The following is a 57,671-nucleotide window of genomic DNA, read 5'->3' as shown; positions in this document are numbered from 1 at the left end:
TATAGAGAATCCAGCGAGGATGACGATGTTGATTTGAGAGAATTTAATGACGATATTGAGCAGTGGATTTTGGATGAATTTAAGAAAGTAGGTCTTACTACTGCGAAATCAGTACTGGATAAGGATACCGAAAGTCTTTTAAATATGGTAGATCTTGAAGAAGAAACCATCGAAGATGTAAAACGTATTCTAAGAGAAGAATTTGAAGATTAAGATTTTAATGAATTTTAATAAACAGTAAAAAAGAAATACTTTAATTTTAAGAATTAAAAAAATAGTAAATAATATAGATGCCAAAAATAAGATTAAATAAAGCGGTTAAGGAATTCAATATTTCGATGTCCAGATTAGTAGAGTTTTTACAGTCAAAGGATTTCGAGGTTGAAAACAATCCTAACGCTCAATTAGAAGAAGCGGCATATTCTGCATTGGAGGCTGAGTTTGCCAAAGACGGCGAACAGAGAAAGGCTTCCCATGAGGTGGTGATCACTAAAGTTCCGGAAGAAAAACTGGAAATTGAAGAAAAGAAAACCCCTGAAGTAATAAGAGCTAAAGCAAACAAACCGGAAACTAAAATTTTAGGTAAAATAGATCTGGAATCTAAAGCTCCTGAAGTTGAAGAAGTGCCTGCAGCATCAGCACCTGTAACAACGCCGGTTGAAGAAAAGAAAGAAGAAGTTGTGGCTGAACCGGAAATTAAAGCAGCTCCTGAAAAACAGGAATTCAAAGTTCTGGATAAAATTGATCTGTCCCAAATAGAATCCAGAAATAGACCTGTAAAAAAAGATAAACCCAAAATGGAGGAGAAAAAAGAAGAGGAAAAACCGGCAGAACCTGTGAAAGAAACTCCAAAACAGCCTGAGCCTGTTGCTGAAAAGAAGGCAGAACCTCAAAAACCAGCTGAGCCTGAATCTCAGGAACCTCAGAAAATAGAAACTGTTTATCAGAAACTTGACGGTCCTAAGATTGTTGGTGAAAAGATCGACTTGACGCAGTTTGCACCAAAACCTGGTTCAGGCGCTAAAAAGAAAAGAAAGAGAATTGAAAAGCCCGGAGGACCAAATCAACAGGGACAAGGGAATAACCAAAACTCAGGAAATAATACCAATAACCAAGGTAACCAAGGAGGTCAGGGTAACCGTCCTCAAGGCCAGGGAGGTCCCGGAGGAAACCGCCCACCAGGACAAGGTGGACCAGGAGGTAACCGTCCACCAGGACAAGGAGGTCAGGGAGGAAACCGTTTCGGAAATAACCAAGGAAGCCGCCCACCAGGTCAGGGAGGCGGATTCAAAAAAGGTCCGGGCGGAAACAACAACAGACCGGGGCAGAGAACTATGCCTGTTGAGCTTACCGACGAGCAGGTTAAAAACCAAATCAAGGAAACTCTTGAAAAACTAACCAATAAAGGAGGTAAATCTAAATCTGCTAAACACAGAAAAGATAAAAGAACCTACCGTAGAGAGCAGGATGAACGTCAGCAAGAAATTGATGCTCAAGACAGATCATTAAAAGTTACGGAATTCATCACAGTAGGTGAACTGGCGAGTTTAATGAATGTTTCTCCAACAGAAGTTATTTCTGCTTGTTTCTCTTTAGGTGTAATGGTAACAATGAACCAAAGACTTGAAGCTGACACTTTATTGTTAGTTGCAGATGAATTTGGATATAAAATAGAATTCTCAGATGCTGACCTTGAAGAGATAGAATCTGAAGAGGATATGGATACTGAGGAGGATCTTTCCCCAAGAGCACCAATCGTAACGGTAATGGGGCACGTTGACCACGGTAAAACGTCTTTACTTGACTACATCAGAAAAACCAATGTTATCGCTGGTGAGTCAGGAGGTATTACCCAGCACATTGGAGCATACAACGTAAAATTAGAAAACGGACAAAGAATTACATTCTTAGATACACCGGGTCACGAGGCATTTACCGCGATGAGAGCCAGAGGTGCTCAGATTACCGATATTGCAATTATTGTAATTGCTGCCGATGATGATGTGATGCCTCAAACGAGAGAAGCAATTTCTCACGCACAGGCTGCAGGAGTACCAATGATCATTGCTTTAAACAAAGTGGACAGACCAAATGCTAACCCTGACAATATCCGTCAGCAGCTTTCCGGGATGAATATCCTTGTAGAGGAATGGGGTGGAAATGTTCAGGCGCAGGAGATTTCTGCGAAGTTCGGTAACAATATGGATGTTCTTTTGGAAAAAGTATTGCTTCAGGCAGAAATGCTTGATCTGAAGGCTAATCCTGATAGAGCAGCTCAGGGAGTTGTTATTGAAGCTTCATTAGATAAAGGAAGAGGATATGTTGCTACAATGTTAGTGCAGACCGGAACCTTAAAAGTTGGAGATTATGTAGTGGCAGGTAAAAACCACGGTAAGGTAAAAGCTATGCTTGATGAAAGAGGCAGAAACCTTAAAGAAGCCGGCCCTTCAATCCCTGTTACGATCTTAGGCCTTGATGGGGCACCAACAGCTGGTGATAAGTTTAAGGTATATTCAGATGAAAGCGAAGCTAAAACAATCGCCAATAAGAGAGAGCAGTTGCAAAGAGAACTTTCAATAAGAACTAAGAAGCATACTACACTTGAAGAACTTGGAAGAAGAATTGCATTAGGTGAGTTCAAAGAATTGAATATTATCCTTAAAGGTGACGTTGATGGTTCTGTAGAAGCATTATCTGATCAATTGCAGAGATTATCTACAGCAGAGATCAATGTAAATATTCTTCATAAAGGTGTTGGACAGATTACTGAATCTGATGTTAACTTAGCAACCGCTTCTGACGCAATTATTATCGGATTTAATGTTAGAGCCGGTGCTAATGCTAAAGAATTGGCTGATAAGGAGGAAATAGAGATCAGAACATATTCAGTAATTTATGCTGCCATTGATGAGGTTAAAGAAGCGATGGAAGGTATGCTTTCTCCTGAAATCAAAGAACAGGTAATCGGTAATGTTGAAATCAGAGAAGTATTCAAAATTTCTAAAGTAGGTACCATTGCAGGATGTATGGTTCTTTCAGGTAAAGTAACCAGACAGTCTAAAGTAAGAGTACTTAGAGATGGTATCGTTAAATTTGACGGAGAGCTGGAAAGCTTGAAGCGTTTCAAAGATGATGTAAGAGAAGTAACCAAAGGTTACGAGTGTGGATTGAACCTGAAAGGTTATAACGATATTGAAGTTGGAGATATTCTTGAAGTTTACGAAGAAGTAGCTGTTAAGAAGAAACTGAAATAAATAGTTTTTAAATTATAAATGTAAAACCACTTTGAAAAAAGTGGTTTTTTTTTGTTTTCCCAAATTAAAAATATAGCCTTAAAATATACTCAACTATGACAAATTGGTGCCACAAGCTGTTAATAAAATAGGTATAAGTGGGCTTACTGACAATGAATATGAAGGATCGCCATTTTTAGATAAAGAATTTTCGCCTTGCACTATTAAGGGTGAAAAGGTACATTTCTTTTGAGATACAATATTTATAATGATGAAATTATTCTGAAAAAAGATGAAGAATATTTCAAAGTACCCAAGGAAGGAGTCGAATATTTTAATAGAAATAATATCAATAAGATTAATTAATGATAGTTATTATCTTCAATCTTCCTCAGAAAAATAATTTTACCAATCGTAAGAAAGAAACGGTAAAGTTTTCTAAAGGTAAAATTACAGAAAATACATATTATTAAAGTGTATCAACTAAATTTTCTAATTTAAAACCTGATTATTTTCTATAATTCAGAAATTAAAGTACTGATGCATTTTTAAACTTAAAAGATCTTAAAGAATCATTTCTTGATAAAAATTCTGATCTTGATTTCTTTTTATAAAATAAATAAAGGAAAACAGAAGATTGCAATGCATTGCTTGAAATACTCACAAAGGAAATTGATTCACAAAGACAAAAGTTGATATGCTATTTATCTTTTCTTGCTAACTGCTATATTGCAGTTGGTTAACAGTTAATTTCTTTGTGAAAATGGTTTATTTTTAGGATACTTTTTTAAAAATGTAATTTATATTAATTCTAAATAATATTTTTTATATTGGTAATAATTTGTTAAAAAAAATAACATGAGTAAAAAAAAAATATTTTATATAAATAATGCTGAATATTATTGTTTAATCCATATTATTTCAAAGATTATGAGTAGAACTAATTAACTAACAGTCGTTAATAACACTGTAAGTGTACTTGCGAGTGTTAATATTTATTAACATATTTGCGAATTAAATATATTAAAATTTGTTAATATGAATGTTAAACTACGTGTATTAAGTGCTGGAGCTCTGTTTTTCTTAGGACAGGTGGCTTTTGCACAAACAACGAAAAAGGACACAGCTACTACGCAGATTGACGAAGTAGTAATGGTTGGATTCGGACAGAAGAAAACAATACAAGAAATGACTGGGTCAGTCAGTACTATGACCGCAAAAGCGATTGCAGATGTTCCGGTAGCTTCTGTAGATAAAATGCTACAGGGTAGAGTTGCAGGGGTACAGACGGGAAGTGCTTCTGGTCAGCCTGGAGGTATGACCAATGTTCGTGTTCGTGGTATTTCATCAATTAATGGTGTTTCTTCACCTATTTACATTGTTGATGGTGTTAGAATTTCCTCTGGTGACTTGTCAAGACAAACCACTACAGCAAATGCTTTGGCAGGATTGAATCCAGATGATATCGAAAATGTTACTGTGTTAAAGGATGCTGTTTCTACAGCAGTATATGGTGCTGATGCTGGAGCTGGAGTTATTGTAATTACAACAAAATCGGGTAAAAAAGGAAAGGCTAGATTTAATTTTGGCTTCAATAGTGGTTTTAATGATAGAGCAGTAAAACCTCATGCTTCTTTCTCTACTTCTGACTGGCAAACATATTTGCTTCAGGCGTATTCAAACCGAGATAATGTAAATTATACTGCAGAACAAATTGCAAATGGAGCTGTGGGAGCTAATGCTGCGGATGTTTTTCAATCTACAAATAATACTGATTGGCAGAAAGCAACTCAGAAGTTAGGCTATCAGCAAAATATAGACTTTAATGTTTCTGGAGGAAATGAAAAGTTTACATATTATTCATCAATAAATTATTATAACCAGGAAAGTGTTGTTAAAGGATCTTATTTTGATAGACTAGCATTCACTACTAAAATAGGATATCAGGCTACTGATAAACTGAAAATAAGTACAGATTTCCAATTTTCATATGGGAAGATCAGTACACTCAGTGATGCGGGTGCATTTTCAAACCCTATCCTTACTCAATACTTTAATAGACCAACAGATGCTGTGACAAATCCGGACGGAAGCTGGAATTATGGGAATGGAGGTAGATTAAGTAATAATAATTTCAATTCGGCAGCTCTTCAAGAGATGAACTATGTACGTGGAGGAAACTTCAGAGCTTTTGCGAACTTAAATGCTGAATATAAAATATTAAAAAATCTTACATATAGATTTGTTTTCTCTCCAGAATATATTAACTTAGAAGAGGATACCTATTGGAACCCAATACATGGAGATGGACAAGCTTATGGAGGATACCAACAAACAAGTGTAAATAGATATTTTAACTTTAATATACAAAATATCTTAGATTTTACTTATAGACTTGATCGTCATAATTTTGGAGCATCATTAATTCAGGAAGCATATAAAAGAGATAATAAATATCTGACAGCTACGGGGATTACAGTTGGTACTCCAACTCTTGAAACTCTTACGAATTTTGTTGTGCCATTTGGTTATGCTGGTGACAGAGATGTAACATCTCGTTATGGTTATGCAGCTACTGGTCACTATGATTATGATAAGTTAATTTTATTAGATGCGTCTTACAGACGTGATATTCTTTCCCAGTTTACTCCAGGTAAAAAGGCTGGTAATTTCTGGTCTGTAGGGGTTGGATTAGACTTAGCTCGTTTTGAAACGATTAAAAATATTGATGCTATCTCTATGCTGAAATTTAGAGCATCTTACGGTAAACTAGGGAATCAGGTAACTGCTAATCCATATGCTACTTATTCTTATACAACTAACTATAATGATTTTGCAGCAGCAACTATGAATAGAGTTTTTAACCCTAATTTGTCTTGGGAAACTGTAAACCCTTTCAATGTTGGAATTGATATGGGATTCTTCAAGAATAGATTGACGGTTTCTGCAGAATACTATAATAAGAAGACCAAAGATCTTATATATAATATTCCATTATCTGCAGCACAAGGTGTTAATAATCCTGCTGACCCTAGAAATGCTTATTATGTTGATAATATTGGAACACTAGTAAATAAAGGTTTCGAATTCTCTGTAAATGGAGATATCTTTAAAGGAGATAGAGATCAATTTAACTGGTCAATTGGGGCTAACTTATCTACTCTAGATAATGAAGTTACTGAATTGTATGGTTCGGATGTTAATACATCCACAACAACAGTTAGAGTAGGTGAAGGAGTGAGAACATTCTATTTGAGAAAATGGGCTGGAGTAGATCCTAGCAATGGAGATCCACTTTGGTATATTAATGGTGTAGACGGAGAAACAACTAATAACTATAACTTAGCTAAACAAGCTGTACAAGGATCTTTCCTAAGTAATGTTTTTGGAGGTGCTAATACCAGTCTTTCTTATAAAGGATTTTCACTTGATCTACAATTCACTTATGGATTCGGAGGTAAGATTTATGATAACTGGTCTAATTACTTATATTCAGACGGGCAGTATTCAGTTAACTATCCAGGATATGGTGATGTGATGGGAGATTATTGGACGCCAACTAATACTGGTGCTTCTAATCCAAAACCAATTATTGGAGGGAATAAGTTATCAAATAGTGCTTCAACGAGATTCTTATATGATTCAGATTATATTCGTCTAAGTAATGCTAGATTAGGTTATACATTTAGCAGTGATTTCCTTAATGGATCTGGATTTGGTTCATTGCAAGTATATGTAATGGCTAATAATGCATATACATACAGATTCGATAAGAATCTTAAATTTGATCCTGAAACAAATATATCAGGTTATACAGATCTAAGTTTGCCAGTATTGAAGTCATTCTTATTTGGTGTTAATTTAAGTTTTTAAAAAAAAGAAAAAATGAAAAATAAAATATTAAAAGTAGCATTATTATCTATTGGACTTTTGACTTTAAATGTCTCTTGTAGTGATGATTTTGTTGATAGAGAATTCTATCAGGAAGTAGAGCAGGCTCCTTTAAAATCTGTTCAGGAAGTAGAGTCTTTTGTAAGAGGTGGGTATGCTGCTATGAGAAGCCAGTACTACTATGGATGTGATTTCTTAGCTTATGGTGAAGTGCGATCTGATGAAATGCTTAGTAATGGAGCTAGTGGTTACTATGTAAACGTGATGAACTATACACAGACATCCGCTGATGCTTATGCAAAAGATACTTGGAATCATATTTATAAAACGGTTGGTTTAGCTAATGTTGTAATTAATACAGATTTTAGCTCATTTAACCAAGATGATAAAGATTACGCAGGTTTCTTACAAGGACAGGCTTATGCAATTAGAGCTCTAGGCTTCTTTGATTTACTTCGTCTATATGGGCAGAAATATACTGGATCATCAACGAATTTAGGTATCGTTTTGCCACTTAAATATGATCCTTTAGCTAAACAGCCAAGGAGTACTATTGCAGAAACTGAAGCACAAATTGCTGCTGATTTTGCTAAAGCAGAACAGTTAATGGAGGATCATGCTGGTTGGGATTTAGGATCTTCTAATAGAACTGAGCTATCGCTTTCAGCTGTTAAAGGCTTAATGGCTAGATTCTATCTTTATAAAGGTGATTATGCTAAGGTGAGACAATTGGTAAATGATATTGTTGATTCTAACGAGTATGAAGTAGTTGGCGCTGCCAATCTTCAGTCTTCTTTTACTTTTGCAATGAATGGTTCAGCTTCTAATTCAATATTTGAATTAGCTGTAGGGAACGCATCAGCTCTTGGTACGGCTTCTTATAGACACAAATTAAGCAATGGTGGATATCGTAATCTTGTTGTAAGACCAGCTACTGTAGCATTATACTCTGTTGCAGATGTTAGAAGATCTCTTATTACTACAGGAGCTACAAATTATTTATCTAATTCTAATGGAGTAAAAGGTAAATATTTAAATGCTTCAGGGGCAGACAATATCAAAATGCTTCGTTATGAAGAAGTTTTATTAGATGGTGTTGAAGCTGAGCTTAATGGTGGTAGTGCTACTAAGGCATTGGAGTATTTCAATGAGATACAACTTAGTAGGAATCTACCTGCAGCGGCAAGTGTTGATATGGTAGAACTGAAAAAAGAAAGAACAAGAGAGCTTCTTGGTGAAGGTTTAAGACAATGGGATCTTAGAAGATGGGGTGATGCTGTTCCTAGACCAGCAAACGCTAGTACAAGTCCATTATTGAATGCTTTCCCAATTCCTTTATCAGAAACTAATGTTGGAGCAGTACAATCTAATCCAGGTTATGATAATTAGAATTTATCAATAATTTTATTCTTAACAAAAAAACCGCCATTGGCGGTTTTTTTGTTAAAATACAAAAGAAGAATTTATTATCTTTACATAAATCTTTAAAGTGATATGACAAAGATACTTTTAACTTTAGCTGTGTTTTCTATTTTCTCAACTGCTTTTGCGCAGGCAGGAAATGATAACGTTTTTATGTCTGGTGATAAAATTTTTACTCTTGGTAAAAGGAGCAAAAGTGGTGAATATAAAATAGATGGTGATCCATATACAAATGGTAAGAAATTTGAAAAAGTCTCAATTGAGGGATATTCAAACAATATTCAGGATCTTAGATACAATGCTTATGAGGATGAAATGGAGTTTGCAAAAGATAATGAAAATTACTTTGTGAATAAGGTAGAAGGATTGGTTATTCATTTTCCTACATTAAATAAAACCTACATCGTAAAAGATTACACCTATTTAGGCAATAAAAAATTTGGGTATCTTGTACTATTAAACAAAAAAGATGCTAAATATGGATTGTTTAAGAGAGAGAAGGTTGAGCTTATTGCTGGTGAAAAAAGCCCTAATGCTTATGGCAAGGATGCTAACGACTATTTTGCAAAAGAAAAAGATCTATATTTAATTTCAATTGGAAGCCAATTTTATAAAGCGCCAAAAAGTACTGATGAACTTGCAGAACAGTTATCCCTAGACAAAAAAGAGTTATCTAATTTTGTTAAAACCAATAAAATTAATTTTAATAAGGAAAAAGATCTTGTAAAATTAGTTGACTTTATTAATAAATAATAATTATAAAAAAAACATGTATTTTTGCTGTACAATAGCAGAAAATGAAGTACATCCTCTTTATAATAACCTTCTTCGGTTTTGTAGCCCAAGCCCAGGTAGTCAATAAGACAGATATCAAAAGGCCGCAAAAAGAAGAAGATACCCTTGTCATAGATACCGGGAAAAAAGATTCCCTGAAAATTTTTAAACCTACTATTAATGATTATCTGTATCAGACCCAGTTTTCTGAAAAGAAGATTTTTGATACTGTGCTGACTTTTGACAAGACCCATATTTTTTCGCAGTACAATAATACGGACAACTTTGGGAGGGCTCAGGTTGCTAATATAGGCGCAGGATTCAATCCTTTGATTTATGAAGTGAATCCGGAGCAGAACCTGTCTTTACTTCCTTCCAACAAAGCATACATGATCATCGGTGCTGATGATGTAAAATATTACGATGTAAAAACACCTACGGCCGCCTTCATCTATCATACTGCAATGAAGAATGGAGCTGCATTAAAATCTACTTATACCCAGAATATTGGGAAGAGATTTAATTTTGCCCTTGAATATATGGGGCTTCGCTCCCAGGGATTTTATAGAAATTCATTAGCTTCCAATAACAATACTTTATTTTCGGGACATTACGTTTCCAAGAGTGGGAATTATGAATTGTTTGCCCATTATCTTCACCAGAATGTAAACAACCAGGAAAGCGGTGGAATTACAGAAGATGATCTTTTTCAGAGTGGTGACAGCAACTATAAAAACAGACAGAATGCCCAGGTTAATCTGGCTTCGTCAAGTTCTCAGTATTCATACAGAAGATATTTTCTGAGCCATCAGTTTACACCTTTCAATTCAGAAAAAATTCCATTCAGCATAAGACATACTTTGTCTCATCAGGGTAATAAATATTTTTACAATCAGGGAGCAGTGGAACCCTACTGGTATGATAACGTTTCAGAATTGACTAATGGTTTTCCACTTACTACAAAAAAATATTCGGATAACTTCAGCAATACTGTGAGTCTTGTTTTTGATAATGAAAAATTTAAGCTTGATGGTGGAGTACGGTATCAGATGCTGAAATTTGGAGTGAGAGATATTGCTACAGTAAATGGTATAGCTCTTCCCGGTGAATTTAAAGAAAATAGAATTGGAGCGGTTGGAAATCTTCAGGTAAAACTTTGGGATAAGTTCCAACTGAAATCTTTTTTAGAATTTTCCAACGGAAGCCAATTTGGGAGCTATCTTAGAACAGCCAATAACATAAAATTTGAGCCTGTAAAAGATTATTTTGTGAATGCAAAAGTAAACTTCCAGAGCGCTTACCCATCATTTAACTACCTTTTAAATACTTCCGTTTACAACAAATACAATTATTATCTTGCAGACGCCAAAAACCAGACGGTAACAGAGATAGGAGGAAGTGTTAATCTAAAATGGTTCAAAACAGAAATTTTCGCCAACTATTTCAGAATAGATAATTACACTTATTTCAATGCTGATGGAGCACCGGCGCAGAGCAGCAATTCATTGAACATTTCCCAGATCGGGGGAGATGCCACATTCAGTTATGGAAAATTCCATCTTAATACAAGACTGCATTTCCAGAATGCACTGACGAATAAAGAGCTGCTTCCGATGCCAAGCTTTATAGGAAGAGCCAACTTCTTTTTCCAAAGTCAGGCATTTAAAAAAGCAGCAGAAATTCAGGCAGGTTTGAAAGTGTATTATTTCTCAAAATTTGCCTCAAGAGATTACTTCCCGATTTTAAACGAATATATTTTGCCTAATGCAGATTCGTTCTCTATTGGAGGACAGCCAATGGTAGACCTTTATATTAATATGAAGGTTAAAAAAATGTTCTTTTACGTAGAAGGCCAGCAGATAGGAACCGTAATTTCCAACAATAAAGCATACGCATTTCCACACTATCCGGTTTATGATTTCAGATTAAACATTGGTATTGTGTGGTATTTGTTCAACTAAAAACAAAACAGCGTTGAAAACAATAAATAAGATATCATTTAATGATATAGAAAGCATACCTCAGTTGATAAAAGATTTCCTGAATCAGAAAATTGAAGGTTTTGAAAAAAATACCTTTTCTTTAGATCACTTTAAAGATCAGCTTCATCTCAAACAGAATTCTTTTACACAGGACCAAAGGCAAATCTTAACCCATGTATTAGAAAAACAACTTTCAGAGCTTACCCTTTCATCGAAACAGAAAGAAAATCTGGAAAACCTGAAGACACCCAATACATTTACTGTAACTACCGGGCATCAGCTAAATCTGTTTTCCGGACCTGTTTTCTTCGTCTATAAAATTTTACAGACTATTAAAACATGTGCCTATCTGAAAGAAAAATTTCCGGATTTTAATTTTGTTCCCATATACTGGATGGCATCGGAAGATCATGATTTTGCAGAGATCAACCATTTCAAAACAGAAAACAATTATTATGAAATCAACGAGAAATCTGGCGGACCGGTAGGCAGGATTACGATCAGCGATACATTCTTTATTTCTGAGTTTGAAAAAGAATTTAAAGATTCCGTATTCGGAACAGAGCTGATTTTGATGATGAAAGAAGCGTATAAACCCGGAAATACATTGACGGAAGCCATTAAAATTTTAGTAAACAGGCTTTTTTCTGAATTTGGCCTGCTGATTATTGATGGTGATTCCAGAGAACTCAAAAACCAGATCAAAGATATTTTTAAAGATGAGCTTCTGAATTTCAGTTTACAGAAAAACTCAAAAGAAAAAGTGGATTTTCTGACAGGAAAATATGGAAAAGTACAGGTCAATCCGCGTGATATCAATCTTTTTTATCTTTCTGAAACAAGAGACAGGATCGATTTTGACGGTGAAAAATATATTGCAGTAGATACAGATAAAACATTTACCCAGGAAGAAATACTTCAGGAGCTTGAAAACCATCCCGAAAAATTCAGCCCGAATGCATTAATGCGTCCCGTTTATCAGGAGAAAGTGCTTCCCAACTTGGCATACATCGGAGGGAATGCGGAGATTATGTATTGGCTGGAGTTAAAAGATTATTTTAAATCTGTCAATATTCCTTTTCCTGTTTTGATTCCAAGGAACTCAATGCTTTTCATTAAAGAAAAAACGGTTGGCAAAATTGAGAAGCTGGGTCTTAATATTCAAGATTTCTTTGGAAGCTTCACAGCAGTTACCAATCAGAAAATTCTAAAAGATAGCCGTGTATTATCGTTGCTTGAAGAAAAAGAAATACTTCTAAAGAAAAGCTTCTCCGAACTGAAATCTGCAGCAGAAACTACAGAGCGCTCTTTCGGAAATATGGTGAAAGCAGAAGAAGTGAGACAGCTGAAATCATTCCTAAGAATGAAAAAACGCCTGTTGCATGCAGAAAAAATAAAACAGAGCGAATTACTCGAGAGACTGGAGAATTTGTTTTTAGATGTACATCCTTCAAAAACCTGGCAGGAAAGAGTCTATAACTTTAGCGTATTCTTTTCAGATTATGGTTATACATGGCTTGAAAATTGTTGGGAAGAAATGGTGGTTCAAGAATCCAAATTAATAATTGTTGCCATTTAATTTTAAAGAAGTATTTTTGTAAATTATAATTATCGAGTATGATAAAGAGGTTTTTTATTTTGTCCAGTTTATGTATGGTTTTGGGAGCATCTGCCCAAAACTCGCACACCGTTGTAAAAGGAGATAATCCTTATAATATTGCAAAAAAATACGGGATTACTGTAGATGAACTGTTAAAGCTGAACCCAAAATTCAAAAACGGTAAGCTAGCAATAGGAGATGTGGTTACGGTGAAAGCCGAAAAACATACTGTTGCGGCTTCCAAGCCTGTAGTCGCAGAAAAGGCAAAACCTAGCCATTTAAATACGCAGGTTGGAAAAATTATTCTTCAGCCTAAACAGACCATTTACGGAATTACAAAGCAGTATCGTATCTCTGAAACAGACCTGAGAAAACTGAACCCTGAACTCGATACCCATATGAAAATAGGGGATGAGATCATTTTACCTCTCGAAAGCATCAAAAAATATGGCGGAGAACAGCAGGCAGTTCCGGCATCTATAGTTGCCAAATCTACAGAAACTCATACAGAGGCATCTGCAGCAGTGGTAACACCTGCAGAAGGAGAAGCGTATGTAATCCAGTCAAAAGATAATTATTACAGAATTACAAAACAATTTGGAATCAGCCAGCAGGAGCTTTTTGCTTTAAATCCAGGATTAGAAGAAAAAGGCCTTAAGCCGGGTGAAACCATCAACGTAAAAAAATCAAATACGGATGTAGCTGTGGTTTCCGAACCCGTAAATCCAAAGACAAAAATAGATTCAGGAAATGAAAAATCTCCGGCAGGAACTATAACTGCAGGAGCTGATGATTACGTTACCTATACCGTTCAGCAGGGAGATACAGTATTCTCTATTATTAATAAATTCGGGGTTTCAATCGATGAGCTGATCGCGTTAAATCCAGATCTTTCAAAAGGATTGAAAGCAGGAATGGTCTTAAAGATTAAGAAACAGGATCCTGCTTATGTAAAGAAAAGTGGAGATGCATTGAGCGTTGTTTTAATGCTTCCTTTCGGATACAGTACCAACGAAACCCAATACAGATCAATGGCGCTGGATTTCCTTACCGGGGCTAAACTGGCAATTGAAAGAAATGCAAGAGGCGGGCAGAAGCTTGATGTCAAAATTGTGGATTCAGGAAACGAAGCCTCATTTAAAAATTCAATGGCCCAGATCAATCCGGATAATACAGACCTTATTATCGGCCCATTCTTTAAATCTAACGTAATTGATGTTCTCGATTTTACTAAAAACCAGAAAATTCCGGTTGTAGCACCTTTTGCCAACTCTCCGGAACTATATAATTATAATAACCTGATCATCGTTGAGACCAATGACCAGACTTATGCTGACAAGATCGTTGAAGAGGTAAAAGCTGTATATTCAGATCAGAAAATATATGTAGTGGCTGACAGTAAAAAAGAAATTGCAAACTACATTAAAGGAGGTCTTGAAAAAGCGGTTAAAAATCCAAATATCATTGTAGTGAACTCTCCTGCAGAAATTCAGCTGGATCAGAATATGATGACAGGGCAATCTGCTCCGGTTATTGCAATTCTTGCCAGTGATAATGATGCTGCCGGAGAAGCTTTTGCCAATAAAACAATTGCTCTTTCCAAAGAAGTGCAGGGAGTGAAAGCATTCAGTATGTACTATTCGCCGGTTTTTGAGAAAAAAGTTGATGAGCTAAGCCAGGCAAACCTTGTGTATCTGATGGACAGGAAGATCAATGCAGAAGGCAATTTTGAGAAAGAAATCTTAGCTGCTTATAAAAGCAAATACTGTAAAACACCTCCTAAATATGCAATCGTAGGTTTTGATGTCGTGAATGACATGCTGACGAGAGAAAATAAAAAAGGAGAGATCTTTAAACAGATGAATAAAGTTCAGACTCAGCTTGCTACCAAGTTTGAGTTTGTAAAATCTAAAGCAAATGGGGCTTATGTAAACACCGGATACCGAGTGATTAGATTAGTTCCTTAACTGATTTATGCCTTTTTAAAGGAATATTTTTAACATTATCTTTATATTTGCATAATATTTAAATCAATACATGAAAGCACTTGTATTTCCTGGGCAGGGTTCTCAGTTCGTAGGAATGGGAAAAGAATTGTACGATTCTAGAAAAGACATAAAGGACTTAATGGAATCTGCCAATGAAATTTTAGGTTTCGATATTCTTACCTTGATGTTCAATGGTACGGATGAAGATCTTAAGAAAACAGAGGTTACCCAACCTTCTATCTTTATACATTCAGTAGCTGCTTTAAAAGCAGTGAACGGTCTTGGAGCCGAAATGGTTGCAGGGCATTCTTTAGGAGAATTTTCAGCCTTAGTCGCCAATGGAGTTTTGTCCTTTGATGACGGCCTGAAATTAGTATTTGAAAGAGCAAAGGCAATGCAGGAAGCCTGTGATGCCAATCCAAGCTCAATGGCTGCAATTTTAGGTCTTGAAGATGCTAAAGTTGAAGAGATTTGTGCGCAGATCAGCGGTATTGTAGTACCTGCCAATTACAACTGTCCCGGACAATTGGTAATTTCAGGAGAAACGTCTGCTGTAGAAGAAGCCTGTGTAAAGCTTAAAGAAGCAGGAGCAAAAAGAGCATTGTTGCTTCCTGTAAACGGAGCATTCCACTCTCCATTGATGAAGCCTGCACAGGAAAGACTGGCAGACGCGATTGAAAAAACAAAATTCAGAAAAGCAACTATTCCGGTATACCAGAATATCACAACTACAGCAGTGACCAATCCTGAGGAAATCAAACAAAACCTGATCGCTCAGCTTACAGGCCCTGTAAAATGGACACAGTCTGTTCAGAATATGATCAAAGACGGTGCCTCGAATTTTGTAGAAGTTGGTCCTGGAAAAACTCTTCAGGGATTGATCAAGAAAATTGATGGCTCTGTAGATGTTGCTTCTGCAATCTAATTAAAAAAATATGGGCGGAATATTTTCACCGGGAAAGCTTATGCTTACTTCAGAATATTTCGCAATAGACGGAGCTCTTGTCCTGGCAGTACCTACCAAGCTTGGACAAGAGTTTTTTTTTGATGAAAAAGACGATGAAAAATCCCTGATCTTTTGGGAAGCCCATCATCAGAACAAGTTATGGCTGAAAGCTGTCATTGATTATAAGAACTGGCAGATCCTCGAAACCAATATTCCTTCAAGTGCTGAATTTATTCTGAAAACCCTTAAAAATGTTCAGCAGCTTTCTAAAACCAAATTAAAAACCAATTTTACTTACCATCTTAGGACGAATCTTCAGTTTCCTGCAGATTACGGTCTGGGCAGCAGTTCTACTTTGATGAACAACCTTGCGGAGTGGGCGGATATTGACCCTTTTCATCTCAACAGCATCAGTCTGGGAGGAAGTGGCTATGATATTGCGGTTGCAAAAGAAAAATCTGCTATTCTTTTCAGAAACAAACCTCAAATCAGTTATGAGAAAGTAGATTTCAATCCACTGTTTAAAAATGAACTGATTTTTATCCATCTGAATCAGAAACAGGATAGCCGGGAAGGTATCAGTTTTTACAAGTCGAAACAAAAGTCACAAATCCTCATTGATGAATTTTCGGATATCACAAAGAAAGTTTTGTTATGCAGCGAATTGGAAAATTTTTCCCAATTGATGATGATTCATGAACAAAAAATTTCAAAATTCCTTGAAATTCCCACAGTTAAAGGGAAATTTTTTGCAGACTGTCCTGTTTTTGTTAAAAGTTTGGGAGCGTGGGGCGGAGATTTTGTGATGAGTGCCAAATTTCACGGCTATGAGGACTATTTTTGGGGAAAAGGTTTTAATACTGTTTTTGAATGGTCTGATATAATTAATTTATAATCAGCAATTTACAATCCCGTTTTTTTATTTGTCATTCTGACTTATATCATTATATTTAAACCACCTTTAACAAATAATTAATATTAATTTTGTTGAGCCCAATAAAGAAATAGAAAATATAAGTAAAATGAAACACGCTAAAATCATCCAGGATTTAGAAAAATTAGGGATTAAAGGGAATTATGAAGTCGTCTATAACCCGTCTTACGAAGAGTTATATCAGGCTGAGATAGCTCCTGAAAATCAAGGCTTTGAGAAAGCTGAGCTTACGGAATCTGGTGCAGTATCAGTAAAAACCGGAATTTTCACAGGTCGTTCACCTAAAGACAGATATATAGTTCAGGATGATGTTACGAGAGACACAATTTTCTGGGATGGGAAAGTAAACCTTCCTACTACAGCGGAAAATTTTGATTCTTGTAAAGGATTAGTGCTGAACCAGCTTTCTGAAGCTAAAAAAATCTATGTTGTTGATGCTTTTTGTGGTACCAATACAGATACCAGATTAAAAGTAAGGTTTATCGTTGAAGTAGCGTGGCAGGCGCATTTCGTTACTAATATGTTTATCCGTCCGTCTCACTATGAGCTTGAAAACTTCGGAGAGCCGGATTTCACAGTGATCAACGGTTCTAAAACAACCAATCCGAACTGGGAAGCTCAGGGACTGAATTCTGAGAACTTCATCATGTTCAATCTTACTGAAAAACTACAGATCATCGGAGGTACCTGGTATGGAGGTGAAATGAAGAAAGGGATGTTTGCTATGATGAACTATTACCTTCCATTGAAAGGAATGGCTTCTATGCACTGTTCTGCCAACGTAGGCGAGGATGGTGATGTAGCTCTTTTCTTTGGTCTTTCCGGAACTGGAAAAACAACTTTATCTGCAGATCCTAAAAGATTCCTGATCGGTGACGATGAGCACGGTTGGGATAATAATGGTGTATTCAACTATGAAGGAGGATGTTATGCCAAAGTAATTGACCTTTCAGCAGAAAAAGAACCGGATATTTTCAGAGCGATCAAAAGAGATGCGCTTCTTGAAAATGTAGTGGTAAATAACGGAATTGCTGATTATACAGACGGATCTATCACTGAAAATACAAGAGTATCTTACCCAATTTACCATATCAACAAGATTGTTCTTCCTTCTAAAGCAGGGCATGCTAAGAAGATTGTTTACCTTTCTGCTGATGCATTCGGAGTATTGCCTCCGGTTTCTATCTTAGATGAAAACCAGGCACAATACCACTTCCTTTGCGGATATACATCCAAACTGGCTGGTACAGAAAGAGGAATCACTGAACCTGAACCATCTTTCTCTCCTGCATTTGGAGAGGCATTCCTTACCCTTCATCCGACGATGTATTCTAAAACACTGATCGGAAAAATGAAAGAGCACGGTGCTAAAGCCTATTTAGTAAATACCGGCTGGAACGGAACAGGAAAGAGAATTTCTTTGAAAGATACAAGAGCGATCATCGATGCAATCATTGACGGTTCTATCGAAAATGCTCCTAAAAATCGGGTCCCGATCATGAACCTTGAAATTCCTACAGAGCTTCCGAATGTTTCCGAAGGAATTTTAGATCCAAGAGAAACATACAGTAATGCTTCAGAATGGGAAGAAAAAGCAAGAGACCTTGCTGCAAGGTATATTAAAAACTTTGAGCAGTATTGCAATACTGAAGAAGGGAAGAAATTAGTTTCTTCAGGACCTCAGCTTCAGCAGCAGACTATCTAATATAAGAAATAAAAGCCTCATCATCGATGAGGCTTTATTATATATTTCAAATGTTTCAGCTTATCATTTCAAGCTTAAAACCGCCAACCTGTACCCATCCATTCCAAAACCTGATAATACCGCGTCCGTATTGGCTGCTGTTACAGATTTCTGCCGGAATTCTTCTCTTTTATAGATGTTACTGATATGAACTTCTATCTTCGGTTTTCGTATGTTTTTTAAACAGTCTGCAATAGCATAAGAATAGTGGGTATACGCACCGGGATTGATCACCAAGGCATCAAAATCATCTTCCTGTAGTCTGTTGATGATCTCCCCTTCAATATTGGACTGGTAATAGTCCAGTTCATAAGATGTAAATTCAGATCTCAGTTTTTCCAGGCAGGATTCCATGGAAGTGCTGCCGTAGATCTCAGGTTCTCTTGTGCCCAAAAGATTCAGATTGGGGCCATTTACAATTAAAACTTTCATTCTATAAATTTAAATAGTTTAGTTCTATTTTCGAACTTTTTTTTACAGTTTTCGAAAATTACATTATGTTTAATGATATTTGTCATGTTTGATTATTCCGTAATTGTATAACTGTTTGCTATCGCGGGTTTTGATTAATTTTTAAGTTAATTTTTGAAAATATTTCATAATAAATTTTAAAGTCTACTTGTTTTGTAGACTAATTGTTTTTAGATTTGCACTCATATTTCGATCGGCTTATAAAGAAAGATGGAGGGAACTGACCCTATGAAATCTTAACAACCTGCCTCTGTGCAAGGTGTTACATTCAGCCTTTAAAGGAAAAATAAGCGTTTGGTTAATCGTATTTATCGATGCCCTTTGCTGACTTTTCTGCAAAGGGTTAATTTTTAATATGTGATAAATAAAATTGATTATGATTAGTAAAAATTTAATTAACTCTAAAATTTTGGTTCCCACTGTTGCTGTATTTTTTTTAGGAATTATCAGTGTCAATGCACAGGAAGCAAAACCGAAAAAAGATACAATTAATGAAAAGGAAATCGATGAAGTGGTCGTAATTGCTTATGGTAAAGCAAAAAGGACAAGTTATACCGGTTCAGTAGCCACGATCTCCAGCGATAAGATCAATAACAGGCCGGTTACCAATATTACAAAAGCACTGGAAGGTCAGGTTCCTGGTGTTCAGGCGGTAAGTGCTTCCGGGCAGCCGGGCTCAACGGCTTCTGTAAGAATCAGGGGAGTAGGTTCTATTAGTGCCTCCAGTGACCCTCTTTATGTAGTGGATGGAATTCCTTTTGACGGGAATATCAATTCCATCAGCCCGAATGATATAGAATCCATCAGTGTTCTGAAAGATGCTACAGCCAGTTCATTATACGGTTCAAGAGGAGCTAACGGGATCATCATCATTACAACGAAATCCGGTAAAAAAGGAGAATCGAGAGTAAATTTTAATATCAGCCAGGGGTTTTCCAGCAGAGCTGTAAAAGATTATAAGCAGGTAAGCACCGATGAATATTTCCAGTTGTATTGGGAAGCGTTGAGAAACGGATACAAATCCGGGCAGATATCTTCTGAACAGGCCGGACAAATGGCAAGCAACAATCTTGTGAATGCTCTGGGAATAAATCCTTATGGAACCGGATTTCCAAATCCTGTAGGAGCAGACGGAAAGCTTCTCCCGGGAGCAAAAGCTTTATGGAATGATGACTGGAGAGACATCCTTCAGAGAACAGCTTCCAGAAGCCAGGTAGATTTTGATATCAGCGGAGGCAGCGAAAAAAGCAATTATTTCTTTTCATTAGGGTATCTTGATGATAAAGGAATTGCCATAGAGTCCGGATTTCAGAAATTTGCGACCAGATTGAAGATCAATTCCGAAGTTAAAAAATGGCTGAATGCAGGTGTGAATTTAAGTTATACCAACAGTATCCAGAATGCGCCGCCATCTTCAGATTCGAGAGCCGACAATATCATCAATGCAGCAAGGGTAATTCCATCTTTTTATCCATATTACGAAAGAAATGCCGACGGAAGCTATGTGCTGGATGCTGGAGGAAACAGAATTTATGATTTTGGAAAATACAGGCCTACAAGCGCATTGCAGAATCAAAATGCTGCGGCAACACTTCCCCTGGATAAGAACGAGAATAAAGAAGACAACTTCTCAGGAAAAGGATTTTTAGATTTTACTTTCCTTCCGGAACTGAAGTTTAAAACCAGCTTTTCAGTTGATCTTGTGAATTATAACGGTCATTACTATTCTAATCCTCTTATCGGAGAAGGAAGTGAGATCGGTGGTTCTGTAACGAGGTCAAACAGCAGGACACTTTCGTATACCACAAGTAATATTCTGACTTTTGACAAAAAATTCGGGAAGCATCATCTGAATGTTTTGGGAGGACAGGAATTTTATAAATATGATTACCAAACGATATCCGGTTCCAGAAGCCAGTTTTCTCTTCCTTACTATTATGAGCCTGATGCAGCTGCTTTATTGGGAAGCTTCAGTGGAAACAGTGACAAATTTTCATTGTTGAGTTTCCTGGGTAGAGCGGAATATGATTTTAACAATACTTACTTTTTATCAGTATCGGGAAGGGCGGACGGATCTTCAAGGTTCTTTGCAGATAACCGATGGGGAAAATTCTGGTCAGTAGGAGGTTCATGGAAAGTTTCAAATGAAGATTTCATTAAAGATTTAAATGTCTTTAATCAGCTTACATTCCGTGCAAGTTATGGTGGTCAGGGCAATGATAAATTAAGGAGACCTAACGGATCTTCACTTTATTATGCGTACCAGGAATTATATAAATTCTATAATAATCTTGGCGAGCCGGGAACTGTTCTTGAAAAAGTACAGACCAATGATGTGAAATGGGAAACCAATCTTAATTTAAATGTAGGTCTTGAGTTTGCCATTCTTAATAACAGGGTGAAAGGTAACGTAGAATATTTTAAACGAAAAAGCCAGGATCTTCTGTTTAATATGCCGGTTGCCCCATCCCTTGGAATCAGTGATTTTCCGTTCAATGTCGGGACGATACAGAATACAGGTTTTGAGTTCTCATTGTTTACAACTCCCATCAAAAATGATAATTTCCAATGGAATGTGGATGTCAACCTGAGTACTTTAAGCAATAAGATCACAAAGCTTCCTAAAGGATCTGTAATAACAGGAACAAAACGTCTGGAAGTAGGCGGTTCAATCTATGATTTCTTTATTCCTGAATGGATAGGTGTTGATCCTTCCAATGGAAAACCTTTGTGGAGATATATTTATCAGGATGCGAATGGAAATACAGTGGACGGAACGACTTCAGAGTATGCAAAAGCTACCAAAACAGTACAGGGATCTGCACTGCCTAAGGTAACGGGAGGAGTTACCACAAGTGTTGCCTATAAAAACTTTGATTTCTCGGGATTGTTGACATTCAGCATCGGAGGAAAGATCCTTGATACGGATTATACCTCATTGATGTCTAACGGAAGCTCCGGCGGACGTGCCTGGAGTGCAGAAATGCTGAACAGATGGACACCGGAAAACCCGAACACGGATGTTCCGGCTTTAAGCACTACAACGAATAACTGGAACTCAACTTCTTCAAGGTTTTTATATTCCGGAACGTATGCAAGGCTCAAAAATGTAAGCCTCGGTTATACACTTCCTTCGGATTATTTTGAAAAGCTGGGTCTGAAAAAGTTTAGAATTTATGTTCAGGCAGAAAACCTTCTGACTTTCTACAAACATAAAGGAATGGATCCGGAACAGGCATTAGACGGGACCACTTATTACAGATACCCTGCCATGAGAACAATAACTTTCGGTCTTCAGGCAACTCTTTAACTCTTTAAAATTGAAACAATGAAAAAATTAAAATATATATCTTTTGCCCTGATCGCAGTATGGTCGCTGACAAGCTGTGAGAATGAACTGGAAACAGCTCCTACGGATCAGGCTAACGGTGCAGAGGTTTTCAAAACAGCAGAAAGTGCAGAAACTGTGATCAATGGAGCCTGGGCGAAATTTAATGATGACGGACCAACCTATGCCAATATCGGGTATTCAACCGTTTTGAGAACGAGTGATGCTATGGGAAGTGATGCGGCAATTCTTACCAATAAATATGGTTTTCCATCTGCATATGCCTTTACGGAAATGGTCAACAATACGATTTCAAGGCCTCAGTTTATATGGTCTACATTATATTCAACCATAAATAATATGAATAATGTGATCACCCGTATTGACCAGACAGAAGGAAGCCAGGCGAAAAAAGACCAGGTAAAAGGGCAGGCTAAAGCATTGCGTGCTTTCTGTTATCTGAATCTGGCCAGCTTTTACCAGTTCAGCTATCTTAAAGATAAAACAGCTCTTACAGCCCCGATTTATACGGAGCCATCCACAATCAGTTCTGTTCCAAAGAAAAAAGCAAGCCTGGAAGAAATTTATACTTTGATTAAAAGCGACCTTACGGAAGCAGATAATTTGCTGGCTAATTATACCAGAAATAATAAAGATAAGATCAACAAAGCTGTGGTGAACGGACTTTTAGCAAGAACCTACCTGAATACCGGAGAATGGAGTAAGGCAGCAGCAGCAGCAAAAATAGCCAGAGCAGGTTATCCGTTGATGACTCCGGAAAAATACAAGGAAGGTTTCAATGACATCAGCAACGGAGAATGGATATGGGGACATGGGCAAACTCAGGAGCAATCAGGAGCGAGCTATGCTTTCCATTATCTTGATGTTTCTTCTTCAGGAAGTTATTACTATAGTTTTATGGCAGATCCATTTTTCAAAGATTTATTTGATACCAATGATATCAGATCCCAGCTGTTTCAGTGGGATGGTCTCCCGGGCAGGGAAGGTCTGTTGAGATATTCCAAGTTTAAATTTAAAACTGGTCTTATTGCAGATATTGTATTGATGAGAGCGGCAGAAATGTGCCTGATCGAAGCCGAGGCAGAAGCCAGGAATGGAAATATTACCAATGCAGTTACTGTTTTAAACGAATTAAAAACAGCGAGAAATGCCAATCCTTACAGTGGATCTCTTGCCCAGAATGATGTAGTAAAAGAAATACTGATCGAAAGAAGAAAAGAACTTTTCGGGGAGGGATTCTCTCTTTCAGATATCATCAGAACACAGGGAACTGTAGTTAGAAAGCCTTATGTAGATGCCAACGGCCAGCCGATAAAAATACAGATTACCACTCCGGACGGAACGGTAAAAACGGTGAATGGAAGAGGACACTCTGTCTTTAATTTCCCTGATCAGACTGCTTTTGCCCCGAACAGTAAGTATTATCTGTTCAGTATTCCGCAGAAGGAGATTGAGAATAATCCGAATTTGTAGTTTATTTAGCTTTGACCTCGAAATACAATAAAAATTCCTGCAACACATGTTGCAGGAATTGAGAAATATTAAAAATTAATGTTTAAGCTTTTTGTTTTAAAAAAGAGAATAGTTCCAATAAAAAAAATTCTAAGACTATCGGAAGTATTAATTGTCAGAATAGCCTAGTTCTTTTAAAACTACTATACAATTTATGTTTTTTAATTTAGCTCCTTTTTTCAGATAAAATAAGACATACTTCTTTTCTCCCTCATTTAATTTATTAAAAATGGAGATATCATATTGTTGAGATTTTGGTGCCTGCTTTAAACCGATTAATTGTACAAATATATCATGACAGGCATCTCCGTGATTATATTTATCTGCCATCAGAATTGAGTAAGGTAAAAGTTCATTATGAAATGTTGATTTCAGATAATATATACTTAATTTGTTATATGCATTAACATTGCCATTCATTAGAATTTCTTTTTTGAATTTTTCTATTGTAACATTTTCAGATTTTTTTTGCTGTTTTTCTTTTGAACAGCAGATTAGCAGTGAAAATAAAAATGGTATTATAATTTTCTTAAAAGATATCGTTTTCATAATTTTAATTTTTAAGGTATAGGATGATTACTGTATTTACCTCTAACTAATTTTCCATTCAATATGATATTATATTGCCCACCTCGATTTATCCATGATTTAATTCCATCTGACATATAGTAATCACTAGGTGCAATTATAACAACATTTTTAAAAATAGGGCTACTTGATATACGTGTAGCGAATCCTTTGTTGTCATGACCAGCATTACAAGCTTTAATATCTAATATTAATTTTCCTCCATTTTTTTTAAAATTTTCCCAAGCTCTACTGCGACCAGTTAAAACCTGATCGAGTTGTTCAGCAGTATAGATATGTTCACCATTTGGTCCGACTATGAAGCTACCACTTGAATGAGCATAAACCCTGACTGTATTATCTGGTAGATAATTATCATTTACAGCTTGTTTTAACAAGTTTGGATTTTCATCACCAAACCAAATATTTTTATCTCCCTCAATCTTTTTTGAAGAAGATCCTTTTTTTATTTTACCATTACCAGGCCCTCCATCCATTGTATGGAAAGCATGGTTAAATCCAGCAACAGCCCCTCCAATCAAAGCACCTTGCCAAAAGTTTCCTCCGGTTAGCTCAGAACCTACACCTCCTAAAACAGCTCCTGATAATACTGTTCCTGTAGCACTGCTTGCAAACTTACCTGCTGCTTCAGTGAAAGCTGAAGCACCCATGCTTCCTAAAAATCCTGAGGCAAAAGCACTGCCAAAGCCCTGTCCCTGCACTAAAGATAATACTCCTTGTGCCAAAGCATGTGCAGTTCCCTGTACAATAATAGTTCCGAACTTGCCCAGTTCCTTCGCAATTTCTGTAGCAGTACCGGCAGAGGAGACAAATACGCTTCCAATACCATACGTAACAACGGCTGAAGCAGCAGCAAATAAATTAGCTTTCAAAAACTGTCCTAAATCCCAATTCTGTCCACTAATTGATGTCATAACCGTATAACTGAATCCTGTCACTATAGTAGCAATGATCATTGCCGATATAAGTTCAGGTATCCCTAAAAATTCCCCTGTAGGGTCATTAAACATCAGAGGATTATTCATCACATACCCATATTTATTATAGTTTTGGGTATTGGTAGGATCTTGAATGTTTTCATCAGCATTTAAGAATCTTCTCAACAGCGGATCATATAATCTACCATTCATGTGGATAATTCCTACTTCAGCAAAATGTTCATGGCTGGTATAGCCTCTGTTTACTAATAACGAAGTGTTATCAATAATATTTTTATCCGTAATTATGGCTCCGCTTCCAATCTGTAAATGAGTGAAATTACCCCATGCATCAAAGTGTCTCTGCTCTAATTTGTTTCCTGCTTCATCACTGATAGCTAAGATACTTCCTATATAATCTTTATGCAAGAATTTATAAGAACCAGCTGTTTCATCGTAATTCTTAAGATAAATAATATTACTTTCATAAGGATTTCCTCCAATATAAAGGACGTGCTTTTCCTTTCCCGTTGTGTTATCTTTTACGACTTCAAAGCTTCCATCTTCATTATAAAATTTTGTGAATTTACCATCTCCATCAATACTGAAATTACCTCCATATGTTACCCTTTGCCTCATGCTGGTTAAGCCGTATTGGAAAGCTACATCCCCTTTCATCCCGTCTATGAATACAGGGTCATTGTTTTCGTTATAGACAATACTTTGGATCAGATCATTGTTATAATTCTGAGTTCCTGCAGCATTCAGGGTCATTCCGGTCGGTTGGTAAATCTTCGCAGAGTTCTCATACTTCATGGTTCCCACCTGGTCATTCTCCATGATCCTACCTTTAACGTCATAAGTATTTTGCGAAAGCTGTCCCGTTTTAGGATTTGTCCAGCTAACTAATCTATTATTATCATCATAATTAAATGATTCAATAATATTGAAATCCCCTAATGTTTTTCTAAGATTCAATTCATTTTTTACAGCATTGAAAGTATATTGAATATTTAAAATACTCTGCTGCGAAGGAGACAGATGTTTAATTTCTTTTAGAAAACCTGTAGTATCATCATATAAATTAGTAATATTCGATGCACCAAGCTTTGCTGATAATACCTGACCTTTGACATTGGTTCCTTGCAGCTCCCACAGGCTTTTACCTGTTACTTTGTCTTTTACCTGATAAAGTTCTCCGTTCCACGTACTATATACATTTTCTACCTGAACTTTAGTAAGAACTCCCGAAGAATATAATTCCTTTTCATAAGAAATCACCCTTCCTTTATCATCATAAGTAATACCTTTTTCAATAAAGAATTTTCCGTTGCTGCTTTCTGATGAAGATGTTAATCTTCCTTGTGGGTCATAGGATACATTTGAACTATATATTTTTCCTTTAGAAGTACCACCTTTTGAAACTATCCTTCCTTTATTATCATAAGAGTAAGAAATTGTTTTATTAGTTGCTTGTCCGCCGTCTGCAGTTGAAATTTCATTTTGTGTGATAAGTTGTCCTAAATTATTATAAATATATTCTTTTGTTCCTTTCGGACTGATAATCTTTTTAGGTTGTCCAAAACCATCGTACTCATATTTATAGATTCCATTGGAAGGATCATTGAATTCTGATTTTCTCCCCCAAGAATCATATTTTGTGGTTACAATATTTTCTGCATATTGGGCTTTGATTTGCTCTCCTGCAGCATTGTACGTGAACTGAATTGTTCCTCCTTTATCGGTTGTAGAAATTACATTTCCTAAAGCGTCGGTTGTTTTTGAGGTCGTTCTGCCATAATCTGCAAGGTTTACTTCTTTAATAGTAGTGGTATTTCCTGAAACAGTAGTTTCCATTTTCTTGCCATTAAATGAAGTTGTAGTCATTTTAGCGGGGAAAAAACTATCATCGTATGTAATTGTATTCCATTGATTAGCGCTTTGTCCTTCAAAATAAGGCTCTGATTCTTTCAGTTTTCTTCCCAGAACATCATATTGAATCTCTTTGGATATGTACTGGCCCTGGCCAAATCCTTTGATAGAAGTTTTGTAGTCCTGACCTAATTTGTTGGTGAATTTTTTAGAAACCTTACCATCGGAATCATATTGGGTAACGATGATATTGGATTGACTGTCTTTTTCGTATGTATATGTAGTTGTTCCCGCTAGATTAGTCTTAGAAGTTGACAGCTTACCCCAATTATCATAGGTATTGATTAAAGTATTGCCTAAAGGATCGGTTTGTTTTTTAATCTGCCCCCAATCATTATATTCAATATTCGTTTCTAATCCTAAATTATCAGTTTTCTTTACAACAAATCTTCCTTTTGGATCATATTGTGCTGTTGTTGTTTGTGTCTGAGAATCTATACTGTTACTAATGGTTTTCTGTGTAATATTCCCAAAACCATCATAGTTATAAGTTTCCTGTAAGTAGCCGGTATTATCCCTGTTCCAGGTTTTTAGTGTTTTTAAAAGATTGTTTTCATAAGTATATTCTTCTTTTGCCGACTTTGTATCTCCATAAACTTGTATAGCATCTATTTTCGTCATTGGACGACCAATATAATAATCCGGACCTGCTCCCGAAGGATTGTGAATATATTCAAAATTAGACGTAGTTATAGCATATCCATTATTGACATTGGATATACTTTGAGACGGAAGATAATAATTTCCGTAAGTAATACTTCCTGTTGTAAGAATTCCAGTTAAAAAGTCTTTTGTTTTTGTACTTGTAGTGAGAAATGCTGTAACGACTTTTGATCTGTCTGCATCTGTAACAGTACTTATCACCTGGCCATTCAAGAGTTTATCAGCGTGATAAATGGTAGATTTGAAACTTAATAATTGGGTATTATTTTCAGAAATATCTGAAGGGAAAATTAGATTTTCATTATTGGTTCTAATTGACCATTCTTTTACAGGAGCCCCATCTTGTAGGGGATCCATTTCTACTCCAGACCATATTTTAGTATTTTCAAGTCCTACAGAATACCATGAAGAATGGGCAGACTGCCTGAAACCAAGCATCCCTTTACCTGTAAAATGGCTTATAAAACCTCTATACCTGAAATCCTGAATTAATGTTCCATTGGGAATGGTTTGTTTAAGGCTTGATACAGCTACTGATAAAGGAATTTGTTCTAGTTCAAAATAAGGAAATAATTCCTTTTTGATAGGTTTGTAAAAATTAGTATCAGCTATAGAATTAAGTTCCTGGTAAGAAACTTCTGTTGTAATACCACCTTGTTTAATAAATTTAGCTCTTGCTAAAGTAGGAACATAGGAATAATTATATTGAGTAACATAATTATAAGCACAGCCAATTACTCCCGAACAATCATCAGGTCTGCCAATAGATATGATCTGCTGATTAGTTCGGTTTAAACTCAGAGTTCCGAAAGGAATTACTTTTTCAGCATATTCCCTTCTCCAATCTCTTACTCTGTAAAATTGTAAATCTCCGTTTGTTTGGATAGGTGAATCTAATAAACTCACATTATAATCTCCACCTGCGCTTGATAAAAATTTCTTAGCAAAATTTGCGTAATTGTCTGTTGTGGTTTTGTTAACTGAATAAACAAAGGTTCGCAAAACAGTTTTCTCCTCATCGTGATGTGCACTCCATTCATGATTATTAATAAATACGTAGCTAACAACAATATCTGATTTGCCGTCTGCATCCAGATCTGCAACATTGTATTGAAAATACCTGCTTTCCGAATATGAACAGCCTCCACCTGCTTCCCATACATTATGGCTGCTTTCCATCAATACTTCACCTCCGGAGCTATAATAAATGAAATTATTTATCGTGGATTGATTAAACTTTTTACCATCAGAAATATATAAATTCCAGTTATAAGATTTATTAGCCTGAGGGACTAGGATATCTGTTTTACCATCTCCATTGAAATCTCCATATAAAGCTCCTGAGGAAATGCCTGCAAGTATTTGCCCTGAAAAGCTTCCAATGTTCACTTTCACAAAACTTCCATTAGGTTGTTTACTGAAATTATAAGTTTCAGTAATGGTTCCATTAGGTTTTACCTGAATGATATCCTGTATACCATCTCCATTTAAATCAGCAAAACGGTTATTTTTATTATTATCCGATGAATTATTTATATTTACTCCTTCATCATATTTATAGATACTATTATTAATATCGGTATTTTCATCAATATCTATCAAAAATGATGAGTAGTATGTGAAAAGATCTATTGTTCCGCCACCGGGTGGTACAATGTTAATTTGAGTATCGTCTAATTCCGAGCCTGAAAGAATATCATCTCCATACTCTACATTTGAGGAATTAATTTGAGGCTGCAGAAGAGTTAGCTGTGAATCGGTCGGTTCTGATATGTCATTATTTTCAATATTAGAGGCTTGATCGGGATAAGGTGCACTCGTACATCTGTTCCTTTTGTTAAACCCTATCAGCAGCTCTGAAATACCATCTCCGTCATAGTCATAACTCTCCAAATAGCTTACATTGAGAGGCATCGATGCAGTACATTCAGACCCGCCACTCAGCTCACCACCCGGACTATAGATGGAGTAAGGAATTATTTTTGAGTATTCCAGTTTAAATTTAAAATCAGAAGTATCGGCAGAATATATCAATAATTCATAATTTGGTTTATCAGGGTCTGAAGTTGTAACTTTATGCGGTATTACTATACCTACCTTATTTTTTACATAGCCATCTTTTTTAAAGGTTACAGCCGTAGCTTTTGCAAATTCTTCTGCAGTGAATCTTGAAAGTTCATATTGCATTGGAATAACAGGTGAGTCTTTGTAAACCGAATTTCTAAAATGTATAGATCCTACCGGCCCAGATGGAGAGCTGCCGGGATTAGGTATAAATTCAAGATAATCAGTAATACCATCCATATCAAAATCGCCATACTTTTTTGTATTATTAGTAGCGATATTGTTTTCTTTAGTAGTTTCTTCATTACCTGGTTGATATGGCTCGTAATCTATTGTAACAGGGTTAGCAGCTTGGTCACTAGAATTATATTCTGTTATTTTATTTGCAAATTGATAACTGGATCCATTATTAGTATATTCCACAGCATATCTTTTAAATTGATTGCCATTAGTTTTTACAACAATTTCCTTTAGCTGTTTATTTTGTACAAACCTAATTCCACTTAAGTAATTGATTTCATTTAAAGTTCTTTCATTAAAGTAGTTCAACTCAATTTTATTAAAATGGGGCTTGCCTGTTCCTTCATTTCCCCCCCATTCTATATTGGATATAACAGCCACATTAGTAGAAGCAGTCTGTGAATAATTATACGAAATATAATTTCCTTGTGCATCTTTCCATTTCACAATATTGTATTCCAATGGTGTTCTTGCAATGCTATCTCCCGATGATAATGCTCCATACCAAGCTTGAGACCCATCTTCAAAAGTCAATTCCCAATATTCAGGCCCCTGCCATAGCTGTCCTGTGACTGTACCTAAGGATTTAATTTTAATATTAGAATATTTTTCAGTAACATATTCCGCACCATCCTTACCATATTCTCCGGATTTTAGAATTAACCTTTGTCCGTTAAAGCTGTAATAATCGGAGTAATCTAATTGAATTCCTTTAATCTCACCATCTTTGTCAATATTTTTGCCAATCCTTGAGATTGCAGTAATTCCGGATAAATTCCATCCATACCCAGCAATTCCATTACCTGAGCCACTGGTATAAACAAGATTAATTTGTGGAGCAACACTTTTTACTCCCGGAGGTAGAGCAATTGGTAACGTAAATTGTAGTTGCCCAGCTCCGTTTACTTCAATATTTCCTTTAGTGTCATGGAATCTATTATCTGTTGTTTCTGTTGTTCCGGTTGGATTACTCGAACCAGCTCCAGAATCAGCAGGCCCACCTCCAGGATTTTCCGTACCAGGACCTATCTTAGCAACAAAAGGATTGGATATATTTGATGTTGCGTGAAACCCCTGTGCAAGCACTACGGTCTGTGGATCCTGAACAGTTCGCGAGGTACTTTCAGCTTGGTATAGTATAGTTTGTGAATACCCTAATATTGAGAGACAGGATATTATGAATGAATAGAAAATTTTCATATTCTTTTTCTTTGTGTTAATAAATTGATAGATGACGAATCAGATAAATTGCTTATCGTTTTGTAACGTTTCGGCTAAACACTCTTCCGTCTTTAAGGGTGAAACGTAGAATATAGACGCCCCAGTCATAACCTGTCATGTTAATCTTCAGTTGACGGTTCAATGCCGGGATATTCTGTTGTTGGAATTTCCAGTGTACCGTACTGTGCTGATATAACGAAACGGATTCTATAAGATCGTCTGCTTTTTCAGTCCAGTCGATAGTAAGAACATCATTAACGGGTACAGGATATAGTCTTATCTGTTTCAGGAAAGTTTTTTCATCCATGACAGAAACTTCTTGTTGTTGCAGGGCAGCTAGTGTAGACTCTTGTTTTGCTGTTTCAGCAGGAGCTGTTTTTCCTGCAATATCAGGACCTCTGTATCTTTGATTTCCGGCTTCGTCATATTTGAAATAGACCTCAGTTTGGGAAAACCCTAAAAATCCTATCATTAGGGAGGAGAAAGAAAGTAATTTTTTTTTCATGAGTGTTTATTTTTTTTCAGAAAGAAATTTTTCCAATTGTTTTTCCATCTTTTCTACCTTTTCAGATTGAATCTTTAACTTTTTATTCTGCTCAATAGAGTACAGGGTTAGTTCTTCAATTTTTTCAAGGAGTTTAGCATTCATTTCTGCTACATTAATACCGTCTTGTAAAACCTTTTCTGCTGAAGGGATATTGGGGAGATGACCATTTTCCTGAATGTGTTTTTCCACCTCTTCCAAAGAGTTTAGTTTATAGTCTTTTTCAAATACATAATCTGCCCAGACATTTGCTTTTACTTCGACTTCTTTAGCCACAATTTTACCGTCATATCTTGCAATTCCATTATTGAAAAATTTTACCCAAGTGCCACGAGTACCATCGTTGATTCCAATATAGGATGTTCCATCATTATTATTATTGGGAAGTGAAAGTATAATATTATGGGTTTTCCCTAAGTTTCTGAGAACAGTATCTCCTGCTTTTTCCCCATAACAGCCATCGCATCCTGCTTTTGCAATCTGAAACCTTCCTAGTGAATTAGCGATTTCAACAAGAGTACTTTCACTATTATAGACTCTTAAATCTGCAGGAGAGGTTACATCAATATCATTTAATCCAATTCTGGCATTTCCAGCAGGAAGTAATCGAAATCCGGCATTATTATTAGATTTTAAAATTAATGGTTGATTATCAGTTGTTCCGACGAAGTTATTGGAAGAATTGGTTCCCGAATTACCTGTTGTATTCCAACTCTGTGCAAATAGAGAAGAAGCCGAGAGGCTTAAAATGAAGAATAAAGACTGTTTCATAGTTTCTGTAAGTGTATAAATGTTTTTTTTAATGGTAGTGTAATATTCACTAGGTAAGTGGGTGAAAGGCTGTTACTTTTTTAAGTTAGCAAGTTGTGTTTTTTTTGCAAAAGTAAAGAATATCTGCATGAAAAACAGATAATAATGATAGAAATCATTAAAATGGGAATTATATAGTGCTGAATTTTAAAAAGCATAATATTTTTAGTTAAAATTCCTTTTAATTCAAAAAAATATTAAGTAGGAAAAGCTAAAAAAATGCCGATTTTTATGTTTTAAATTATTGTTTATCAGTGATTTGTGTTGATTTGGAAGATGTGGTGTTCTTTAAGAAGTAAAATTAGATACTACAGTCTTCCATTTAGAAAAAAACTTTACCTTTGTCCATATGAACCTGTTAAGATGGATACTTGCATTCTATTTCATGGCATTATCACTGATGCCATGCGAAGATGTGCACCGTCCTGCAGAGCCTTCAGAAGTTAAACTGTCATTTAATATTCAGGAATCTCACTCAAAGGACAAAGGTGATATTTGTTCACCGCTGTGTACTTGCAGCTGCTGCCAGATGACGGTGTCTTCTTTCAAAATGGATCCTTTGCTTGAAATTCAGAGCCATGTTCAGGCTTACTTTTCAAAGAAAATTCTTTTCCAGAAAAACAATTTCGCTTACCAGATGTATGACCATATCTGGCAGCCTCCTAAGATTTAATTTTTATTGATTAATAGGAAGTTACGCTTTCTATCTCTTGAACTTTGCAATACCATTGCAGAGGTCTTCGTGATATTTTTGCAACGGCATATCGCCGTATGCAGTTATTACCAATAAAAAATTAAATACAGATCGTGTTAGATAAAATCATAAAATTCAGTATCAAAAACAAGGTGATTGTGGGTATCATGACCCTGCTTCTCATTATCTGGGGAGTGTGGAGTGCTACAAAACTGCCCATAGATGCGGTACCTGATATAACCAACAATCAGGTGCAGATCATCACAGCATGTCCTACATTGGCAGGACAGGAAGTAGAACAGCTTGTTACCTTTCCCATAGAGCAGAGTATTGCCAATGTTCCGGATATCCAGGAAACCAGAAGTATTTCAAGATTCGGGCTTTCCGTGATCACGGTGGTGTTCAAAGAAAATGTAGACGTTTATTTTGCCAGGCAGCTGATCAATGAACAGTTGAAGCTGGCCGTTGAAGAAATCCCCGAAGGAGTGGGAACTCCCGAGCTTGCTCCTGTAAGTACCGGCCTCGGGGAAGTATATCAGTACATTCTTCACCCGAAAAAAGGCAGCGAAAAGAAATATTCCGCCAAAGAACTCCGCACCATGCAGGACTGGATCGTCCGCAGGCAGCTGAACGGAACTCCCGGTGTTGCTGAAATCAACAGTTTCGGAGGAGAATTGAAACAATATGAAGTAGGGGTAAATCCTGACCGGCTTAAAGCAATGGGCGTAAGCATTTCCGACATCTTTACCGCCTTGGAAAAAAATAACCAAAATACCGGTGGAGCTTACATAGACAAAAAACCGAATGCCTATTTTATCCGTGGAATAGGCTTTGTAACCTCATTGGAAGACATTAAAAATATTTCCGTTAAAAATGAAACAGGAAGCGTTCCGATTTTTATAAAAGATGTTGCAGATGTACGTTTTGGAAGTGCTGTGCGTTATGGAGCATTAACCTACAACGGAAAGGTAGATGCGGTAGGTGGCGTTGTTATGATGCTGAAAGGAGCGAACAGTAACGATGTTGTCAGCCGTATTAAAGCTAAAATCCCAACTATTCAGAAATCCCTTCCCGATGACGTGGTCATAGAGCCTTTCCTGGATAGAACAGACCTTGTAGGAAGAGCGATCAATACGGTAGAAAAAAACCTGATAGAAGGTGCTCTGATCGTTATTTTCGTCCTGGTGGTTTTCCTTGGAAACCTTAGAGCAGGACTTATTGTAGCTTCAGCCATTCCATTATCCCTTCTTTTTGCTTTGGGGATGATGAATGTTTTTGGAGTCAGTGCCAATTTAATGAGCCTTGGAGCCATAGATTTCGGATTGATTGTAGACGGTGCAGTAATTATTGTGGAAGCCACTTTACATCACTTAGGTGTAAGGAAATCTGTGCGGAATCTTACTCAGAACGAAATGGATGAGGAAGTTTTCCTTTCCGCATCCAAGATCAGAAGCAGTGCTGCTTTCGGAGAGATCATTATCCTAATCGTTTATATTCCGATTCTTACATTGGCCGGAGTAGAAGGGAAAATGTTCACCCCGATGGCTAAAACAGTAGGATTTGCCATTTTAGGAGCCTTGATCCTTTCACTGACCTATATTCCAATGATGAGCGCCCTGTTTTTGTCCAAAAAGATTTCGCATAAAGAAACCTTTTCAGATAAGATGATGAATTTCCTGCAGAAAATCTATCAGCCGATGCTTCATAAAGCGATAAAGGTAAAATACATCATTGTTTCAGCCACGGTTTTCATATTTGTCATCAGCGCTTTTATTTTCAAAAATATGGGTGGCGAATTTATTCCGCAGCTTCAGGAAGGAGATTATGCATTTCACTGCATCCTTCCGCAGGGAAGTTCACTCAGCCAGAGTATCGAAACCTCCATGCAGGCTTCAAGAATTATCAAACAGTTTGATGAGGTGAAAATGGTCGTTGGAAAAACCGGTTCTGCTGAGGTTCCTACCGATCCGATGCCTCCGGAAGCCACTGACCTGATTGTTGTTTTAAAACCACAAAAAGAATGGAAATCAAAAAAATCATATACAGAACTCGCCGATGAGATCAGTGAGAAATTAGAAACCATTCCCGGTGTGTTCTTTGAAAAGAACCAGCCGATTCAGATGCGTTTCAATGAGCTGATGACGGGGATCAGGCAGGATGTTGCCGTTAAGATTTTTGGTGAAAACCTGGATTCACTGTCTATTTATGCAGATAAAGTAGGAAAGATCATCCAGACCGTTGACGGCGCAACGCCTCCGCAAATTGAAAGGATAAATGGACTTCCCCAGATCAACGTAGAATACGACAGAACGAGAATGGCCAATTATGGATTAAATATAGAAGACGTAAACAATGCTGTAAGTACAGCCTTTGCCGGAAAAGCAGCCGGGCAGGTTTTTGAAAATGAAAGACGTTTTGATCTTGTGGTTCGTCTCGACAGTCTTCACAGGACGAATATCGATGATGTGAATAATTTAATGATCGCGACAGGAACCGGAGCACAGATTCCCCTTTCCCAGGTAGCCAATGTCAGCTATAAACTGGGGCCTGCACAGATCAGCCGTGAAGAAGGGAAAAGAAGGATCGTTATTGGTTTCAATGTAAAAGACCGCGATGTACAAAGCGTGGTGAAAGATATTCAGGCCAGGCTGGATCAGCAGATCAAGTTGCCTTCCGGATATTATTTTACGTATGGCGGACAGTTTGAAAACCTCCAGGAAGCCAGTAAGCGTCTGATGATCGCAGTTCCGGTTTCTTTATTTCTGATCTTTATGTTACTTTATTTCACTTTCCACTCATTTAAGCAGGCCGCATTGATCTTTACAGCGATTCCGATGAGTGCTATCGGAGGTGTATTTGCCCTTCTTTTAAGAGATATGCCTTTCAGTATCAGTGCCGGAATCGGGTTTATTGCCCTTTTCGGAGTCGCAGTGCTTAACGGAATTGTTCTGATCGGAACTTTTAACCAACTGGAAAAAGAGGGCGAAACGGATGTGCTGAAAAGAGTATATGAAGGAACAAAAGCCAGACTAAGACCTGTTCTGATGACTGCAACAGTAGCTTCATTGGGGTTTCTGCCGATGGCGATTTCTACAGGAGCCGGAGCTGAGGTACAGAAACCTTTGGCAACCGTAGTCATCGGAGGATTGGTTACTGCTACATTCCTTACCTTATTTGTTCTGCCGATGCTCTATATTATTTTTAATTCAAAGATTCCAAAGATGAATAGAATGAAGCCAATCACTACAGTTATTGTACTTGGGTTTCTGATGTTCGGGCAGACATTCAACGCACAGACCAGACCAATTTCAGTAGATCAGGCAGTAGAAATGGCTGCCGAAAACAATTTGGTTTTAAAATCAAAAGATCTGAATATAAAATCTGCCGAAGCTTTGAAAGGAACGGCAAAAGAGCTTCCCAAATTAAATTTTGAAGCACAGCTGGGGCAATACAACAGTCCGAAATTCGACCAGTCATTTGCCATTTCGCAGAGTATTCCTTTTCCCACACTGTTCAAAGCAAGGAGAGAATTGATCACTGAAAATATAAAAAGTCGGCAGATCGAGAAAGAGGTTTCGGCGAATGAACTGACCAAACAGGTGAGAACATATTATTATCAGATCGAATATCTTCAGTATAATAAATTCAAACTGAAAGATCTTGACAGCCTTTATCAGGATTTTATCAGGATTGCAACGGTAAGATTTAAAGCGGGAGATATCAAGAAAATTGAAATTAACACCGCAGAAACCCAAAAAGGAGAGATCAGCCTGCTGCTGAAACAGAATGAAGTGTATTTAAATAATGCTTATAAAAATTTAAAGACATTATTGAATACTTCAGAAGATGTTGAAGTTCCCTTTAAAATCGATTACGAACCTTTGAGAACAGAAAACATCCTGGACAGTTCATCTGTAGCCAATAATCCTACGGTTAAAGCTTTTTATCATGAAATGGAAATTGCTGAAAAGAATAAAAATGTGGAAAAATCCCAGGGACTTCCTGAATTCAGTCTTGGTCTGACGAGCCAGTCGCTGATAGGCTTCCATACCAAAAACGGGCAGGAGAAATTCTATAATGCAGGCGACCGTTTCAATTCGTTCTCTGTAGGTGTTGCTATTCCTTTGACGTTTGGGGCAACAAAAGCCAGAATGCAATCTCTGGAATATGAAAAGCTGGCCGCTGAAACCAATGCAAAGATGCAGCAGAAACAACTTTCTGCACAGCTTGAAAACGCTTTCGGACAGTATCAGCAGGATATACAGCAGTATGAATATTATGTAAGTCAGGCCATTCCGAATGCTGAAAAAATTGTGAAAGCAGCCCAGCTAGGCTACAAAACAGGAGAGATCTCTTACGTAGAATATCTTTTTGCATTGCAGACGGCCACCAATATTCAGCTGAAATATTTAGAATCCATTCAGCAGGTCAATCAATCTGTAGTTACCATTAATTCAATCATCAATAAATAACATGAAAATAAAACACAATATCATATTTCTGACCGTCACGGCACTTTTACTTTTAAGCTGTGGAAAAAAAGAAACATCGGCTGAAAAATCAGAAGGGAAAACTGAAGTCGGCCATGAAGAAGCGCCGCAGACTATTGCTTCATTAACGGAAGACCAGATCAAATCGGTCGGAATATCGTTAGGTCCCATAGAAATGAAGGAACTTACTTCCACCGTCAAAGCGAATGGTCTTCTGAGAGTTCCCAACAATAATAAAGCTACCATCACCTCTCTGTACGGCGGAGTGATCAAAACCCTGAATGTACAGGTAGGAAGCATCGTAAAAAAGGGACAGGTAATCGCAACCATCGCCAATCCTGAATTTATCCGGTTACAGGAAGAATATCTGACAACGAACAGCAGAATAACCTATGCAGAGCAGGAATACAGAAGACAGCGTGAGCTTTTTGACAATGACGCAGGCGCAAAGAAAAACCTGCAGAGTTCAGATGCCGAGCTTAAAACCCTGAGAACGAAAAAAGCTTCCCTTCTGAGGCAGCTTCAGATGATGGGAATAAGCCCGGGAAAAGTGAACAATGGTAATATGAGATCCGGGTTGTTCATTACAGCACCTATCAGTGGAACGGTGAGCAGTATTTCGGCACAAATCGGAAGCTATGTAGATGTTTCGTCACCTGTGGCAGAGATCATTGATAACAATTCTATCCATCTTGACCTGCAGGTCTTTGAAAAAGATCTTCCTAAAATGAAAGTAGGGCAGATTGTGCATTTCAAGCTGACCAATAATCCTGAAACCGAATATGATGCCGTGGTTTACAGTGTAGGATCTTCTTTCGAAAACGAAAGCAAAACCGTTTCTGTACATGGCACAGTAACCGGAAATAAAGCAGGCCTCATCGATGGGATGAATATCACCGGAATTGTAAGTCTTGATAAAAATACAACTCCAGCCGTTCCTAATGAAGCCATCGTGGAAGCAGACGGAAAATACTATGTTTTCATCCGTACAGATAAAAAACCGGAGGAACATGAAAAAGAATCCGGAGATGATCACAAAGAAGAAAAAGAAAAACCTGCACAACATCAAAAAACCTTGAATTTTGAAAAAGTAGAAGTGATAAAGGGTACATCAGATATGGGCTATACAGCAATTACGCCCGTTAAAGGAATTCCTGCTGATGCGAGAATTGTAGTGAAGGGAGCCTTTTTTGTTAATGCTAAACTTTCCAATTCCGGCGGACATGAGCATTAAAATAATGAAATGATAATCGATTTATAGAAACAGGCCGGAAGAACTACCGATTTTTATGCCTAAATTAGAGGTGTTTACGGTACATTTTCAGGGGTCAGAATATAAGAAACATTCTAATACATCATTCAGTTATGCTGCTAAACAAGAAAATATCCATCTGGTATTTCATCCGTGAAATAAAATCCCAGATCCTGTATATGGGAATATTTGCTGTGTCCATAGGATTATTAGACCTTCTCCCATGGTTCCGGAAAATTTCACTTCCCCTTAATATTCCGGCTCTTTTAGGAACGGCTGTGTCATTGCTGCTGGCGTTCCGGACTTCCCAATCCTACGAAAGATGGTGGGAAGCCAGAACAGTCTGGGGTGCCATAGTGAATGATTCAAGAACGCTGATGAGGTTGATCATTCAGTTTTTCCCGGCAGGAGAAGATAAGATCATAAAAGAATTTGCAGAAAGACAGATCATCTGGACCTATGCACTTGGCGAATCTTTGAGAAGACAGCCTTTTTCAGACAGAGTTCAGAACTATCTGGATAAACATCAGATCAAAGCTGCCAATATTCCGAATGCACTTCTGGATGCACATTCCCAGCAGCTCAGAGATATTGCTTCTTCGAAAGGTTTAACAGACTTTCAGCAGATGCAGCTGAATGATATCATCACCAGGCTCTGCGACAGTATGGGAAAATGTGAAAGGCTGAAGAATACAGTTTTTCCAAGGTCTTACAGTATTTTGCTGCATACCTTAATCTATGTTTTTGCTGCCATCCTTCCTTTTGGACTGGATGATGCACAGTTAGCTGTTGAAATTATCATTACGTTCCTTATTCCGGTCATGTTTCTTGCGATCGAGAAAACATCCATTATCATGCAGGATCCTTTTGAAAATGGACCTGTAGATACGCCTGTGACCTCATTGGCACAAACCATCGAAATAAATATTAAACAGATGATAGGAGAGCAGAGCGTTCCTGCCAAAAAAGATAATTCTTTGTATTACGAAATGTGATTAACTAAAATTTCAGAAAAACATGGAAGAAACAAAAACACAGACAGGTTTACCGGCCAGCCGTCATAAAAAGAATCTGATTTATGTCTTGCTATTAAGGAAAAGAAAGTACATCTATAAAAATTAATCGTAGAAATGAAAAAAGATATAGAAACCAAACTCATTGATAAAAACACCAAGCCCACCAGCATGCGAATTCTGGTGTATGATTTTTTGAGCACGCAGGAAGCTGCACTGTCACTTTCTGAAGTCGAAAATCATTTCGATAATGCAGACAGGACCACTATTTACCGGACACTGAAAACGTTTGAAGAAAAAGGAATTGTTCACAGCATACAGGAAAATACCACTACAAAATATAAATTATGTGATGACGGCTGCGATGAGAAAACCCACAAAGACTGGCATCTGCATTTTTACTGCAAAATATGCAAGCAGACGACCTGCAGAGAAGATATTTCATTTCCTCAAAATGTTCAGGCCAATTTCAGAATCGATGAAATAAGACTTTTTGCCAAAGGAATTTGTGAGAACTGTCTTGAAAGTTTGCAATAGTATTGCATTGAGGATAACCTTAATTTTACATCAAAATAGTATTTATGGAAGAATGTTGCAGTACAAAACCAAAAAATAAAGAACAGCATACACACAATCACTCCGAAGGGGATGGGCATGATCACTCTCACGATACAGGAGACAAAACACCTTTTCAGATGTTTCTTCCTGCCATCATCTCTTTCCTGCTGTTGCTGATAGGAATAGCATTGGACAATTATATAAAAACAGAATGGTTTACAGGCTGGGTGCGTTTGGCCTGGTATCTGGTGGCCTATATTCCTGTAGGATTTCCCGTCTTAAAGGAAGCCTACGAGAGTATTGTTCACGGAGATGTCTTTTCTGAATTTTTCCTGATGGGAATTGCCACAGTAGGAGCATTTGCAATCGGGGAATATCCCGAAGGTGTTGCTGTAATGCTTTTCTATTCCGTAGGGGAAGTATTCCAGGGAATGGCCGTTTCAAGAGCCAAAGGAAACATCAAAGCCTTGCTGGATCAGCGTCCTGATGAGGTAACGATCATTGAAGCCAGCCAGCCAAAGACCATTAAAGCCAAAGAAGCCAAAATAGGAGATATTATCCAGTTGAAGCCCGGAGAAAAACTGGCTCTTGACGGTGAACTGATGTCTGAATCAGCTTCATTCAATACCGCAGCGCTCACAGGTGAAAGTAAACCGGATACAAAAACAAAAGGTGAAGCTGTACTGGCCGGGATGATCAATATGAACAGCATTGCTCTTGTAAAAGTGAATACCGCCTACGAAGACAGCAAGCTGAGTAAAATTCTGGAACTGGTTCAAAACGCGACCGCGCAGAAAGCACCGACCGAATTATTCATCAGAAAATTTGCAAAAGTATACACACCGATTGTCGTATTTCTTGCCATAGGAATCTGCCTTCTGCCATATTTATTTGTGGATGACTATCAGTTCAGAGAGTGGCTGTACAGAGCCTTGATCTTTCTTGTAATCTCATGTCCGTGTGCATTGGTGATCTCCATTCCGCTGGGATATTTCGGCGGAATCGGAGCGGCAAGCAGAAACGGAATCTTATTTAAAGGAAGTAATTTCTTAGACAGTATCGCAGAAATCCAGAATGTAGTGATGGATAAAACCGGGACCATGACGGAAGGCGTATTCAAAGTACAGAAAGCAAGCATTCAGCCAGAACTCAATAAAGATGAGATCCTTAAACTGGTCAATGTACTGGAAAGTAAAAGTACACACCCTGTAGCTACAGCGATCCACAACTATGCTGGCGAAATCGACCATTCTATCCCACTGGAGAATGTGGAAGAAATTGCAGGGCATGGCTTAAAAGCGTCAGTCAATGGAAAAGAATTGCTGGTAGGTAATTTTAAGCTGATGGATAAATTCAATATCAGCTACGATACCAGCCATGCCAATATTGTGTACACACTTATTGCCATAGCTTATGATAAAAAGTTTGCAGGCTACATTACCATTGCAGACAGTATAAAAAGTGATGCCCAAGAAACTGTTGACAGCCTGCATAGAATGGGCATAAAAGCCACCATGCTCAGTGGTGATAAAAGTACCGTTGTCAAATATGTGGCAGACCAGCTCGGTATCGACAATGCATTTGGAGATCTCTTACCGGAAGACAAAGTGAATAAAGTAAAAGAGATTAAAGCAAAAAATCAAACCGTAGCCTTTGTTGGTGATGGTGTGAATGATGCTCCTGTTGTTGCGCTCAGCGATGTAGGAATTGCCATGGGAGGACTCGGAAGCGATGCCACGATTGAAACCGCAGATGTCGTTATCCAGGATGATAAACCGAGCAAAATCCCAATGGCCATCAATATAGGTAAGCAAACCAAGAAGATTGTATGGCAGAATATTGTTTTAGCCTTCGCGGTAAAAGCAGTTGTCTTAGCCCTTGGAGCCGGAGGTTTAGCCACAATGTGGGAAGCTGTGTTTGCTGATGTGGGAGTAGCGATGCTGGCGATATTAAATGCAGTGAGGATTCAGAGGATGAAGTTTAATTAGGGAGTAGGTTGCAGGGTTGCAGGTAGCAGGTGCCAAACAATAGCTTCTAGGATGAAGCGACCCATTATTAGCGGTATAAAATTTTATCAGAGATAAAATCCTTGCGCCTTCAAGCATCCTTTTGTAATATTCTTTGCGCCTTTGCGATAAAAAACACGACATCATCCGTTTAAAAATAAAAACACCCAAACCCTTATAGATTTCCAAAATCTATAAGGGTTTTTCATACACAAAAAAGAATCTGCAAAATCACCACAATCCGCGAGAGAAAGAATAACTCAAAACCCCGTAACCCGAAACCCTCCCCACCAAAAATAATCAATGACATTCATCATAAATAATACATAAACCCAATTTGAGTAGTATATTTGTAGAACAGAACTGATCATTGAGATTTTTTATTTCCATATTCATCATTTTTACCATTGCATTACGCCCTGTTTTGCCATTGGTAAACTATGCTGTGAACTATGATTATATTGTGAAAAATCTCTGTGAGAACAGAAATATTCCTCAGTCAACGTGTAAAGGGAAGTGCTACGTCAGCAAAGAACTGGCGAAAACAGAAAAGCAGTCCAATAATTCCCAGGTCATTAAAATATCCGTTCTGGATGTTTTTGTTTCCCACGATACCCTTTCATTTTTAGGACAGAAAGAGTTTGATGCTGAAGATGCGGCCATACATTCACATTATGCTGTGGATCAAACTTCGGAATATTTTTCAAGGATATTCCATCCTCCTTTAGCTTAATTTCAACTATTCTTTTAGTTTTTTTATCAAAGTAACTTCGTTTTTATGGTTTGATATTGTTTTAAAAGCAATAAATAGTAAAAACGATGATTATCTCTGTGTTAAAAATTAATTTACACATTCATCATACTATTAATTTCAATTTACAATTAAAATGAAATCAAAAATTATTTTAACTGCATTATTGTCAGTTTCATTATTTGCATGTGCCCAGGAAACCCCTAAAGTAAAGCATAAGAAGAGCGCTACCCCTTCAAAATCGACGGCTAAGAAAGTAAAATTTGTCAATGCAGAAGATCCCATCTGCCACATGAAAACGGAAGATGATATGAAAGATACAGCAGTCTATAAAAATAAAACGTACGGTTTTTGCAGTAGTTACTGTAAGGACGAATTCAAAAAAAATCCTGAGAAATATGCCCAAAAATAATAAGACCAAGACCGGAGCAAAGAGAAAGGTGATTATTCCGATCGCGATTTTTGCCCTGCTGTTTCTGGGAATAGGGGTAGGAATGGGATATTTCAAGAAGAACCTATATACCGTAATGAAGGTTCCAGATTTTGAGCTCACCGACCAGAATAATAAAAAAATCACCAATAAAGATATGCTGGGTAAAGTCTATCTGGTAGAGTTCTTCTTTAGCAGATGTCCTACGATTTGTCCTGTAATGAACCGTAATATGAGATTTATTGAAGATGAGGTGAACAGTCCTGAATTCGGGATCATTTCAATAAGTATAGATCCGGAAAATGATACACCTGCAGCATTGAAAGAACATGCTAAAAGTGTAGGAGCCAAATCTCCGGACTGGCATTTTCTTACCGGAAACAGAGATTATATCGGAAAACTGGCAGACCAGCTCAATATCTACGTGGGAGATAAGGAAGACGACAGCGAAAGCCTTAACCACAGCGGAATGATCGCCTTAGTGGATAAAGAGGGGAATATCCGTTGCAGATACAATAAAGATAAAATGCCCATCCTGTATTACTCCGGACTGAATTATGAAGATCCGGAAGGAAAAACTCCGAAACTTACGGGGAAATATCATCCTGACCGGGAAATATTGATCGAGGATATTAAGAAATTATTGAAATAAAGTTTAGGGAAGGAAGATGGAAGAATGAAGCTGAAAGTTAATGATTAATGAATTCATGGATGCAGATGGTTAAAAAGATAAGATGAAAAAGTATAGATGAAGTATAGCCATCTTCAGACAGAAATGATTTCCATCGTGCCTCTTCCCTTTTATAAGTAATAAAAATATTGTTAAACCATAAAAACAAAACGTTTATGAAGATTTTGAAAATAGCAGCTTTAAGTGCCGTATTTGCTGCACAGTTCGCTTTTGCGCAGTTTAAGCAGACGCCGCTTCCGTATGCATACAATGCACTGGAAGGTTCGGTAGATGCACAGACAATGGAAATTCATTATTCAAAGCATGCTGCAGCTTATGTTGCCAATTTGAATAAAGCGATTGCCGGAACACCACAGGAAAAACAAACGCTTTTCCAAATCCTTTCGGGAGTTTCTAAACTTACGCCGGCAGTAAGAAACAATGCAGGAGGACATTACAACCACGAACTTTTCTGGACCGTTCTTACACCTGTAAAAAACACACAGCCTTCTGAAAAACTAGCTAAAGCAATTACGGAAACTTTCGGAAGCATGGATGCATTCAAAGAAAAGATCAGTAAAGCAGGTGCAGACCGTTTCGGTTCAGGATGGGCATGGCTTTCGGTGGATAAAAATGGAAAGTTATTCGTTTCTTCTACGGCAAACCAGGATAATCCTTTGATGGATGTCGTGGAAGAAAAAGGAACTCCGATTCTAGGAATTGATGTTTGGGAACATGCTTATTATCTGAAATACCAGAACAAAAGAGCGGATTATCTTACTGCAATCTGGAATGTGCTGAACTGGAAAGAGGTAAGCAAAAGATATGATGAAGCCCTAAGCAAGAAATAACAAATGAACTTAATTTGCAGCATATCCCTCACTTTATATATGGTGTTCAGGCCTCTGATCCCACTGATGGAATATGCTGTAAATTATGATTACATTTCCACTGTCCTCTGTATCAATAAAAGCAAACCGGAGCTTCACTGTAATGGAAAATGTTACTTGAGCAAAGAACTTGCAAAGACGAATAACTCTGATTCTTCGCCTTTAAACAAAACTAAAAATTCTGGACAGAAAATTCTTGATATCTGTACACTTCCTGAAATTACTTCTGTTCAAAATGTAGAAAAATTCCTTTCTGCAAATTTCAATTTTCTCTATGAAACAGCCTATTCTTTTCTGTTTCTCAGATCTATTTTCAAACCACCGGTTTTTTAAGTTCAATTTTAATCATTACAAAACTACAGAACGTATATAAGGTTCGCTGAAATTCAGTGTTCTTTTATATAGTTTTTCCATACACTTTAAATAACTGAAGTGTCAAAAAACTTTTGTGCCTTTTGTAGTTAAATAAATGAATGATCACCCATTCAAAAACATTTCTATTCATAAAATTCAACTTAAAAAATCAACATGAAAATTTATAAATTTTTATCATTATTCTTTATTGTCTTTAATGTGCTCACTTTATCATCATGCCGAAACAGCGATGATACCGATTCGCAGGACACTTCAACCGGAAATCTTCAGATAAAATTTGAAAACGGATTCAATAATCTGGGGAATATTGTGCTGAATCAAACTGTACAGACTTCTGCTTCCGGACAGAAACATAATTTCTCCGCTTTAAAATATGTCATCAGCAATATCACACTGATTGACGAAAGCGGAAATGAATTTAAATACAATGAAAATAATCCTGATAAAGGCGCTTTCATTGTAGATCAGGCAGATGCCGTTGCAGGAGTTGTTTATCTCGATCTGAACGGAATTCCGAAAAACAATTACAAGAAAGTAAGATTTGGACTTGGAATCAGTCAGAAGGCTTATCTGTTGGGGCAAAACGGGCAGGCAGAATTCTGGACGAAAGCCAAACAGAAAGGAATGTCGTGGTCATGGGCAGCCGGTTATGTCTTTATAAAACTGGAAGGGAAGTACGGGGGCAGTGCAGCAGATACGCAATTCATGAATCACACGGGAAACATGGGGAATGTAACGGCTAATAATACTCCGGATCTTTACCGGGAAATTACGTTGAATCTTCCGACAACCGCCAGAGTAACGGCTCAGATAAGACCTTCCATCCACATTCTTGCAGATCTTAATCAGTTTCTAAGTGGCAGCAAAACGCTTTCCCTTACTACAGAAAACAATATGATGATGGGCTCAAGCCAGCATTTGGTGGATGTTACGGATAACCTTACTGCGATGTTTAAAGTAGATCACGTTCACAATGATTAGGATTTTATTAAAAACAATGCTGCTGGTCATTACTTTTCTGAGCTGTTCTTCCTGTTCAGATGAGGTAATGCAGCCATTGGAAAAAGATGAGGCTTATTCTTTACGGTTCCCATCGTACTTTCCTGAAATGACTTTTGATGCATCCGGTAATCCGGTGACAAAAAACGGAGTAGAGCTGGGAAGAAATTTATTTTATGAGGGCAGGCTTTCCCGAAATAACACCATATCATGTGGTTTCTGCCATATTCAGGAAAATGCTTTTACGCACCATGGCCATACCGTGAGCCATGGAGTGGACGACAGAATAGGAATCCGTAATGCACCATCCATTCAAAACATGGCATTCCTGAAAAGATACATGTGGGACGGTGTGATCCATAATCTGAACGAACAGCCGATCATACCGATCACGGATGCCAATGAAATGGACAGTTCCATGCCCGAGGTGATCTCTAAATTAAAGAATGATCAGAGGTATAAAAAACTCTTCATGGCAGCTTATGGTGATGAAAATATAACTGGTGAAAGGATATTGAAGGCTCTGTCGCAGTTTATGGTAAGCATGATTTCCGCAGATTCGAAATATGACAGGGTTAAACAGGAAAAAGAAAACTTCACTTCCGAGGAATCTCAGGGATTAGCTCTTTTTGATCAGAAATGTGCTTCCTGCCACAGTGGAGAATTATTTACCGATGAGAGTTTCAGGAATACAGGAATGTATTACAATACCCAGTTCAAAGATGCGGGGCGTCATCGCGTGACCCTTGATCAGAATGACTGGATGAAATTCCGTGTGCCTAGCCTGAGAAATGTAGAACATACCGCACCTTATATGCATGATGGGAGATTTTACACACTGGAAGCAGTCCTTAATTTCTATTCAGATAATGTGGAGGATAACCCCAATCTTGATTCACAGCTGAAACAAAACGGACATGTCGGAATAGCGATGAACACTCAAGAAAAGCAGCTGATTATCGCCTTTTTGAAAACCTTATCTGATAAAAACTTTATTTCTAATCCAAAATTTGCAGAGTGATCATGATGAACATGAATAAAATAATCTTTATCCTCAGCTTGGCACTATCATTTGCATGCCATGCTGAAACAATTAACGACAGTATTTACATTGCAGATGATGTTAGCAGAATTGTACTGGATGACTGTGATGCGTGCGGTTGTGCAGCAGGAAACGGATCTTCCGGTTTTGAGTCTTTGCTGAATCCGCAGTTTGTCGGGATCAAATATTTTGCCCAGCATTATAAAGCCAAAGAAAACCTTTTTGTGAAAGACCTCACGCAGGACCAGTACTTCAATACCCTGCAGGTTTGGGGTAAAATTCCATTGACACAAAATCTGAGTGTATACGCCAGCCTGCCATTTCATTTTCATGAGAAGAGAACAATGCAGGGCGATATTAAAATCGATGGAATCGGAGACGTGAACCTGATGGGAATTTACCGGATCATCAGTTCCAAGGATAATTTTCATCAGCTTAACGGAGGTTTGGGTGTGAAGATTCCTTTGGGGAAATTTGATGAAAAAGGAGCTTCCGGCGTCAATCCAAGTTTTCAACTGGGAACGGGAAGCTGGGATTATCAGGCCGCTTTGAACTATAAGTTTCAAAAGAATAAGCTGGCTGTACTGATTAATACAGATTATACCGTAAAAACCGAAAATAAAAAGAATTACCGTTTCGGGAACCAGTGGAATTATGCTGCAACAGGGTTTTATCAGCTTGCAGAAAACGGAAAGACCATTTTCTCTGCCAAAGCCGGAGTTCAGGGTGAAGTCTATGATAAAAACAAACAGTTTGACGAGGTATTGCCTAAAACAGCCGGAAGTGCTTTATATGGAAAACTCGGGTTCGAGGCTTCGTATAAAAAGTTCAGTTTAGGAGGTGAAGTCATGCTGCCTGCCTATTCCAATCTTGCGGGCGGCGACATTGAAGCGAAATCCAGATTCAGTGTATTTATCAATTTTGGAATTTAATCTTATGGTGACCGAAATCTTGGTGGCTGCGATTTTCGCAGCCATCGGTTTTTAATACATTTTCTTAATCTATCTGTTGTTTTTCATAGTGCTGAGAATTAATTTATTATGTCTTGTATTGCATATATTAATTATTTTCTATCTTTGCCGCAATCTGGTGCGCTGTAAAAAGCACTTAAAAGGGAATCCGGTGAAAATCCGGGACAGACCCGCTGCTGTAAGCTCCACATCAAAGTTTTTGAAGAGTATATCCACTGTTTTTTAATGGGAAGGATTTCAAAAACGGAGTAAGTCAGAAGACCTGCCAGAAGATAAACGTTTGATGCTTTCGTGGAATAAAGCTTAGGACAACAATGATTCTGTGCAGTAACAGCTGCGCTTTATCTTTGCTATCTTATATCCATTAGCGTCAGCATTATTCTCAATGAGCTAATGGTCAGAAAATGTACTGCTTCACAGTTTAAAAAAGGTGTTATCATATTATTTGTGGCAGCATCTCAACTTATATTCTCACAATCCGGAGACACCATCAGGGAGAAAACCATTCTTCCTATCCAGCTTTACAAAAAAGATTTTAAAGAAATTCTTCCCGCACAGGTACTTTCCGGGGAACAGCTTGAAAGGCTGAACAGTCAGTCGGTGGCTGATGCTTTACGGTATTTTTCAGGAGTTCAGATCAAAGACTATGGCGGGATGGGCGGTCTGAAAACGGTAAATATCCGGAGTATGGGAAGCCAGCATGTAGGTGTTTTCTATGACGGTATCCAGCTGGGAAATGTTCAGAACGGAATCGTGGATCTCGGAAAGTTTTCACTGGATGATCTTGAAGCCATTTCTTTATATAACGGGCAGAAAAGTGAAATTTTTCAGCCGGCAAAGGATTTCGGATCTTCCGGGTCGATTTACCTTCAGCCTAAAACACCTGTTTTTAAAGGAAATCAGAAGACCAACTTAATGCTGAAGCTGAAATTAGGCTCTATCAGTTTGTTTAACCCTTCCTTCCGTCTGGAGCAGAAGCTTTCAGACAGAGTTTCGGCAAGTTTCAGCTCGGAATTTGTGCAGAGTGACGGCTTGTATAAATTTAAATACGAAAAGAAAAATTCTGACGGATCTGTTGCCAATGATACCATTGCCAGAAGATATGATTCCTATATCCGTGCGAAACGTTTTGAAACTGCTTTAAATGGGACCATTAATGATGGAAGCTGGAGCGTACGCGGTTATGGCTATATTTCCGATCGTGGAGTTCCTACGGCCATTGTTAACAATAATTTCAAGCCTAAGGGGCAGCAGATGCTGGATGAAAACTATTTTGTTCAGGCCAGTTTCCGTAAAAAGCTGTTTCCAAAATTCGAAACGCAGTTCAAAGCTAAATTTGCTTATGACTACACCCGGTTTTTAGATACAGTAAATGTAGCTACAACCGTTCTTCCGATAGATAATTCTTATGTTCAGAGAGAACTCTATTTTTCGAATTCCAATATGTATTCTGTTAATCAGAACTGGGATATAAGTGCAAGCTTTGACTTTCAGTATAATAATCTGGATGCCAGCCTGAGGGATTTTTCATATCCTACCCGATATACTTCGCTCGTTTCTTTTGCTACGACCTATCAGTGGAACCGGTTCAAATTTTTAGGAAGCATTCTGGGAACTTTTGTGCATGAAGAAGTGAAAATGAATGCAAAGTCTCCCGATAAAACCGAATGGACACCTTCTGCTTTTCTTAGTTATCAACCCTTTGAATCCAAAGATCTTACCGTAAGGGCTTTCTACAAAAGAGTGTTCAGAATGCCTACTTTCAATGATCTGTATTACACTATGATCGGGAATATCATGTTGAAACCCGAATACACGAATCAGTACGATGCAGGTTTTACCTACCAGAAACTCTATGATCATAAAGTTTTTAAAGGAATCTATGTGAAAGTGGATGGCTATTATAATGAAGTAGAAAACAAAATTATCGCTGTTCCTACCACCAATCTCTTCAGGTGGATGATGGTGAATTTGGGAGAAGTAAAAATCATCGGGGCAGACGTGAATGTTCAGGCTGAATTTGACATTCATAAAGTGAAACTGAAACCTTTGGTAAGCTATACCTATCAGCGTGCCGGAGACTATACTGATAAAAGTGACGACTATTACGGAGACCAGATCTCCTATGTGCCATGGCATACCGCGACTTTTACCATGATGACAGACTATAAAGACTGGAGTTTCAATTACAGTTTTATGTACACGGGAGAGCGTTATGATGCCCAGCTGAATAATATCAAAGCCAATTATCTTCAGCCATGGTACACGCATGATTTATCCGTTCAGAAAAAATTCAACTGGCATTCTCATCAGATTAAAGCCGGTTTTGAGGTCAATAACGTCCTTAATCAATACTATGACGTGGTAAGGAACTATCCGATGCCCGGAAGAAACTTTAAACTTATTGTAAGCTTTACCTTATGAAAAAACTAAACTTTTGCCTGCTGGCTTTTACTCTTTTATTTCTGTTCTCGTGCCGGACAGATGACAATGTGGTCCCTTCGGAGACAAAAGAGGTAAGTACCGGGGAAGATCTGCCTATTAAAGGTTTTTATCTTCTGAACGAAGGAAATATGGGGAGCAATAAATGTACGCTCGATTATTTCGATTATGCTACAGGAACGTACCGCAAAAATATTTACGGAGAAACCAATCCTTCTGTGGTAAAAGAGCTGGGCGATGTAGGAAATCATATCATGATTTACGGGAACAAAATGTATGTGGTGGTGAATGTTTCCAATAAAATTGAAGTACTGGAAGCGAAAACAGCCAAACGGATCAAAACCATACAGCTGCAGAACTGCCGTTATCTGGCATTTAAAGGCAATAAAGTTTATGCCAGCAGCTACGCAGGTCCTGTTGAACTGAATCCGAACTCTCCACCGGGAAAAGTAGTTGAAATTGATACGACATCACTGAGCATCGAAAGACAGGTTGTAGTAGGGTATCAGCCGGAAGAAATAGAAATTATGGGCGATCAGCTTTTTGTGGCCAATTCCGGGGGATATAGGTTCCCGGATTATGACAAAACTGTTTCCGTCATTGATCTGAATAGCTTTACTCAAACCAAGAAAATTGACGTAGCTATTAATCTTCATCGTATTAAAAAAGACAATTACGGAGATTTATATGTGAGCTCCAGAGGGGATTACTACAACATTCCATCCAGCCTTTTCCTTGTAGATGCCACTACCGGAACAGTGAAAAAAAACTTTCACGTCGCTGTCAGCGGAATGACGATTGTGAATGACAAGCTGTACTATTATGGAAATGAATTTAATTACAATACGCATACCTATGTCAAGACCTTTGGGATTATCGATGTAAAGACGGAACAGATTATTGCTAATAAAATTATTGACCAGCAGTATGTGGATGAGATCAAAGCTCCTTACGGAATTGCAGTAAATCCTTATACGGAAGATATCTATTTAACGGATGCGAAAAACTACGTGACTACCGGATATGTATACTGTTTCGATAAGGGCGGAAAATTCAAGTGGAAAACAGAAGGCGGGAATATCCCTGCTCATTTTGCTTTTTTATATAAATAATCAGATAAAAAATGGAAAGAAAAACTAAACATATTTTAAAGACCATGCTTCTATCTTCTGTTCTTTTGGGAACGGCAGCCTGTAAAAATGACAGGGAAGAAGTATTGGAGGAAGTGACTTTTCCTGCGGAAGCTCTTAAAGAATCCTATACCATAGACAGACTTAAGCTCTTGAACATAGATCCCAAAATTGAAGGGAAGCTGACCTGGAGTATCGGCGATTCCATTATTTCAGACCATCCGCAGCTGGATTTTGTAAGTCCTCTTGTAAAAACGTATCCTTTGACCTTGAAAGTAGAGGTAAAAGGAGCGGTGAAGACCTATAAGTCAACGATCATTGTCAATAAAGAACTTACCCCTTACAGCAAATACATTTCAGATGTTTTTGAGTTCCGTCCTGCTGTTGGCCAGTTTACGAATGAGGTCCCGGAATATGTTACCGGAAATACAGAAGCAGATATGCTCCAGAGAGCAAAGGAATCACTGATAGGCGGAAATTCTGCCATGATCACGCTTGGTGGCTTTGGAGGCTATGTTGCTTTCGGCTTTGATCATACAGTTCCCAATCTTGAGGGAAAGGATTTCAAAGTTTTGGGCAATGCATTTTGGGGAAATAATGCCAGCACAACCAGATCGGGATCTTGTGAACCCGGAATTATAATGGTTGGCTATGACAAAAATAAAAATGGCAAACCCGATGAAGATGAATGGTACGAAATTGCCGGCAGTGAATATTTTAAAAATTCAACCATTAAAAATTACAGTATAACATATTTCAAACCCAATGAAAATAAGTCCCCCGTTCCGGGAAGTGAGTTTTGGCAGACTGATGTGGAGTACATCAAATGGCAGGATATTAATGGGAATTCAGGATTTAAAACTAAAAATACCTTCCATACCCAAAGCTATTATCCTTTATGGCTTACGAATGCCTCTTACAGCTTGGCTGGAACCAGACTTAAGGATAATTTTTACGACCAGAGCGGAACGGGGGCATATTGGGTAGGAACATCTTATGAGTACGGGTATGCAGACAATGCTCCGAATAATGATGAAGCTTCAAACATAGACATTTCCTGGGCAGTAGATAAAAACGGGAAGTATGTAAAACTCCCGGGTATAGATTTTATTAAGGTCTATACGGGAATCAATCAGGAGGCCGGATGGCTCGGGGAAGTATCCACAGAAGTAGCAGGGGCCTATGATCTGCATCTTAATTAATAATTATAGACTATAGAATTTAATACATATAATAATTTAAAAATGAAAAAGTTTTACCTTTTTACCGTACTGTTTCTGTTGGCGTTCTTTACGAATGCACAGATAAAAGTACAGGGTGTACCTAGAAATGACATTCAGGGGGCAGGCAGTGCTCAGCTGAATGCTACAGTAACCACGAATATTAGTTTTTCTGATATTCAGTATTGGGTAGGTAGCGGTACAAATCAAGCCGCTTTCGTGGTACAGTGGAATGACAGCAAAAACCCTGATGCTTTGGTATGGGGATTCAGATGGAACGGAAGCGCTACCGGAGAAGATATGATGAAAGCCATTGCAAAGGCTGATCACAGATTTTTCACATTGTTTTATCCGGGAACACAATTCGGGACAGCCATCGGAGGAATGGGTTTTGACCTTAACGGACAAAATACCAATGCACTTTATAAAAACGGGAATACAACCTATCCTCTTTACCCTGTAAATGGTATTGTAAATACAGGTGCGTATGATTTCGATGATTTTACTGCTGCAGATGCCGGGGATCATTGGGGATCGGGATGGTACAACAGCTACTGGTCCTATTGGGTAAAAGATCCTGCGGATGCTGATTTCGGATATTCAGGGGTAGGTGCTTCGTCCCGTGTGCTTCAGAACGGATCATGGGATGTATGGAATTTTAATCCTGGGCTGGCTTATTTTCCTATTTCTTCAACGTTGACGCCGGTATCTGCTTATGCTGCTTCTGTTGCTTCTACCAATTTTACTGACGGCTTCTTTATAGTGAATGAAGAATGGTTTGGACATACCAACGGTTCTGTGAATTTCATTGACAATAATGGGCAGGTCAATTACCGTGTCTACAGCAATGCGAATAATAACCAAGCCTTTGGCGCTACAACGCAATACGGAACAATCTACGGAGATAAATTCTATTTTATCTCAAAACAGGCTGCAGACGGTGGTGATACTCAGTATACTCCAGGAGGAAGGCTTGTGGTAGCCAATGCACATACAATGCAGAAAATTGCAGGATTTAACAATATCGGAGGCGGTGACGGAAGATCATTTGTTGGGGTAAACGAAAATAAAGGATACATCGGAGCATCTAACGGAGTTTATGTATTTGATATTGCCAATTTGCAAGTTGGAAGCGCAATAGCCGGGACAGGCGGTGGAGGGCAATATGCAGGTCAGATCGGAAACATGATCCGTTCTTCTAAATATGTATTTGCCGTGAAGCAGTCTGCAGGGATTTTAGTCATTGACCCTGCAACGGATACCCTGATCCATACGATCCCGGGATCTTTCCATTCTATTGTTCAGGCGAAAGACGGAAGTATCTGGGCGATCCAGGATCAGAAAGTGGTGAATATTCATCCCACTACTTTTGTTACCACTTCATATACTATTCCTACCACTAAGTATTTAGGATCTTGGGGGGCATGGAACGCAGGAAGCTTTTCAGCGAGCAGTAAGCAGAATGTTTTATACTGGATCAATTCAGTTAACAGTTTCGTTTCAGGAACACAGATTGTAAAGTTTGATGTTACGACAAAGACATTCAATGAAAATTTTGCAACGATTCCCGGTCAGACAGGTACTTATAAACAGATACCTTATGGAGCTGGGCTTCGTGTGAATCCAACCACTGATGAATTGATTCTGAATACCACTGAAAGTGGTTTTGGCGCGCATTACCAGAAAAACTGGATCCATACTATTAATGTTAACGGAGCCATTACCAATACAAAGACACTTAATGACTATTATTGGTTCCCGGCTATGGCAGTATTCCCTGACAATACACTTCCTGCTATAAGCAGTACTCTCCCGTCACAGGTTAATGTAAACAATACATCTGTAATTGACCTGAAAACGATTGTTTCTGATGAAGATAATCTTTCAGCTGCTATTGTAAAATCAATTAAGTCAAACTCAAATCCTGCCGCAGTTTCTGCAGTGATTAATGCTAATGACGAATTGGTTCTAACTCCGGTTGCTCCAGGAACGGCGGATATTAAGATCAGTTTTAATTCAAATGGAAAAGTAGTAGAAAAAGTGCTTACTGTCAACAGTACAACTTCTACTTTGGCTACGACAGAAGTGAAGAAAATTGAATTTAGTATTTATCCGAATCCGGTAACAGATATTTTGATTATCAAAACTCAGGAGAAAATCCTAGAGGTTTCTGTTTATGATGCTTCGGGAAAACTGGTGAATACACAAGTTAACAACGGTCAGATTAATGTAAGCATGCTTCCAAACGGAGTATATATTCTAAAGGCTGTAACCGATAAAGCAGTATACCAGCAAAAGCTGATCAAAAAATAACCATCACAGTCTATATATTTCAATGAACCCGGCGGCCCACTTGGGCCGCCGGGTTTTTAGTTTTAAAACAGTAGTAAAAGAGATTTGGGCAGGCTTTTAGCCTGCCCAAATCTCTTTTATGTCTTATTATTTAATTATTGATTCTGATCTTACGCGAATAAGTCTTCTTGTCTTTCGTCTCTATGGTCAGAATATAGATTCCTTCAGGCTGTGGAGAAGACAATTCAAAGGTTTTGGAGCGAAGGGTAGACCGGTGTACTTCTTTCCCGGAAGTATTTCTTAGGATAACTTCAGACCCTTCTAATGGCACAGTACCATCCAGAGTAATCTGTCCGGCTTTGCTGTAAGCCATAATGGTGGCCAGAGGATCCTGGTATGCATAATACACTCTGAATCCGCCACCCAGACTCAGTACACCACCACTCAGTCTTATTTTAACTGCGTCATATGAGCTGACAGGAACAAATTCAATAGTTGCTCTGGCAGGATTGTCTGAAAGCTTCAGCAAGTTCCCGGTTACCATTTGACTGTCGTTATTGGCTGTTGTTCCGCTTAGTGTTTCTATATATACGCCGCTTAAGAGCTGAACAGTCAGAGGAATGTTATTAGTACCGATACCGATAACCAATTTAGTGTTGAGCCTCACTTCAGGGAATCTCAGGGTCTGTTCAACGCCTCCCAGTAAAACCGTACCCATAACCATGGTAGAATAGTTGTCTTCGTTGTCTCCAAGGGCATTTAAAGGATTCTGTACGGCACAGCCCAGGCATACTCCATACACATTGGAGAGCTGATCATGGGCATAGATCCTGTTTTGCGCCTGCGTATGGCCGGATTGGAATAAAAAGGTTAAAAATAGTGCGGCCTGAAAAAGGCGATTCTTTGAAAATAGAATAGATTTCATGCTATAGAGTTTTTTGGTTAACGTTTAATCCAAATTTAAGCATAAAAGTGTATATGAGCAATATTATTTCTATTTAATGTGAATTAAAAAATATTTTTGTAATATTTAAAATAATGTAGTTTACTTTCAAAGAATTTATTTTTTCCGACCTTTAATATTAGGCAGAAAAGCGGTTATTATACCCATAAGAGGTAGGAATGCACAGATTTTAAATACATATTCAATGCTGGTATCATCTGCTAAAGCACCCAATACCGCAGAACCAATTCCGCCCATCCCAAACATAAAACCAAAAAACAATCCTGCTACCAATCCAATTTTATTGGGCAAAAGGTCAGTAGCATATACTAAAATAGCAGAAAATGCTGAAGCGATAATTAGGCCGATTAAAACAGCAAATACCACGGTCCATAATAAGGGAAGATACGGAAGACAAAGAGTGAAAGGAGCTGCCCCAAGTATGGAAACCCATATGATTTTCTTTCTTCCGTATTTATCACCCAGCCTTCCTCCTAAAATTGTTCCGATAGCAACCGCCGCAAGGAACATAAACAAATATAGCTGAGAATCTTTTACAGAGATATGAAATTTATCAATAAGAAAGAACGTAAAATAATTAGTCATTGATGCTAAATAAATATATTTAGAAAATACCAGTGCCAGCAGAACTGTAATAGAAAATATAACTTTTTTGCG

38 protein-coding genes and 2 riboswitches (2 of these 40 only partly in view) are annotated in these 57,671 nt (G+C 37.7%); of the genes, 31 read left to right on the top strand and 7 right to left on the bottom strand.

Annotated features, from left to right (window positions below):
* From nusA to pckA, 11 genes are all read left to right on the top strand, one after another.
* Positions 1-213 carry the 3' end of a transcription termination factor NusA gene (nusA, locus tag J2T03_RS11500; protein WP_111959002.1) on the top strand. Its footprint begins 1,023 nt before the window's first position, so 213 of the gene's 1,236 nt are visible here — the last part of the coding sequence; the start codon falls outside the window, past its left edge; it ends in the stop codon at positions 211-213.
* 77 nt (positions 214-290) lie between these two features.
* Entirely contained in the window at positions 291-3,254 is a 2,964-nt protein-coding gene (infB, locus tag J2T03_RS11495; protein WP_306840488.1) for a translation initiation factor IF-2, read from the top strand.
* A 1,017-nt stretch (positions 3,255-4,271) separates the two neighbouring features.
* Positions 4,272-7,106, top strand: a complete 2,835-nt coding sequence (locus J2T03_RS11490; RefSeq protein ID WP_307211326.1) for a SusC/RagA family TonB-linked outer membrane protein — start codon at positions 4,272-4,274, stop codon at positions 7,104-7,106.
* Between the two features lie 12 nt (positions 7,107-7,118).
* The gene (locus J2T03_RS11485) at positions 7,119-8,513 is read left to right on the top strand and encodes a RagB/SusD family nutrient uptake outer membrane protein (RefSeq protein WP_307211325.1); all 1,395 of its coding nucleotides are present in this window, start codon (positions 7,119-7,121) and stop codon (positions 8,511-8,513) included.
* Positions 8,514-8,618: 105 nt separating this feature from the next.
* Positions 8,619-9,299 carry a hypothetical protein gene (locus J2T03_RS11480; protein ID WP_307211324.1) on the top strand — a complete coding sequence of 227 codons (681 nt, stop codon included), beginning with the start codon at positions 8,619-8,621 and terminating at the stop codon, positions 9,297-9,299.
* Between the two features lie 44 nt (positions 9,300-9,343).
* A complete protein-coding gene (locus tag J2T03_RS11475; RefSeq protein ID WP_307211323.1) occupies positions 9,344-11,281 on the top strand; it encodes a putative porin in 1,938 nt (645 codons plus the stop codon).
* A 13-nt stretch (positions 11,282-11,294) separates the two neighbouring features.
* Positions 11,295-12,881: a bacillithiol biosynthesis cysteine-adding enzyme BshC gene (bshC, locus tag J2T03_RS11470; RefSeq protein WP_307211322.1), complete on the top strand. Its 1,587-nt coding sequence runs from the start codon at positions 11,295-11,297 to the stop codon at positions 12,879-12,881.
* 38 nt (positions 12,882-12,919) lie between these two features.
* Complete coding sequence (locus J2T03_RS11465) at positions 12,920-14,869, top strand: amino acid ABC transporter substrate-binding protein (RefSeq protein ID WP_307211320.1); 1,950 nt, start codon at positions 12,920-12,922, stop codon at positions 14,867-14,869.
* A gap of 70 nt (positions 14,870-14,939) precedes the next feature.
* A complete protein-coding gene (gene fabD, locus J2T03_RS11460) occupies positions 14,940-15,815 on the top strand; it encodes an ACP S-malonyltransferase (protein WP_307211319.1) in 876 nt (291 codons plus the stop codon).
* Positions 15,816-15,825: 10 nt separating this feature from the next.
* Complete coding sequence (locus J2T03_RS11455) at positions 15,826-16,731, top strand: GYDIA family GHMP kinase (protein ID WP_307211318.1); 906 nt, start codon at positions 15,826-15,828, stop codon at positions 16,729-16,731.
* A 127-nt stretch (positions 16,732-16,858) separates the two neighbouring features.
* The gene (gene pckA, locus J2T03_RS11450; protein ID WP_307211317.1) at positions 16,859-18,475 is read left to right on the top strand and encodes a phosphoenolpyruvate carboxykinase (ATP); all 1,617 of its coding nucleotides are present in this window, start codon (positions 16,859-16,861) and stop codon (positions 18,473-18,475) included.
* Between the two features lie 63 nt (positions 18,476-18,538).
* On the opposite strand, the gene J2T03_RS11445 is transcribed toward pckA, so the two are convergent.
* Complete coding sequence (locus tag J2T03_RS11445) at positions 18,539-18,946, bottom strand: type II 3-dehydroquinate dehydratase (RefSeq protein WP_307211316.1); 408 nt, start codon at positions 18,944-18,946, stop codon at positions 18,539-18,541.
* Positions 18,947-19,180: 234 nt separating this feature from the next.
* Positions 19,181-19,278: riboswitch (SAM riboswitch) on the top strand.
* An 83-nt stretch (positions 19,279-19,361) separates the two neighbouring features.
* Here J2T03_RS11445 and J2T03_RS11440 point away from each other — a divergent pair.
* Both J2T03_RS11440 and J2T03_RS11435 read left to right on the top strand, forming a co-directional pair.
* Positions 19,362-22,295, top strand: a complete 2,934-nt coding sequence (locus J2T03_RS11440; protein WP_307211314.1) for a SusC/RagA family TonB-linked outer membrane protein — start codon at positions 19,362-19,364, stop codon at positions 22,293-22,295.
* A gap of 18 nt (positions 22,296-22,313) precedes the next feature.
* Positions 22,314-23,807: a RagB/SusD family nutrient uptake outer membrane protein gene (locus J2T03_RS11435; protein ID WP_307211312.1), complete on the top strand. Its 1,494-nt coding sequence runs from the start codon at positions 22,314-22,316 to the stop codon at positions 23,805-23,807.
* Positions 23,808-23,954: 147 nt separating this feature from the next.
* Here the strand turns inward: J2T03_RS11435 and J2T03_RS11430 are convergent, their stop codons facing one another.
* The 4 genes from J2T03_RS11430 to J2T03_RS11415 are packed head-to-tail and all read right to left on the bottom strand — an operon-like array spanning position 23,955 to position 32,786.
* The gene (locus J2T03_RS11430; RefSeq protein ID WP_307211310.1) at positions 23,955-24,395 is read right to left on the bottom strand and encodes a hypothetical protein; all 441 of its coding nucleotides are present in this window, start codon (positions 24,393-24,395) and stop codon (positions 23,955-23,957) included.
* Between the two features lie 11 nt (positions 24,396-24,406).
* Complete coding sequence (locus tag J2T03_RS11425; RefSeq protein ID WP_307211309.1) at positions 24,407-31,450, bottom strand: RHS repeat-associated core domain-containing protein; 7,044 nt, start codon at positions 31,448-31,450, stop codon at positions 24,407-24,409.
* Between the two features lie 52 nt (positions 31,451-31,502).
* Entirely contained in the window at positions 31,503-31,976 is a 474-nt protein-coding gene (locus J2T03_RS11420; RefSeq protein ID WP_307211307.1) for a hypothetical protein, read from the bottom strand.
* A gap of 6 nt (positions 31,977-31,982) precedes the next feature.
* Complete coding sequence (locus tag J2T03_RS11415) at positions 31,983-32,786, bottom strand: cell wall anchor protein (protein WP_307211305.1); 804 nt, start codon at positions 32,784-32,786, stop codon at positions 31,983-31,985.
* 388 nt (positions 32,787-33,174) lie between these two features.
* Between J2T03_RS11415 and J2T03_RS11410 the strand changes: the two genes are divergently transcribed.
* The 18 genes from J2T03_RS11410 (at position 33,175) to J2T03_RS11325 (ending at position 56,071) form a co-directional block, all read left to right on the top strand.
* Positions 33,175-33,498 carry a DUF6660 family protein gene (locus J2T03_RS11410; RefSeq protein WP_306840472.1) on the top strand — a complete coding sequence of 108 codons (324 nt, stop codon included), beginning with the start codon at positions 33,175-33,177 and terminating at the stop codon, positions 33,496-33,498.
* 134 nt (positions 33,499-33,632) lie between these two features.
* Positions 33,633-37,991 carry a CusA/CzcA family heavy metal efflux RND transporter gene (locus J2T03_RS11405; RefSeq protein ID WP_307211303.1) on the top strand — a complete coding sequence of 1,453 codons (4,359 nt, stop codon included), beginning with the start codon at positions 33,633-33,635 and terminating at the stop codon, positions 37,989-37,991.
* A gap of 1 nt (position 37,992) precedes the next feature.
* Complete coding sequence (locus J2T03_RS11400) at positions 37,993-39,243, top strand: efflux RND transporter periplasmic adaptor subunit (RefSeq protein WP_307211302.1); 1,251 nt, start codon at positions 37,993-37,995, stop codon at positions 39,241-39,243.
* Positions 39,244-39,374: 131 nt separating this feature from the next.
* Positions 39,375-40,256 (top strand): bestrophin family protein, encoded by an 882-nt coding sequence (locus J2T03_RS11395; RefSeq protein WP_306840469.1) that lies wholly within the window; start codon positions 39,375-39,377, stop codon positions 40,254-40,256.
* A 135-nt stretch (positions 40,257-40,391) separates the two neighbouring features.
* On the top strand, positions 40,392-40,811 hold the full coding sequence (locus J2T03_RS11390; RefSeq protein WP_073330184.1) for a Fur family transcriptional regulator: 420 nt from the start codon (positions 40,392-40,394) through the stop codon (positions 40,809-40,811).
* A 44-nt stretch (positions 40,812-40,855) separates the two neighbouring features.
* Positions 40,856-42,820, top strand: a complete 1,965-nt coding sequence (locus J2T03_RS11385) for a heavy metal translocating P-type ATPase (protein ID WP_307211300.1) — start codon at positions 40,856-40,858, stop codon at positions 42,818-42,820.
* 388 nt (positions 42,821-43,208) lie between these two features.
* Positions 43,209-43,571 carry a hypothetical protein gene (locus J2T03_RS11380; RefSeq protein WP_307211298.1) on the top strand — a complete coding sequence of 121 codons (363 nt, stop codon included), beginning with the start codon at positions 43,209-43,211 and terminating at the stop codon, positions 43,569-43,571.
* A 154-nt stretch (positions 43,572-43,725) separates the two neighbouring features.
* Positions 43,726-44,001: a YHS domain-containing protein gene (locus tag J2T03_RS11375; RefSeq protein ID WP_307211296.1), complete on the top strand. Its 276-nt coding sequence runs from the start codon at positions 43,726-43,728 to the stop codon at positions 43,999-44,001.
* The gene (locus tag J2T03_RS11370) at positions 43,988-44,671 is read left to right on the top strand and encodes an SCO family protein (protein WP_307211294.1); all 684 of its coding nucleotides are present in this window, start codon (positions 43,988-43,990) and stop codon (positions 44,669-44,671) included. The genes J2T03_RS11375 and J2T03_RS11370 overlap by 14 nt, the downstream gene beginning before the upstream one ends.
* A gap of 194 nt (positions 44,672-44,865) precedes the next feature.
* Entirely contained in the window at positions 44,866-45,540 is a 675-nt protein-coding gene (locus J2T03_RS11365) for a superoxide dismutase (RefSeq protein WP_307211292.1), read from the top strand.
* A 3-nt stretch (positions 45,541-45,543) separates the two neighbouring features.
* Entirely contained in the window at positions 45,544-45,912 is a 369-nt protein-coding gene (locus J2T03_RS11360) for a hypothetical protein (protein ID WP_307211289.1), read from the top strand.
* A 195-nt stretch (positions 45,913-46,107) separates the two neighbouring features.
* On the top strand, positions 46,108-46,935 hold the full coding sequence (locus tag J2T03_RS11355; protein ID WP_307211287.1) for an MbnP family protein: 828 nt from the start codon (positions 46,108-46,110) through the stop codon (positions 46,933-46,935).
* Positions 46,928-47,974, top strand: coding sequence for a cytochrome-c peroxidase (locus tag J2T03_RS11350; protein WP_307211285.1), 1,047 nt, complete (start codon positions 46,928-46,930; stop codon positions 47,972-47,974). The genes J2T03_RS11355 and J2T03_RS11350 overlap by 8 nt, the downstream gene beginning before the upstream one ends.
* Before the next feature lie 11 nt (positions 47,975-47,985).
* Positions 47,986-48,927: a transporter gene (locus J2T03_RS11345; RefSeq protein ID WP_307211284.1), complete on the top strand. Its 942-nt coding sequence runs from the start codon at positions 47,986-47,988 to the stop codon at positions 48,925-48,927.
* A gap of 138 nt (positions 48,928-49,065) precedes the next feature.
* Positions 49,066-49,250: riboswitch (cobalamin riboswitch) on the top strand.
* A gap of 109 nt (positions 49,251-49,359) precedes the next feature.
* Entirely contained in the window at positions 49,360-51,390 is a 2,031-nt protein-coding gene (locus tag J2T03_RS11340) for a TonB-dependent receptor plug domain-containing protein (RefSeq protein WP_307211282.1), read from the top strand.
* Positions 51,387-52,520 carry a YncE family protein gene (locus J2T03_RS11335; RefSeq protein ID WP_306840458.1) on the top strand — a complete coding sequence of 378 codons (1,134 nt, stop codon included), beginning with the start codon at positions 51,387-51,389 and terminating at the stop codon, positions 52,518-52,520. The genes J2T03_RS11340 and J2T03_RS11335 overlap by 4 nt, the downstream gene beginning before the upstream one ends.
* Before the next feature lie 11 nt (positions 52,521-52,531).
* Complete coding sequence (locus J2T03_RS11330; RefSeq protein ID WP_307211280.1) at positions 52,532-53,740, top strand: cell surface protein; 1,209 nt, start codon at positions 52,532-52,534, stop codon at positions 53,738-53,740.
* 42 nt (positions 53,741-53,782) lie between these two features.
* The gene (locus tag J2T03_RS11325) at positions 53,783-56,071 is read left to right on the top strand and encodes a DUF5074 domain-containing protein (protein WP_307211278.1); all 2,289 of its coding nucleotides are present in this window, start codon (positions 53,783-53,785) and stop codon (positions 56,069-56,071) included.
* A gap of 130 nt (positions 56,072-56,201) precedes the next feature.
* On the opposite strand, the gene J2T03_RS11320 is transcribed toward J2T03_RS11325, so the two are convergent.
* Positions 56,202-56,975: a T9SS type A sorting domain-containing protein gene (locus tag J2T03_RS11320; protein ID WP_307211277.1), complete on the bottom strand. Its 774-nt coding sequence runs from the start codon at positions 56,973-56,975 to the stop codon at positions 56,202-56,204.
* A 135-nt stretch (positions 56,976-57,110) separates the two neighbouring features.
* Positions 57,111-57,671, bottom strand: the 3' portion of a protein-coding gene (locus tag J2T03_RS11315; protein WP_306840454.1) for an MFS transporter. Its footprint extends 645 nt past the window's final position; 561 of the gene's 1,206 nt are visible here — the last part of the coding sequence; the start codon falls outside the window, past its right edge — the gene reads right to left on this strand; it ends in the stop codon at positions 57,111-57,113.

Origin of the sequence: Chryseobacterium lathyri (genome assembly GCF_030812195.1) — a bacterium.
Taxonomy (GTDB): domain Bacteria; phylum Bacteroidota; class Bacteroidia; order Flavobacteriales; family Weeksellaceae; genus Chryseobacterium; species Chryseobacterium lathyri_A.
This window is presented reverse-complemented; position numbering and strand designations above follow the sequence as displayed.

Excerpts from the sequence above, each read along its gene's own strand:
- pckA (WP_307211317.1), top strand. The coding sequence starts at position 16,859 with ATGAAACACGCTAAAATCATCCAGGATTTAGAAAAATTAGGGATTAAA.
- J2T03_RS11465 (WP_307211320.1), top strand. The coding sequence starts at position 12,920 with ATGATAAAGAGGTTTTTTATTTTGTCCAGTTTATGTATGGTTTTGGGA.
- J2T03_RS11365 (WP_307211292.1), top strand. The coding sequence starts at position 44,866 with ATGAAGATTTTGAAAATAGCAGCTTTAAGTGCCGTATTTGCTGCACAG.
- J2T03_RS11325 (WP_307211278.1), top strand. The coding sequence starts at position 53,783 with ATGAAAAAGTTTTACCTTTTTACCGTACTGTTTCTGTTGGCGTTCTTT.
- J2T03_RS11480 (WP_307211324.1), top strand. The coding sequence starts at position 8,619 with ATGACAAAGATACTTTTAACTTTAGCTGTGTTTTCTATTTTCTCAACT.
- J2T03_RS11330 (WP_307211280.1), top strand. The coding sequence starts at position 52,532 with ATGGAAAGAAAAACTAAACATATTTTAAAGACCATGCTTCTATCTTCT.
- J2T03_RS11320 (WP_307211277.1), bottom strand. The coding sequence starts at position 56,975 with ATGAAATCTATTCTATTTTCAAAGAATCGCCTTTTTCAGGCCGCACTA.
- J2T03_RS11455 (WP_307211318.1), top strand. The coding sequence starts at position 15,826 with ATGGGCGGAATATTTTCACCGGGAAAGCTTATGCTTACTTCAGAATAT.
- J2T03_RS11490 (WP_307211326.1), top strand. The coding sequence starts at position 4,272 with ATGAATGTTAAACTACGTGTATTAAGTGCTGGAGCTCTGTTTTTCTTA.
- J2T03_RS11435 (WP_307211312.1), top strand. The coding sequence starts at position 22,314 with ATGAAAAAATTAAAATATATATCTTTTGCCCTGATCGCAGTATGGTCG.
- J2T03_RS11335 (WP_306840458.1), top strand. The coding sequence starts at position 51,387 with ATGAAAAAACTAAACTTTTGCCTGCTGGCTTTTACTCTTTTATTTCTG.
- J2T03_RS11425 (WP_307211309.1), bottom strand. The coding sequence starts at position 31,450 with ATGAAAATTTTCTATTCATTCATAATATCCTGTCTCTCAATATTAGGG.
- J2T03_RS11350 (WP_307211285.1), top strand. The coding sequence starts at position 46,928 with ATGATTAGGATTTTATTAAAAACAATGCTGCTGGTCATTACTTTTCTG.
- J2T03_RS11385 (WP_307211300.1), top strand. The coding sequence starts at position 40,856 with ATGGAAGAATGTTGCAGTACAAAACCAAAAAATAAAGAACAGCATACA.
- J2T03_RS11415 (WP_307211305.1), bottom strand. The coding sequence starts at position 32,786 with ATGAAACAGTCTTTATTCTTCATTTTAAGCCTCTCGGCTTCTTCTCTA.
- J2T03_RS11375 (WP_307211296.1), top strand. The coding sequence starts at position 43,726 with ATGAAATCAAAAATTATTTTAACTGCATTATTGTCAGTTTCATTATTT.
- J2T03_RS11340 (WP_307211282.1), top strand. The coding sequence starts at position 49,360 with ATGGTCAGAAAATGTACTGCTTCACAGTTTAAAAAAGGTGTTATCATA.
- J2T03_RS11370 (WP_307211294.1), top strand. The coding sequence starts at position 43,988 with ATGCCCAAAAATAATAAGACCAAGACCGGAGCAAAGAGAAAGGTGATT.
- J2T03_RS11410 (WP_306840472.1), top strand. The coding sequence starts at position 33,175 with ATGAACCTGTTAAGATGGATACTTGCATTCTATTTCATGGCATTATCA.
- J2T03_RS11475 (WP_307211323.1), top strand. The coding sequence starts at position 9,344 with ATGAAGTACATCCTCTTTATAATAACCTTCTTCGGTTTTGTAGCCCAA.
- J2T03_RS11400 (WP_307211302.1), top strand. The coding sequence starts at position 37,993 with ATGAAAATAAAACACAATATCATATTTCTGACCGTCACGGCACTTTTA.
- J2T03_RS11395 (WP_306840469.1), top strand. The coding sequence starts at position 39,375 with ATGCTGCTAAACAAGAAAATATCCATCTGGTATTTCATCCGTGAAATA.
- J2T03_RS11485 (WP_307211325.1), top strand. The coding sequence starts at position 7,119 with ATGAAAAATAAAATATTAAAAGTAGCATTATTATCTATTGGACTTTTG.
- J2T03_RS11445 (WP_307211316.1), bottom strand. The coding sequence starts at position 18,946 with ATGAAAGTTTTAATTGTAAATGGCCCCAATCTGAATCTTTTGGGCACA.
- J2T03_RS11345 (WP_307211284.1), top strand. The coding sequence starts at position 47,986 with ATGAATAAAATAATCTTTATCCTCAGCTTGGCACTATCATTTGCATGC.
- fabD (WP_307211319.1), top strand. The coding sequence starts at position 14,940 with ATGAAAGCACTTGTATTTCCTGGGCAGGGTTCTCAGTTCGTAGGAATG.
- infB (WP_306840488.1), top strand. The coding sequence starts at position 291 with ATGCCAAAAATAAGATTAAATAAAGCGGTTAAGGAATTCAATATTTCG.
- J2T03_RS11390 (WP_073330184.1), top strand. The coding sequence starts at position 40,392 with ATGAAAAAAGATATAGAAACCAAACTCATTGATAAAAACACCAAGCCC.
- J2T03_RS11430 (WP_307211310.1), bottom strand. The coding sequence starts at position 24,395 with ATGAAAACGATATCTTTTAAGAAAATTATAATACCATTTTTATTTTCA.
- J2T03_RS11420 (WP_307211307.1), bottom strand. The coding sequence starts at position 31,976 with ATGAAAAAAAAATTACTTTCTTTCTCCTCCCTAATGATAGGATTTTTA.
- J2T03_RS11355 (WP_307211287.1), top strand. The coding sequence starts at position 46,108 with ATGAAAATTTATAAATTTTTATCATTATTCTTTATTGTCTTTAATGTG.
- J2T03_RS11360 (WP_307211289.1), top strand. The coding sequence starts at position 45,544 with ATGAACTTAATTTGCAGCATATCCCTCACTTTATATATGGTGTTCAGG.
- J2T03_RS11440 (WP_307211314.1), top strand. The coding sequence starts at position 19,362 with ATGATTAGTAAAAATTTAATTAACTCTAAAATTTTGGTTCCCACTGTT.